We start from the raw sequence: 54,803 nt of genomic DNA on the forward strand, positions 1-54,803 counted from the left end.
AATAGAACATTTCGCTATAAATTTGAAAATTCCTCTTTTTCAGATCAACTTTTTCGACAATTATCGCTTCGCGGTGTCGGTTCGGATCGGTTTGTAGGAGCCTAACTCGAATACAGGCTGCATGTTACTTCGCCGTGACGAGTTTATCTTGAGATTTCGGACTGCGGGTCTTCCTGTATTTGATCTTGGTCGCTTCCCCTCCACGCAGGTGACGAATCGATTTGTGGTATTCCAGGATATGCTTCACCTGGTTGGCCAAATCCGGGTTAATCTCAGGCAATCGCTCGGTTAAATCCTTGTGCACCGTACTTTTCGAAACACCGAATTCTTTCGCTATTGTGCGAACCGTGTGCTTCGTTTCGACCAGGCAACGTCCGATTTTAATGGTTCGCTCTTTGATGTAATCGTGCACTCCCCTCGCCTCCCTACTCGAGTTAGTTTGGTACATTATATGAGGGGCGCTAACTTATATTCTTTGTTTCCAAGCGTGACAAGCCTATTCCACCCAATTATTTTCAAGGACAAGCTTCATTTGGGGGTTCAGGTACAAAAAAAAGGGAGCGTCTGTGCGCCCCCTGAACCTTTTGTAAGCCAATGAAGATTAATGGCCGGAGATAAACGTTTCGGGATTCAAAGCCGGACCGCCTTGACCTTGGCGAACCTCGAAGTGCAGGTGGTTCCCCTGATCCTTCTCCAGCTCGTTGCGTCCTGCCTTGGCGATCACGTCGCCCTTCTTCACTTCCGCATCTTTAGCCACTTTCACATCACTCAAGCTTTGGTATACGGTTACCAATCCGTTAGGGTGCGTAATTTCAACCAGATTGCCCACAACCGGATTTTTTTCCACCGCAGTTACTTTACCGCTCATTGCGGCCATTACATCGAACGGCTGTGCATCCGGCTTGGAGAAGTCAATCCCCATATGAGGAGTGAATTCTTGACCGTATTCCACCATAGCGGCTTGACGCACTTCACTCGAAGCTTTGCTATCGAAGTATTGAAGCACCACTTCCAGCTCATTGCGATCCTTGAACGGCCATTGCATCGTTTCGGCAGTAGCGTTGACACTCACAGCATCGGGGCCCATTACGCTGTCGGTTACCGTAGGTGTGCTGTCCATTCCCAAATCTTTCAGGGAGGACTTGCCAGCATCCTGGTAGACCCACATTAACGTTAAGATAATTGCCGCCGCTGCCATGTACGTTGCAGGAAACACCCATTTTTTAGCTAGTAACCTTTTCCAAGCGGATGTTGGACTGCTTTGCGCTCCTTCAGTTGGTTTAGGAGCTTGTTCTTTGGTCTGTAAATCTCTTTTTTGATCATTCATAGATTTATCACCTCGCTAACCATTGTTGCCACGGATACGAGTTTTATACGCGAGGTGATCTATTTTTTTATTATATTTTCAAAAAATACTAGGTTTCTCCATTGCATACAATCCCAAGTCAGAACAGACTTTGGAGCCTGTCTATCAAACAGGGGCTAAGAGGGCTTTGGTAGAAAAGCGTCTGCCGGCTGAATGGCAATCCCTTTGTAATAGTATTTGACGATCTCCTCCGCCTTGCGGCCTTCCAGTGCCATGCCGTTCGCTCCCCATTGGCTCATGCCAACCCCATGTCCGTAGCCGAACGTCGTAATCAGCACATCGCGTCCTTTCCAGCTCCACTGAAATTGAGAGGAGGCTAAGCCCAGCTTCTCCCGCAGCTCTCTGCCGGTAAATATCGTCCCGCCAACGGTCATTTTCTTAACCCGGTGCCCTTGTGATGTCTCCAGCACTTTCATGCCGCTCCCGGTGGATGCGGGAACGCTCGTTCGAAGTCCCAGCCTGCTCTGAAGCTCCTTGGCGGTCATCGTGACGGTTTCCTTATACCGGGGGGAGAGGCTCACATCCCATGGGCTCGGTACGCTTCGCAAATACGGAATATATTGATTCCAGTAATCTTCTGAGTTTTCCGTATAGCCGTTGCTTGTTGAGAAAAAAGTAGCCTGAATCGGCTTCCCTTCATAAGTCAAGATCATCCCGCTCGTTTCCCTCACCGCCCGATCCAGCTTGTCCGCGTTATCCGTATAGGCCTTGCCCCAACGCTCCTTCAGCTCCTCATCGGAGACATATGCTTGATGAGCGACCGTATCGGTGACCCAGGCTCCTGCAGCGTCAGCCGGGATACCGGTAAAATCCTGCTCTACGACCCGCCTTACGATATACGTGCGGGCAGCCAGCGCCTGGGCCTTCATGGCCTCCGGTTCGAACTCAATCGGCATCTCCCCTGCCAAAACGCCCCTAACGTAAGTCTCTAATGGAATTTGTTCTACTTTGCGCTGCTTGGTCAAGTAGACAGGGATGAGAAACGGCCGCTCTTCCCGCAGCTGTTCCGAGATAGCTCCCTGCTGGGCCTCGACCCCTGTAGGGACTGCAGAGGGACCATGACTTTTTACGAGAATCGCGGGGACGAGCAAAATGACCACAGTGAAGCTGGACAGACACACCACAGCCCATCGGATCCATCGTTTCCTATGAAATTGAATCATTCCAGCTCCTCCATCTTCTGCCGATTCTAGAAGTCTGGTGAATATAACAACTCCAGACCTTCAGACTGCATGCACCTTGTGACTGCAGGTAACATCATCTTATGAACCGAAAAGATAGAATAGAACCTTCTACGAGGATAAGAATCCGGCTCATCCGCCCGGTGCAGACGCCATTTTTCACTGCATTGTAGGCAGAAGTGAAAAAAAGAAAGAGGAGACGCTCTCATTTTGGGTGAGAGAATCTCCTCTTTACGTTACGTTGTTTATGCCAAGCTCGGGGCCGCTGCGAAGATCGAAATCGATTCCTCACTCGGCTCGTAATCCGCCACTTCCACTGGAAGCCGTTCGATACTCGCCCCTAACTGCCGCAGCTTCGCCGTAATATCGACATAACCGCGATCAATATGATGCGTGCCGGTAATCTCGGTTTCACCATCCGCGACAAGTGCAGCCAGAATCAATGCGGCGCCGGCCCTCAGGTCGGTTGCACATACCTTCGCCCCCTGGAGTCTGCTGCCTCCGCTGATCACCGCACTGCGTCCATCCACCTTGATCTGCGCATTCATATTCGACATCTGCTCGACATGCATAAACCGGTTTTCGAACACGGTTTCGGTCACGATGCTGGTGCCGTCCGCCGTAAGCAGCAGCGCCATCATCTGGGACTGCATATCCGTAGGAAAGCCGGGATACGGGAGCGTCTTCACATCTACCGCACGAAGCGGTTTATCCGTAAACACACGCAGACCATTCTCGTCCTCTTCGACATGAACGCCCATTTCCTGCATTTTGGAAATAACAGGACGCAGGTGGTCGCCAATGGCACCGTCGATATACAAATCACTTCCTGTAATGGCTGCAGCAATCATGTAAGTACCCGCTTCGATCCGATCCGGTATGACCGTATGTACCGCTCCAACCAGCTTCTCTACGCCATCAATGCGGATCAAGCCCGTGCCGGCTCCGCGAATTTTGGCACCCATGGCATTCAAATAATTAGCTAAATCGACAATTTCCGGTTCTTTCGCCGCATTTTCGATCGTCGTCGTGCCTTCAGCAAGTGCAGCCGCCATCATAATGTTCTCGGTTGCCCCTACGCTGGCTACATCCAAGTAGACCTTGGCGCCCTTCAGACGTCCGGAAACGCGTGCTTCGATAAAGCCTTGACCCAACTCAATCTCCGCTCCCATGGCCTCGAATCCTTTGAGATGCTGATCAATAGGACGCGTGCCGATGGCGCAGCCGCCGGGAAGCGATATTCTTGCCTGACCCATGCGGGCCAATAAAGGTCCCATTACAAGAAAAGATGCCCGCATTTTGCGAACCAGCTCGTAGGATGCCTCGCAGGTACGAATGTTGCGCGCGTTGACGCGTATCGTTTCATCTTTATATTCAATTTCGACGCCTAAACTTTCCAAAACCTGATTAATGACAATCACGTCGTCCAGTGGAGGAGCGTCATGAATCACGCTTTCCCCTTCTGTACCTAATATAGAGGCTGCGATAATCGGCAGGACGGCATTTTTGGCGCCGTGTATTCTGACTCTGCCTGATAATCTCTGGCCGCCGCGGACGATAATTTTGCTCATCATGGTCCCCCTCCGCGCTGTTTTCTTTGCACACTTTTTCTAGTTTAGCATTGAATCTGCAGCATGTAAATTTCATTTGTGAGTACTTCACGATACTATTCGGAGCTGCTCAGGGATTTACAACGGTTGTACTAACCATTGTTGACAAATATCCCCTCGGTTATTCTTCGGAGCGCTTTAAAACATCCCCGGCAGCCAGGTAGACCATTGAAAATAATCAATGATAAATTTAGCTACCTGATAGCCTAAGGCGATGGAAAGAAAAATTTGAAGCAGCTTGCTCTGCGGACTGCGGGGGCGCTTCAGCATTTTGTCCAGCTGGAGCTCCTGCAGCGCCCACCATGAGCAGCCGATACACATCAGCACAATGGTAATGTTCAGCAAGCCGTTCATCCCCATGGATGATTTCATTTGATCCACAACATCCATTCCCTGCTCTCACCTTTCTGTAATCGTGCTTGTTAAGGCAGCATTTTGGCCAGCATCGATACGAACTCGGCTCGGGATGCCTGCTGGTCCGGACGGAAGCTTCCATCCGCATAGCCGTCAATCCAGCCCTCCGCCTTCATTTGCTTCAAAATTGGCGTGCCCCAATAATTATCATCCACATCGGTAAAAGGATTCGCTCCGCGCCGTTTTCCCGTCTTATTCAACCCTTTGGCTATCATCGAGATCATCTCCATACGGCTGACCGGCTGGTCCGGCGCGAACGAGCCGTCAGGGTACCCGTCGACAATTCCGCTTTGGGCAGCGCGGGCAATATACGGATAAGCCCAGTGATCGGGTGCGAGATCTGTGTAGTAGATCCCCTTCTGCTTCGATAAATTAAGCGCTCTGCTCAAAAGCGTTGTAGCTTCGGCACGGGTAATCGCATGGTTCGGACGGAACGTATAATCGTCATACCCATTGATCACTTGCTTGTCGCTCATGGCTAAAATATTATCCATCGCCCAATGCCCGTTAATATCAGCATATCCGCCAACTAGCGGTTTGACACCTACTATCAATCGATACATATGGTGATCGAACGCTCCGCTCGCTCCGAGCTTAAGATAATAATTTCCTGTGCCCAGCCGCTGCCGCAGCTGTAGGGCATAGCCGCTGGAGCTGTTGGTGATCGGACGCATACTGCCGTCGTAAAGAGTGGCTCCCATCTCGATGCCGGACGGAATATCCGATACATCCACTTGGACCAGACTGTCACCGGACAACGGGAATTGGAACCAATCCACATCGTCGGCCTTATCCATAAGCCCATCGTATTCTGTGTTCAGGGATACCGTTGTCGCTTGATAGGATCGATTGTTCGGTTCGTTCGGATCGATCTGCTTCGCATCATATTCTATCGTTAAATAATACTCTCCGGTAACAGGATATGGATACTCCTTTACGTTGCTCACTTTAATGTAGTAGCTTCCCGGGAATACCTCAGAGAGCTGCAAATTTTCGCTTGCCCCGTCTTCTCCGTCGTCAATGGTAACCGACTTCTCTCCCTGCTTTTGGACAAAAAGCACCGGATCGATTCTCGCCGTATCCGTTGATAAGCGGATGTTCAGCGTTCCGGACTGCATCACCCGAAATTCGAACCAGTCCTGATCGTTTTGCTGGTGAAACGTTCCCTTGATCGTCTGGCTGCGGGAAGGCAGCACCGAAGCTTTATACTGCTTGTCGTTATCCTCGAACGGATCGCGGTAAATATCAAAGGAGGTCGTCATCTGATACGCCGCTTCCCCTTTGAAGTTGCGGTTGCCGAGCTGCAGCTGCAGGTAGCTGCGTCCCTTCGTCACAGGAAGAACGGCTGCTTCCCCCGGTCCTACCGTTTGACTGGTGAAAGCGCCGGAGGCATCCGTATGCTGAACTGTAATGGATTGTCCACTTTCCTGCTGGAAGGTTATTCTCACCGTGCCATTATAAGAAGCATCAAAGGCGAACCAGTCCTGATCCGATCCCCCGCTAAACGAAGCGGAGATCGTTTTGCTGATGGAAACCGGCTTCGCCTGATCCTTCCGGTTGTTCGGCTCGTACATGTCCAGCAGCGGCATTTCACTCAATGCCCGGTCTGCCCGCAGCAGGCCGTAGCCTGTCGATGCATCCCAGCCGGGAGAGCCCAAATCGTCTGCGGTTTGGCGCAGCAGCTGCCGGATCTGGTAAGCTTTGAAGTCCGGATACTTGCTCCAGGCCAGGGCCGCAACGGCCGCTACCTGGGGCGCTGCCATGGAGGTACCGTCCTTATACTCATAGGACCCGCCCAGCGCTGTAGTAAATACATCCCATGGCGCCACCAGATCAACCTCCGGTCCGGTATTAGAGCGGTTGTCTGCGGTTCGTTCCGCCGTCATTCCCCCTACAGCCAAGACCGTAGGGTACGCCGCAGGGTACTTCACACGGTTACCTTCGTTGCCGGTAGCCGCGACAAGCAGAACATCGTGATCCTCCGCGTACTTTACGATATCGCTCATGTAAGTGGAATATTTGTTTAGCCCCAAGGACAAAACGACAATTTTGGCCCCATGATCTACGGCGTAACGAATGCCTTCACCAAGCTTGGCTTCACCGCCCGAGCCATCCGATTCCAGCGCTTTTATCGGCATAATCTTCGCATTCCACAAGATGCCGGATACCCCTTTATCGTTATTCGTAGCAGCTGCAAGTACGCCGGCGACATTCGTTCCATGCCCATTATCATCCCTTGGCAGAAGCTTCGGGCTAATCAGATTGATTCCATTTATTAAATTCGGCTGCAGATCCGGGTGACTCAAGTCAACCCCCGTGTCGACGACAGCAATAATTATATTCGTATTGCCTTTCGCCACGTCCCAAGCTTCATTTACGTGAATTTGCTGTAAGTACGATTGTTTCTCGCCAAAAGGGTCGTCCGCCACAGCTGCCACTTGGACGGCTCGTTGTTGCGCCCCCGCCGATCCTGCAAATACAAACAGCAGGACGACTCCTACAATCCAGTGAACAAGGAGCTTTGCACCCTTTGTCTGCCTCATGTCCATGCTTCCTTTACGCTGATTTCATAGCTTTACTTGATTCTATAACCATACTACAATTCCCTGCTAAATCTGAACAATAGAAAGAAGTAAATAATGGATGTTTTATGAACGTTATGAGGTCAGACGCATACACTCCCAAGCCCATCTTTGATTCTTTAAAAAGATTCCGCTTTCATTTTCAACATTGGTACTGCCGCATGTGCTTCCGGAATTACAACTCATTACCCGCATCCATCCCCTCACAAACAGTCCCTATCGGGAATAAAAGTGAGCAGGCCGTGAGCGGCATGGATGTTCGACCGACCGACATGCAGAGCGACTACACGCACCTGGGATTTTCGCGCGCGTTGGCACCCTTCCCTTTTTCAGACAAGGAGAGCCATCCCCCTTATCTCGCAGATGCCAAACATATGTTCTAGACCCAGCAGCACAGCATGGAAATACATGAGGCAGCCGCGCAAAAAAGCCCGGACATGCCGCAACTGCTGCGGTCTGCCGGGCTTAAGACCCCCATGGGGGGCCCTTACTTAAATTGGCGGGAACGAACGGCTTAACTGAGGAAAAATAAATCTTGGGTTAATGAGAAAATACGATCGATCCACCCTAACACGACGTGCGGGATGATACCGAGCAGCACACTGATACCGGCACATACCCAAAGGGTAATACCGAGCGGAAGCGGAACCCGCACTTCTTTCGATTCAAAATCCGAGCGCAGGAACATTTGCCGGATAAACCCGAAGTAGTAGTAAAATGATACGACGCTGGTCAGCATCATCACAGCGGCCAACCAATAATGCTGTGTAGCCAGTATGCCTAACAAAATAAACAGTTTACCGAAAAATCCTCCCGACAAGGGGAGACCTGCCAATGAAAGAACCAGCAGCACTGTTGCCGCAGCTGTCCATGGCGCCCGGTAATACAAGCCGGCCAGGCCGCCAATTTGCTCATCTCCCGTTGAATGCTCGATAATCATCAAAACTGCGAAGATACCGATATTCATGAACAGGTAGGCGATGAGATAAAAAGCGAACTCCGAGAAATTGGAGTAATGCACCATAGAGAATTGGGCGGCAATCGGCACCAGCAGGTAGCCTGAGTTCGCAATACCGGAATAAGCCAACAGCCGCTTTAAATTCGTTTGCCTTAACGCGGTGAAATTCCCAACGATCATTGCAAGTGCCGCCACTACCATAAGTGCAAGTAGTACATCCTGGTGGAATGGCAGGCTCATTAACGAACCGATAGCAAAGACACCGTACATGACGCGGAATAATATTGCAAAGGCTGCACCTTTGGATACGACGGCCAGGAATGCAGTCACCGGTGTAGCTGCCCCTTGATATACGTCCGGCGCCCACATGTGGAACGGGGATGCGGCTACCTTAAAGCCGAAGCCCGCCAGCAGCAGAAAGAAGGACAAATACAGAAATGGCAGCATGGTATCCGCATGTTCACCTAATGCCGAATTGATTTCAGGAATACTGGTTGACCCTGACATCCCATAAAGGAAGGACATGCCGTACAATATAATAGCTGAGGAGATGCCGCCTAGCACAATATATTTAAAGGCACCTTCATTGGAGCGCAGGTCCTTTTTACGCATGGCTACCAAAATGTACGACGTAATGCTGAGCAGCTCCAGCCCGACATACAGCGTGATCAAATCACCGGATGAAGCCATTATCATGCCGCCAAGCGTAGCAGGGAGCAGTAAATAATAATACTCTCCAATATGCGGTACTTCCGCTTCCTTGACGGAACCGACGCTCATAAAAGTGACCAGGCCCGCTCCGGTTAGAAGAATCAGCTTCATGATATTCGCAAAATCATCAATCCGGTAGCTGAAGTTAAGTAACTGCTTGGGCTCCGCCGGATTCAGATTGCTTATGACAAAAAAGACGGAAACGATGATGCTGATTAAAGACAGCCAGCTAAGCGCCGTCCGGTTCGTTTGCTTGGGCAGCAGCAGATCAAGCACAGACAAGACTACCGCTGCGATGACCAGAGTCAGCTCCGGCGCCATGATTCCGATATCGCTCCATTGGAGACGTAATTGTTCCACCGGTCTAACCCCCTATCTTCGCGACGGTTTGAATGAATTGATCAAAGCTGTTGACCGTTTGCTGCAGCGGAGCGCTCAGCACTGTTGGATAAATCCCCAATACAACAATAAAAGCAACGAGAGTAATCATCGGTATCGCTTCGATCAATCTCGCATCCTTCATCGTCTCCGTCTGTATCTTCAGTGGTCCGTATGTGATGCTCAGTACCCCGCGAAGCACATAGACTGCCGTGAGGATCACTCCCAATGTTGCGATCACCGTGATCACTTTACTTGTCTGGAACAATCCCACGAAGGCGAGGAATTCACTGATAAAGCCGGATAAACCAGGCAGCCCCAGCGAAGCCATACCGGAGACGAGCAGGATTCCTGCAATAAACGGAATTTTACCGGCCAGACCGCCTAACTGGTCCAGCATCGTCGTCTGTGTCCGCTCATAGATGGCTCCAACCAGCAGAAACATAAGCGCCGAAATCAATCCGTGGGATACGAGCTGGAATACCGCCCCCTGCAAACCGATCGTATTAAAGGCTGCAATGCCGAGCAGGACAATGCCCATATGGCTAATACTCGAGTACGCCAGCACAAGCTTGAAATCCTTCTGTACCAAGGCCAGTATCGCCCCGTAAAGAATATTGATCACTCCAAGAATCGCCAGCACGGTCGCCCATTGCGTCGCCTGCTGAGGAAACAGCAGCACCCCGAATCGGATGAACCCGTAAGCTCCCATTTTAAGCAAAATACCCGAGTGAATCATTACAACGGATGGAGGCGCCTCGGTATGCACCTTCAGCATCCAGGTGTGGAACGGGAAAATCGGAAGCTTGATGCCGAACGCTACAAGAAGCATGATGAACAGCGTCCATTTCATCGGGTCGCTCAGGAAGAACGGGTTGCCCCCCTCCACATTCGGCTGATTTACATACGAGCCTTCCCCAAACAGATGGCTGGAGATGACACTCAAATCCCCGCTGTAAAAAATGGACATGCCGCTATCATTGGATACCTGTCCGAAACCGGCCGTAGTAACCAAAATGAAGAACGCAATCAGCATAATAGCGGAACCGATTCCGTTATAAATCAGAAACTTGTTTGCGGCTCTTTCGCGTTCCATGTAACCCCAGATTCCGATAAGAAAGAACATAGGAATGAGCGTAACCTCGAAAAAGACGAAGAACAAGAACAGATCCTGGGCCATAAATACGCCAAACATACCCGTTTCCAGCAGCAGAAACCAGATATAATACGATTTCCAGCGCTTTTTTATGTATACGGAGGCAAGTGCCGCCATGGTCGCTACCAGCGCCGTCAGGAAAACGAGCGGCAGCGACAAGCCGTCAATCGCCATCGTATATTTGAATTGGAGGAAGAACGAGGTCAGTTGATTTAGCCCCTGCGCCTCATGATTGAGTGGAACCGTGATCCAGTTCATTTCCTCCTTAAACTGCATGCCTTCGAGCTGCTGGTTGAAGGCCGAATACAGCCAAGCCGACAATCCAAGGGGGATCAAAGTGGTAATAATAGCAATCGTCTTGATCCATAATCCTTGCTGCTTCGGCATGAACAGCAGCACCAGCACGCCGAGCAGAGGAGAGAACGTGATGAGCGATAAGATGTGCGAACTATCCTGCATGGATGAACCTCCTTACGGCGATGGCCGCCAAGGCCAGGATCACCAAGCCTAACAACCCGAATACCGTAGCCAAGCCGTAGGATTGGACTTGACCGTTCTGCAGCCGGGACCCCAGTCTTCCGATGCCTACAACAGATAAGCTGGCCAGCTTCACGACGCCATCGACGACGTAAGTATCGAATAGAGCGAGCACATTGCCAAAAATCCGCAGCGGCTGCACGATTACCGTCCGATACATTTCATCGATATAATATTTGCGGTTGAGCAGACGATACAGCCATGGCGCACGGCTTGAGACTGCATCGCTTGAAATTGATTTTTTAACATAGACCAAGTACCCGAGACCAATGCCAAGCAGACCAGCGAGCGTCGATAAAATCATGACGACCGCATTTACATGCTCTTCCTCTGCATGACCGGTTAACCAAGCGCCTAACCAAGGGCTAAACGGCGTAAACACGAAACCAGCTACCACAGCGAGGACAGCTAAAACAATCAGCGGCAAGGTCATGGTCGCCGGAGATTCATGTACATGGGCTTGGTGCCTCGGCTTGCCTAGGAACACAAGGAAATAGAGCCGCGACATATAAAATGCCGTGAAAAATGCAGCGATCAAGCCTACCCAGAATAAAATCATGTTGTGACTGTATGCCTCGGCCAAAATGGCATCCTTGGACCAGAACCCCGATAACGGCGGAATCCCCGACAAGGCTAAGGCGCCGATACCGAACGTCCATGCTGTTACCTTCATTTTGCTGCCGATACCGCCCATTTCGTGAATATCCTGCGTATGTACAGCATGGATCACGCTACCGGCTCCCAAAAACAGCAGTGCTTTAAAAAATGCATGTGTGAAAAGGTGGAAAATCCCCGCCGTGTAGGCAACGGAAGTGCCGATACCGAGCGCCATCATCATATACCCCAGTTGGCTGACGGTAGAGTAAGCGAGAATTCGCTTAATGTCATTTTGAGCGGTACCGATCGTTGCCGCGAATATCGCCGTAAAGCCGCCTATGGCAGCGACTACCATAAGGGCGGTCGGTGATGCTTGAAAAATATCGAAGGTACGTGCAACGAGGTAGACACCTGCCGCAACCATTGTGGCCGCGTGGATCAACGCACTGATTGGCGTTGGACCTTCCATTGCATCTGGAAGCCAGGTATGCAGCGGAAATTGCCCCGACTTGCCCACCGCGCCGACGAAAATGAGTATGGCGATCCAGGTGGCCATGCTCCCGGATATTTTTCCACTCGTAAAAGCATTATGTATGGAACTGAAATCAAGCGCGTGGTTGGGCATAGCCCAAAACAGCAGCAAAATGGCAATCAGCAGACCAACGTCTCCGATCCGTGTCACGATAAATGCCTTCTTGGCTGCAGCTCTGGCCTCCGGCTTGAAATACCAGAAACCGACCAGCAAAAACGAGCAGACACCGACGAGCTCCCAGAAAATATACAGCTCCAGCAGGTTCTCCGAAATGACGAGTCCCAGCATCGAGAAGGTGAACAGCGCAATGTAAGCGAAAAATACATGGATTCGTTCATCCCCATGCATATACCCCTTGGAGTACAGGTTGACCAGCAAGCTAACCAACGTAACGATAACGAGCATCAGGGCATTCAAATTGGTAACTTCAAATCCCATGGAAAGCGAAACTGTGTCCAAATGGATCCACGTCAATTTGTTCCACGTGTAATCCTCGATTTGTCCGCCCCATCGTTCCACAAAGATCAGCAGCGCCACGACAAACGATGCGAATGTCGCAATAATGCTGATGTAGATGCCTGCTTCCTTCAGTTGGCGTCCCATTGCCGTCAGGAGTAGAAAGGCAAGCAGCGGAAACAACGGAATAAGCCAGGCATACTGCGAGTAAGCCGATATCATCAGTTTTTGTCCTCCTTAAAGCTTGTCGTGTGACAAGCTCTCATCGAAAGCGTCAGCTAAGCTTATCATGCAAGCTCACTTCGAAAGCACGGCTAAGCTTGTCGGGCGACAAGCTTGCTTATCTTTTTAACGAATCGATTTCATTCACGTCCGTTGTCCCTTTAATCCGATAGAGCGTGATGAGAATCGCGATGCCGACCGCTACCTCAGCCGCTGCAATCGTGATGTTGAAGAGCGAGAAAATTTGCCCCGTCAAATTGGGCGACACACCCAGCTTGGAGAACGCCACCAGATTCAAGTTCACCGCATTGAGCATCAGCTCGACCGAAAGCAGAACGATAATGGCACTTTTTTTGGCCAATGCCCCGTACAGCCCAATACAAAATAAAATCGCCGCCAAGGTCAAATAGGGTGTTGCCAATCCAGCTCCCATACTAGTCCTCCTCTCTCTTTGCGATGACGATGGCGCCGATAAACGCTACCGTCAGCAGTACCGACATCAGCTCGAATGGAATGACATGCTCATTAAACAGAAGCTTACCGATTTCCAGCGTATTGTCCTCTGCCGCCTTAAACTGTCCTGCAGGCAAAGTAACGTTCTGAATGCAGTAAAACAAAACGCCGAACAATGCCGCCGCCCCAATAAACAGGAGGACGTTGTGCACCGGCCGTTTCAGCTCCTCCTCTTCCCCTTGATGCTTCGTCATCATAATTCCGAAGATCATCAGAATCGAGATGGCCCCTGCATAGATCAGCACTTGCACGAAGGCTACAAACTCAGCACTCAGTACGACGTACAGCCCTGCCATACTAATAAAAGTTAACGCCAGCGCCAGAACCATATGTACGACCTTGTTGAAGCTGATCATGAAGATGGCTCCCCCAATGGCCATAAGCGCAAAGACAAAGAACGCAATATTCTCACCGCTGGATAAGAAAGAAGCAATGTTTCCAAACATTTACTTCGCCCCACCTTTCGGAAGCGCAGAGTTGTTCTCCTGCCTTACATTCTCGTTATTCTCATTCAGCCATTGCAGGTTCTTGAACAAGTCATCCCTGCTGTACGTGCTGAGCTCGAAATTGTTCGTCATGACAATCGCCTCTGTCGGACAAACCTCCGTACACAAGTCGCACAAAATACAGATTTCGAAATTAATATCGTACGTGTCGATAACCTTACCCTTTTTCTCCGGGTCGGGATTCGCCTTCCCTGTCAATGTAATGCATTCCGTCGGGCAAATGCGGGCGCATTGATTACACACGATACATTTATCCGGGTCAAAATGCTGAATTCCCCTAAACCGATCCGGCATTTCTAAAGGAACATCCGGGTAGGCATAGGTTACTTTTTTCTGGGTCATGGCTTTCAGGGTAACACCGAGGCCTTTGACTATGCCTTTCATGAGCTTTTCACCCTTTTCCAGTGCATGATTCAAGGAGTAACGACTTGCCGGTTCTATAGGAATCGGACTCGTTTCGTCCAGGTCGAACTAGCTTATTTATAAAAATATACCGACAGCATCGGCCCGATACTCATGTAAATTGCTGTTACGAAAATATTCACAAGCGCCAGCGGAAGCAGCACTTTCCAGCCTAAACCCATCAGTTGATCGACACGAATCCGTGGCAGCGTGGCACGAATCCAGAACAGGAAGAACACGATCGCCGCGAATTTCAGTACAAACCAGACGATCCCTGGAATAAAATCAAGGAACGGGAACGGCGCATGCCATCCTCCCAAGAACAGTGTCGTTGTCAAACCTGCGATAGCGAACACATAGACGTACTCGGCGAGCATGAAGAAAGCAAATCGGAAGCCGCTGTACTCTACATGGTAGCCTGCAACCAGCTCGGATTCCGCCTCAGGCAAGTCAAAGGGCGTACGATTCAGCTCTGAGACGCCTGCAATGACGAATACGACGAAGCCGATAATCTGCGGCAGGAAGTTCCAGTGCCAGAAGCCGCCTGCCTGCTGTTGGGCAATCACGTTCAGGTTCAGACTGCCGCTCGTCATAATAACACCGATGACGGAAATAACAAGCGGAATTTCATAGCTGATCATCTGCGCAGCCGATCTCATACCACCCAACAAAGCATATTTGTTATTCGATGCCCAGCCCCCAAGCACGATACCAATCGTTGAGATGCCTGACAAGGCAACATAATACAGCAGACCCACATTCATATTCGTGCTCATGAGCTTATCCGTAAAAGGAATGACCGCACAAACCGCAAACGAAGGAATAAACGTGATGACCGGTGCAAGAATGAACAGCTCCCGTTCGGCCTTGCGCGGGATCGTATCTTCCTTGATGAGCAGCTTGGTAACGTCGGCTACGCTCTGGAGCAGTCCCAGGGGGCCCGTACGGTTCGGTCCAATCCTCAGCTGCATCCAACCGATAACTTTCCGCTCAAAATAAATCGCATACGTGACGAACCCCAGAATAACGAGCAGCATGACGACGCCCCAAGCAAAAAGTATAGCGAAGTTCGTCCACGTCAGCTGCTGCTGCAGCAATTCAACCATCAGCAGTCCACCTCCCCGACGACAATGTCAATCCCTCCGAGGATGGTGATCAAATTCGTCATCGTTTCTCCTACCAACAGCTTCGGCAAAATTTGCAGGTTCACAAATGAAGGCCTGCGGAATTTTAACCGGTACGGCTTATCCTTGCCTTTGGACACAATGTAGCAGCCGATTTCACCACGGGGCGACTCGATGCCAGCGTAGACTTCCCCTTCGGGGGCACGCAGCACACGGGGCACCTTGCCCATAATTTCGCCCTCCGCCGGAAATTGCTCCACAGCCTGCTCCAAAATGCGCAGGGACTGCCGCATCTCTTCAAACCTCAAGAGGTACCTGTCGTAGCAGTCACCATTCGTCCCTACCGGAACGTCGAATTCAAAGCGGTCGTACAAGCTGTAGGGTTGAGTTTTTCGAATATCCCATGGCACTCCCGTGCACCGCAGATTCGCTCCGCTTAATCCGTAGGCAATAGCCGTCTCGGCATCATATTTCCCAATCCCCCGGATCCTCGCCAGAAAGATTTCATTACCACTCACGAGGTCATTGTACTCATCCAGCTTATCCCGCATGTAAGGAATGAACTGGCGAACCTTCTCGATCCAGCCGTCCGGTGCATCCCATTTCACACCGCCCACACGCATATAGTTGTAGGTCAGCCGAGCGCCACACAGTTCATTGAACAGATTGATAATAATCTCCCGATCCCTGAATGCGAACAGAAACGGACTCATCGCCCCGATATCGAGCAAATAAGTTCCCCACCATACCATATGACTCGCGATCCGCTGCAGTTCCATCACAATAAGACGCAAAAACTCGGCGCGCTCCGGAATCTCCAGCTGCATCAGCTTCTCTACGGCATGCACCAAAACATAGTTATTGGTCATCGCTGAGACATAGTCCATCCGGTCGGTGTATGGAATGATTTGGGTGTAATTTAAATTTTCCGCCAGTTTCTCCGTGCCGCGGTGCAGGTAGCCCATCACCGGATCCGCTTCCGTAATCACTTCCCCGTCCAGCTTCACTACGATCCGAAATACCCCGTGGGTGCTCGGATGCTGGGGTCCTACATTCAACAGCAACTCTTCCGTTCTAATCAAAAGACTTACACCTCCGGGTCAAGCGGTTCATAGTCTTTGCGCAGCGGATGGCCGACCCAATCGTCAGACATCATAATTCTTCTCATGTCCGGATGCCCCGGGAAATCAATACCCAATAGATCGTAGATCTCGCGCTCGTTCCAATTCGCCGTCGGCCAAATGAAGGTAACGGACGGGATGGACGATGTATCTCTCGGCGTCTTCACCTTGACGCAATATTCATGCTTCGAATCCAGTGACAGCAAGTGGTAAGCGACCTCCATGTGCGTCTCTTGATCGATCCCCGATACATTTCGCAAATAGTTCAGCTTCAATTCCTCGTGGTCCCTCAGCAGCTGGGCAGCTTCAAGCCATTTGTCATTCTTCACGACAAGGTAAGGAAGATGAGCATCCCTCTCATTTATAAAAGCTTCTTCCACGGAATCTTCTCCGAGCTCAGTCTTTAAGATTTGTACAGCACGATCCAACCGCGGCTGGTTAGGCGACGGCTCCTTAGGACCCGCATCCTCCTCCGCCTCAGGCTTCTTCGCCCTGGCGCTGGCTCGTGCAGCACGCGCTTCCGCCGCGGCTTTAGCCTTAGCTTCCTTCTCCTCATCGGCAGAAGCCGCACTTGAGCTCTCTTGAGACTGAGACTCTTTTGTCTCGGTATTAGCGGCCTTGGGGGCCGAAGCCCCTTCCGTTTCCCTGTCTGCGCTGAGAGGTGCCTTTTCTACCTTATGCGCCTGCGCTTCAGGACTTGCCTGTTCCTCCGGCTGTTTGGCCTGCGTTGGCTTCGTCTCGCCCGGCTCTGCTCCATTGGCTTCCGCCGCTGCGGTTGAATCGCCTTCTCCCGACTTGGGAGCCTGCGGCTCCTTTAGATCACTATCCCCTGCTGTCGGCTGCAGCGGCACGTCCTTCTTCTGCTCATCGCTCATCGATTCGTCACCTGCTTACCGGTTTTCGCTTCGTAACGGATTTTTTCCTGCAGCTTATTGATTCCGTAGATGAGTGCCGCAGGATTCGGCGGACAGCCCGGAATGTACACATCAACCGGTACGACCTGGTCTACCCCCTTGACTACAGCATAAGACTTCACATAAGGCCCGCCTGCCGTTGCACAGGAGCCCATCGCGATCACCCATTTGGGCTCAGGCATTTGTTCATATAACCGCCGCAGCAGCGGGGCCATTTTTTTCGTTACGGTACCCGCCACAATCATCACATCGGACTGCCTTGGGGAGGTTCTGAAAATAACGCCGAAGCGATCCAAGTCATAATGCGACGCTCCTGTCCCCATCATCTCAATCGCACAGCATGCGAGACCAAAGGTTAACGGCCATAACGAATTGCTTCGTGCCCAGGCCTTGACCTGCTCCAAAGTCGTCATAAATACGTTGCGCTCGAGCTCTTGTCTTTCTTCCGGTGTAATTGACTCTAAATTGAATTCCATTGCAGCACCTTCTTTTTCCAGGCATAAAGTAATCCAACCAACAGCAAGCCAATGAAAATACACATCTCTACAAGCGCAAACAAGCCTAATTGCTTATACGCAACGGCCCAAGGGTACAAAAATACAGTTTCAACATCAAAAATAACGAACATCAAAGCAAACAAATAGTAGCGAATATTAAACCGAACCTGACCTTCACCTACCGGTTCGTTACCACTCTCATAGGTGGTATATTTCTCTTCCACCGGCTTATTCGGACGCAGCCAACGGCCTATTGTAAGCGCTGCAATTGGAAGCAACACCCCCAAGATGAGAAAAATAGCAACGACCACGTAACTGTTCGTGTACATCGTGAACGATTCGCCTCCCATTTCGTATTGAAAAGCCGCTTATTCTCATTGTATGTGCAGATGAGTTAGGCTTAGAAGGCTCGTTTCGTTAAACTTGTAAGCGCGCACAAGTTGTAGTCCCGAATGTCCAATTCTATGATAAACTTTATCTTACACATAGCTGCTGTTAATATATACCACCCCAATTATAGCAAAAGGCATTATAGGTGTCTAATAATTCCTTCGCCAACCGTAACGCAAATCCCTGCCATAGTATACCGCATTTCCCGCTTTCCATGAAAAAAAGCGAAGGAATCAACGCTCCCTCGCTTTATATACGAATGCACTATTTATTTTCTACCAAAAACCTCAATACGATTCACAGCTCTTTGCAAAGCCAGCTCCGCACGTTTGAAATCAACGTTGTCCTGCTTATGATCAGCCAACCGTTGTTCTGCGCGAGTTTTTGCTGCTTGAGCACGATCGATATCGATTTGGCCAGGCAGCTCAGCACTTTCTGCCAAAATAACCACTTTATCCTTACGCACTTCCATAAAACCGCCATTTACTGCGATAAGCTCGTCTTTGCCGTTCTTCTTTACAGTAATCGGGGCTACTCTTAATGGAGTGACCAAAGGAATGTGATTTGGCAGAATCCCAAGCTCTCCCTCTGCACCTTTCACGCTAACCATGTTCACGTCTTCCGCGTACACTTTGCGTTCAGGTGTTACCACTTCCAGCAGGAAAGTACTCACTTGGACTCCTCCTAAGAGCTTTCCGTAAGGAAAGCTAACTTCGTAAGCGTTACAGAGCCTTCCTAGATAGGAAAGCTAACTTTATATCAAGGATAAACGGCTTCGTTATCTATCCATATAAGTTCGCTGAACACTCTGATGGAATGTTCAGCGAACCTTTACGCTCTATTATAGAGTTTTTGCTTTTTCGATGGCTTGCTCGATCGTTCCCACATTGTGGAAAGCTGGCTCAGGCAAAGTATCGTGTTTGCCTTCAAGGATTTCCTTGAAGCTGCGCACGGTTTCTTTAACCGGTACGGCCAAGCCTGGAATACCATTGAACGCCTCGGCAACGTGAAGCGGTTGGGACAAGAACAGTTGAATCCGTCTTGCGCGAAGTACAACCAGCTTATCTTCCTCGGACAACTCGTCCATACCCAGGATTGCAATAATATCAAGCAATTCTTTGTAGCGCTGCAAAATTCTTTTTACGCTTTGTGCTACATTGTAGTGCTCTTCGCCAACGATTTCCGGAGTCAAAGCACGGGAAGAGGACGCCAATGGGTCCACCGCCGGGAAGATACCCATCGCTGCAATACCACGCTCCAAGTTCGTCGTTGCGTCCAAGTGAGCAAACGCCGTAGCCGGAGCCGGGTCAGTATAGTCATCCGCAGGAACGTAGATTGCTTGAATCGACGTTACGGAACCTTTTTTCGTGGAAGTGATACGCTCCTGCAATTGACCCATCTCGGTTGCCAGCGTCGGCTGGTAACCTACCGCGGAAGGCATACGTCCCAATAGGGCCGAAACCTCGGAACCCGCTTGTGTAAAACGGAAGATGTTATCGATCAACAGAAGTACGTCACGGCCTTCTTCATCACGGAAATACTCCGCCATAGTCAAGCCTGTCAAAGCTACACGAAGACGCGCACCCGGAGGCTCGTTCATTTGACCGAAAACCATCGCGGTTTTGTCAATAACGCCGGAATCTGTCATCTCGTGGTACAAGTCGTTACCCTCACGTGTTCTTTCGCCAACGCCGGCAAATACGGAAATACCGCCGAGCTCGGAGGCAACGTTATGGATCAACTCTTGCAGTGTTACGGTTTTACCTACGCCGGCACCACCGAACAGACCGATTTTACCGCCTTTAACATATGGAGCCATCAAGTCGATAACTTTGATACCCGTTTCCAGGATCTCAACTTGAGTAGACAAGTTTTCGAACGTTGGAGCTGGTTTGTGGATCGGGCTAGTCAGTGTACGATCCACTTCGTCGTTACCGTCGATCGGATCACCCAATACGTTAAATACGCGGCCTAATGTAGCTGCACCTACAGGTACAGCAATCGCTGCGCCAGTATCTACCGCTTCCAAACCACGAACCATACCGTCCGTAGTGGACATAGCGATACAACGAACCAAGTTGTCGCCCAAATGCACAGCAACTTCAACTGTCAGCTTGATATCCTGCTCGCCAGCTTTGTCGGCTTTTTTCTCAATTTTAATCGCATTTAAAATCTCAGGCAGGTGTCCACGCTCGAACTCGATGTCGACAACCGGACCTGTAATATTCACAACGCGTCCTTTGTTGCTCACTGCTTTCTCCTCCTTCGAGTCTTGCTTTTGCGAAACTTTGTTCGTAAGCGCTACTAGGCTTTATTGAACAATAAAGCTGGTTCGCGAGCAAGCGATTACCGGATGCTACCCTTGTGCATTCGCACCGGCAACGATCTCCGAAATTTCTTGCGTGATAGCTGCCTGACGAGCACGGTTGTATACCAAAGTCAACGTACTGATCATCTTCGTCGCATTTTTGGTTGCACTGCTCATGGCCGTCATTCTAGCACCGAATTCACTTGCTTTACCTTCCAATACCGCACTATAAATTAATGTCTCCGCATATTTAGGCAGCAGCACTTCCAGTACACCTTCCGGTGAAGGCTCATACTCGTAGTTCGAAACTGCTGCTCCACCCATATCTGCCAACGGCAAAAGCTGTTTTACTGTTGGTTCTTGAGTAATCGCATTGACAAATTTGTTATAAACCAGATACAGCTTATCGTACGAACCGTTCTCAAAGTTTTTCACTGCGGAGGCAGCGACCGCTTTGATATCGGAGAAGCTTGGAGAATCCGAAAGACCGACAACCTCATTCACAATTGCCATGTTGCGGTTGCGGAAATAATCTCTACCTTTGCTTCCGATCACGAAAATCGCATACTCGTTCGGCGAGCTGTGGTTTTCTCTAATTTCCTGCATTACTCTACGCAGTACGTTGGAGTTGTAACCACCAGCCAAACCGCGGTCCGAAGTAACGACAAGGTATCCTGTCTTCTTTACTTCGCGGGTTTGCAGCATCGGATGCTTCACACCCTTGCTGCCCGCAGCGATACTGCCCACCACTTCCTTCAGCTTATCTGCGTAAGGACGTGCAGCTTCAGCCGCTACTTGGGCTCTTCTCAGCTTCGACGCAGCGACCATTTCCATCGCTTTCGTGATCTGCTTCGTATTCTGTACCGATTTGATCTGGCGCTTAATCTCGCGCATACCTTTTGCCATGCTTGCTCACCTCTCTCTCCGAAGCTTTCCCGTTAAGAAAAGCCTTCACTCGAAAAGCCTAATAACACCTAGATCATCCAAACAACCATTATTTGAACCTCGAGCTTCTCCAGGAGAGAAGCCCGAGGCTGTATTTTTACGTATTGAATTACTCAGCAGAGGAAGCGAAGCCTTTTTGGAACTGCTGAATCGCGTCTTTCAATGCGTTTTCGTTATCCGTTGTCAAATCTTTGGTATCACGAATGCTTTGAAGAATTTCCGGACGATTCGATTCAACATAAGCCAAAAATTCTGCTTCAAAACGACGAATGTCTTGTACAGGCAATTCGTCCAGATGTCCTCTTACAACCGTGTAGATCGAGATAACTTGCTTCTCAACCGACAGTGGTTGGTTAACACCTTGCTTCAGAATTTCCAGCGTACGAAGGCCGCGGTTCAAACGAGTTTTCGTCGCTCTATCCAAATCGGAACCGAACGCTGCGAAAGCAGCCAACTCACGGTATTGTGCGAGGTCCGTTTTCAGCGTACCGGCAACTTTTTTCATCGCTTTAATTTGAGCGGAGCTACCTACCCGGGATACGGAAATACCAACGTTAACCGCTGGACGTTGACCGGAGTAGAACAGGTCGGACTCAAGGAAAATTTGACCGTCCGTAATCGAGATTACGTTCGTAGGAATGTAGGCAGATACGTCACCTGCTTGCGTTTCGATGAAAGGCAATGCTGTCATCGATCCCGAACCAAGCTCATCACTCAGCTTAGCGGAACGCTCCAGCAAACGGGAGTGCAAGTAGAAAACGTCCCCTGGATAAGCTTCCCGACCCGGTGGACGGCGAAGCAGCAAGGACAACTCACGGTATGCTGCCGCTTGTTTGGTCAAGTCATCATAGATGATCAACACGTGCTCGCCTTTGTACATGAAGTACTCGCCCATTGCGCAGCCGGCATACGGTGCCAGCCACAGCATTGGAGCAGGCTCGGAAGCACTTGCCGTAACGACGATGGTGTAATCCATCGCGCCTGCTTTACGCAGGGTTTCAACTACGTTAACAACCGTAGATTGTTTTTGACCGATAGCAACGTAAATACATTTTACGCCGTTACCTTTTTGGTTGATGATGGTATCGATGGCAATAGCCGTCTTACCTGTTTGACGGTCACCGATGATCAACTCACGTTGACCGCGACCTACAGGAATCATAGCGTCGATCGCTTTGATACCCGTTTGCATTGGCTCATGAACCGATTTACGGGCCATAACGCCAGGTGCCGGGGATTCTACAGGACGGAATTGTGTCGTGTTAAGCGGACCATTACCGTCAACCGGTTGACCCAATGCGTTAACTACGCGACCGATCAATTCTTCACCTACAGGAACCTCCATGATACGACCGGTACGTTTCACTTGGTCGCCTTCACGAATGTCCGTGTAAGGTCCCAAGATAACGATACCTACGTTGCTTTCCTCCAAGTTAAAGGCATAGCCCAGAACGCCGTTAGGAAACTCGAGCAGCTCCCCTGCCATTACGTTCTCCAGACCGTGTGCACGGGCAACCCCGTCACCGACTGTAATGACCGTACCTACATCAACGACTTGAATGTCGGATTTATATTGTTCAATCTGCTGTTTAATCAGCGTGCTGATTTCTTCCGGTCTGATACTCAAAGTTCCTCACCCCTATCTACAGTGCTTGAGTTTGATTCAACGTTTTTTGTAACCGCTCAAGCTTGCCGGACAAACTTCCGTCATACAGACGGTCGCCGATGCGGACTTGAATACCGCCGAGCAAGCTTTTATCGAGAACCGATACCACACGGATTTGTTTACTTGTCAATTGGCTGAATGTAGCGGAGATGTGGTTCAACTCTGCTTCAGACAGCTCCACAGGCGTGTAAACGGTAGCCTGCGCTTGACCGAGCACATCGCTGGCAATCGTAACAAAATAGTTCACGAGTGCATCCAGCAATTCTTCTCTGCCGTTTTCGACAAGAAGCACCAAGGTGTTGTAAGTGATGTCCGAAAGCTGGCTTTCGAACACATTTTTCAACAACGCTTTTTTCGCATCAATGCCAAGACCCGGGTGTTTAATCAACTTCTCGAAGTCCGTATTATCCTGCAAAATAGCAACGACGGATTTCAGTTCTTCTTCCACCGCAGCAATTTTGTTTTGTTCTTTGGCTAGTTCGAACAATGCTTTCGCATATCTTTTGGCTACGATCGTATCCTGGCTCATTGGTTGCCTCCTACCTCTTTGAGGTAATGCTCAACCAATTGTTCTTGGGATTTTTCGTCGATTTGCTTCTCGATAATTTTGGAAGCAATCAGAACGGACATCGCACTAACCTGACTACGAAGGGCGGCAACCGCCTTATTCTTCTCGTTCTCGATATCGCGAACTGCTTCTTCTTTCACACGAGCTGCTTCGGCACGGGCTGCTGCAACAATCTCATCAGCTTGTTTCGTGCTCGTTTGTTTCGCTTGCTCGATAATGTCATGCGCTTCTTTACGTGTTTGTTGAAGAGCTTGTTTCTGCTCCTCTAACAATTGCTCAGCTTGCTTGCGACTATTTTCAGCCGTTTGAATCTGATCCTTCACGAGCTGTCTGCGTTTTTCCATCATGCCGAACAAAGGTCCGAACGCAAGCTTTTGAAGCAAGAGATACAGAATCAAGAAGGCTACGATTTGAATAAAAAAAGTGGACCATTCAATATGCAAGTAACGTCACTCCCTTCTGATAGCGTAGGCAAAACGAAGGCGTGGAAGCCTTAGACAGCTGTCCCCGCCAAACGATTTCTTAAGCACGTCCCATCAAGATGAACGCAAGAACCAAAGCAACGACTGGCATTGCCTCTACCAAACCTACACCGATAAACATTGTTGTTTGCAAAGTACCGCGAAGCTCAGGTTGACGGGAAATCCCTTCCAAAGCGCGACCTACGATCAAACCGTTACCAATACCTGCACCAAGTGCACCCAAACCAAATACGATTGCTGCTGCTACTAATGCTAAAGCTCCCATTGAGAAAATCCTCCCTTTAATTTGAAAAGTTTTTTGTATGAAATAACTCGAGACATTCCCGAGGTAAGTCTTGCTTTTAGTGACCTTCTTCTTCGTGAATCAACGTTTGCGAGATATAAACCATGGTCAGCATCGTAAATACGAATGCCTGAATGGCACCTACGAACACACTGAAGCCCTGCCATACAAATAGAGGCACAACTCCGAACCAACCTGCCCCCAAGATGACAGAAATCATGATTTCACCTGCATAAATGTTACCGTATAGACGGAATGCGAGCGTCAATGGTTTCGAAACCAATTCAATCAGGTGAAGAATCAGCATCGAGCCTTTGTACTCAAAGTAATGCGCAAAGTAATGCTTCGTATTCCGGGTGATTCCCAAGTAATGACTGAGCACGAACACGATAATGGTCAAAGCTGCCGTTACTGCGATATCCGCTGTCGGCGACTTCCACCAGGATACGTGATCCTCCGTGACTAGTGAAAACGGAAGTCCCAGCATATTCCCGATAAAAATGTACATGATCAGCGTCATGCCAAGCGCGACAAACGGCTTCCCTTGCTTCGCACCGATGGTGCTGCCAATGATGCCTTCTACAAACTCCACGACCCACTCCATAAAGTTTTGCAGTTTGGACGGATTCGTTACTGATGCTTTACTAGCTCCCGCAATAGCGAGAATCAGTACGAAAATGCTGGTCACGCCGATCATAAGCAAAGCCGATAAATCGAAGTGAATGCCAGCTAACTCAAGCCCTGGTGCATGATGTTCCATCTTTTCCAATTTCACCCCTTTCGACGAATGAATGTACTTCCTTACTGCGGTTTGGATCTTTTAATAGAAATAATACCCAATACGAGTGTTGCCAATTGAACGAAAAAGTATCCGACAATGGTAGTGGGTAGAGAGAAATACTGCGGATACCGGACGGCAGCAATGCCAGCAAGCGCTGCTATGGCCCCCCTCGTCAAGAAACCGATGTTGCCTCTGTAAGGACCCTTTTGCTTCGCTGACGAAGCGGCGATCACTTTGTCCGACAGCTTCCGGATTTTCCATGCCAAATACTTGGCATTGATCATGCTGGCACAAGCGCCCAACATAACTCCTGCCGCGTAAGGCCGAAATTCGACAAAAACTGCCCATATGACCAAACAAAAGGAAAGGAAGAAATAAAACACATTTTGAACCGTTTTCAGATGGGCCGAAAACTCATCCATTATAGCCCTCCGTATTGCTTAATCATGAAGTAAATGCTTATGATCGCAGACACAAGACCCAGCAAAAAGCCTCCCAGTACCCACAACTGCCCTCCAAGCACTTGGCTGAGCCAATCTCCGAACCAATAGCCTGCCAATAAACAGACGACAAGATCGATTCCAATAGCGCTTGTCAGTGCGGCTGCCCGCCAGGGATTATCATTGCGGTTTGGTTGGTTCATAAACACCCTCCTGAGAATCCTCACTTATTGTAACGAAGCAATGCAAGGTTTGTCAATTGTCGTAACTTCCAAACAACCGTGTGGAAATCTCCCAAAAACGTTGATGTACCAAGGTTTTTGGGAGTTTCAAACCAAACAGTACAACTGTATGGTGTAGCGTTTGTCATGAGATTGTCACGGTTGGAACGGCTCGGGTCTTGCGGAAACCTGTCCAAAATGGTAAAGGATGGCTTGGACGATGCGTTCGGACGCTTTTCCATCCCCATAAGGGTTAGCCGCCTGGCTCATTTTTTGGTATAAAGCAGCATCAGTCAACAAGGCACTAGCGCGGTTAAAGACATGCTCCTCCTCGGTTCCTACCAACTCCAAAGTGCCCGCGTCGATCCCTTCCGGGCGCTCCGTGGTATCCCTCAAGACCAAAACGGGCACGCCGAAGGATGGCGCCTCTTCCTGCAAACCTCCAGAGTCCGTTAAGATCATGTGCGTGTGAGGATACAAATTGTGTAAATCGACTACATCGAGAGGATCAATCAATTTAATCCGCGGATGACCGTCCAGGTATTCATAAGCCGGACCTTTCACGGCCGGGCTCGGATGAACTGGATAGACGATTGCGATATCATCGAATGCATCAGCCAAACGTTTAACAGCGCGGAAAATTTGACGGTGCGGTTCTCCCTGTGATTCCCGACGATGTGCCGTCATCAGAATCAATCGCTTGCCTTTTGCCCATTCAAGTACCGGATGCGGATAATTCTCCCGAACCGTGTAGGAAAGCAGGTCGACCGCCGTATTGCCGGTAATGAAGATGCCTGCGTCCGATTTGTTCTCTCTGCGCAGGTTGTCTGCAGACAAAGAGGTTGGTGCGAAGTGCAGGTCACTCATTACACCTGTCAGCTGGCGATTCATTTCCTCTGGGTAAGGGGATAGCTTGTTCCAAGTGCGAAGACCCGCTTCCACATGTCCGATTTTGATCTGCTGCATAAATGCCGCGTAGCTGGCAAGAAAGGTTGTTGAGGTATCGCCGTGAACAAGAATCAGATCCGGCTTAGCTTCCCTCAGCACCGGATCCAGACCTTGCAAAACCCGAACCGAAACTTCGCTCAGCGTCTGCCCATCCTTCATAACATCAAGATCATACTGTGGCTTTATTGCGAAAAAATCAAGCACTTGATCCAATAATTGCCTATGCTGTGCCGTTACGCAGACGATGGATTCAATCTGCTCCGGATATTTCTCCAGTTCCTTCACCAACGGAGCCATCTTGGTCGCTTCTGGTCGGGTACCGAAAATGGTAATCACCTTAATTTTGCTCACAACAGGTTCCCCCTCTTGTTCATGTCCTCGGATAGCAGCCGACTTCACCTAATTACAAACTATTTCGTGCCGAATAACCGGTCACCCGCGTCACCCAAGCCCGGAATAATATACCCATGATCGTCTAAATAATCATCTATAGCCGCAACGTACAAATCGACGTCAGGATGCGCTTGCTGTACCGCTTGTACACCTTCCGGCGCAGCAATCAGGCACATCAGCTTGATCTGCGAGCAGTTTCTGCGCTTCAGCGCTTCAATAGCCGCATTCGCAGAGCCTCCGGTAGCTAGCATCGGATCGATGACGATCAGCTCACGCTCCTGCACATCGGTAGGCAGCTTCGCATAATACTCCACCGGCTCCAACGTTTGCGGATCGCGGTACAGCCCGATATGACCGACCTTTGCCGCAGGAACGAGCTTCAGGATCCCGTCCACCATCCCAAGACCTGCCCGTAAAATCGGGATCAGCCCCAGCATCCGCCCGGAAATCGTCCGGCATTCTGCTGTAGCCACAGGCGTTTGAACCTGCACCTTTTGAAGCGGAATTTCTCTTGTAATTTCATAAGCCATCAGTGTGGCCACCTCATCGACAAGCTCACGGAAATCTTTGGTCGTCGTCGACTTATCCCGAATATAAGTAAGCTTATGCTGTATCAGCGGATGATCACACACAAATACTTTTCCCATACTTTAGTCCCCTTTGCCTTCATTACGCCAAATCTTGACTATTATACCACAACTGCTATGGGTTATCCTAACAAGTTTGCAGAAAAGAAAGGCGAAGCCGGAAGCAAGGCGAAACGATGAATTCTGAGTAGGGTTGCACTGAAAAAGAGTCGACCGCGGCAAGCGAATCGACTCTCCCATAACGTCTTTTTCACGAAATATCGTTAATTAATAGCCCAAGCCTGGATACAGAGGGAATTGTGCAGTCAAATCTTTCACCATGCCGCGTACTTTCTCATGAACGGCAGTGTCCGACGGATTTTTCAAGCTCAGAGCAATGATTTTGGCGATCGTTTTCATCGCTTCTTCGTTCATGCCTCGGGAAGTGGCCGCAGGTGTACCTACACGAATACCGCTGGTTACCATCGGCTTCGCCGGGTCAAACGGAATCGCGTTTTTGTTCACAGTCACGCCGACTTCGTCCAGCAGATGCTCCGCATCTTTACCGCTGATGTTCAAGCTGCGCAGGTCAATCAGCATCAAGTGGTTATCCGTTCCGCCGGAAACCAGGTCAATGCCTTCGGACAGCAAAGCTTCGGACAACGCCTTGGCGTTGTTTACAACGTTTTGCGCGTAAGTTTTGAAATCAGGCTGCAGGGCTTCGCCCAGTGCTACGGCTTTCGCTGCAATGACGTGCATCAAAGGACCGCCTTGGGAGCCTGGGAAGACCGCTTTGTCGATCGCTGCTGCCCACGGCTTGCGGCACAAAATCATACCACCGCGCGGACCGCGCAATGTTTTGTGCGTTGTTGTTGTTACAAAGTGTGCATGCGGCACCGGGTTCGGGTGCAAGCCTGCAGCAACCAAACCGGCGATATGAGCCATATCGACCATGAACAGAGCGCCCACATCGTTCGCAATGGATGCCAATGCTTCAAAATCAATCGTACGCGGGTATGCACTTGCACCGGCAACGATCAGGCGAGGCTTATGTTTGAAAGCTGCTTTGCGAACATCGTCGTAGTCGATGCGGGAATCCGTCTCTTTGACACCGTAAGCAACGAAGTTATACAAAATACCGGATGCGTTCACCGGGCTGCCGTGCGTCAAGTGACCACCGTGTGCCAGGTTCATCCCCAACACGGTATCTCCAGGCTGCAGCGCAGCCAAATAAACGGCCATGTTCGCTTGGGCGCCGGAGTGAGGCTGTACGTTCGCGTGCTCCGCACCGAACAGTTCTTTTGCACGATCGCGAGCAATATCTTCTACGATATCAACGTACTCACAGCCGCCATAGTAACGTTTGCCCGGGTAGCCTTCCGCATATTTGTTCGTCAGAACGGTGCCCATAGCTTGAAGAACGGCTTGGCTTACGAAGTTCTCGGATGCGATCAGCTCGATTTTGTCACGTTGACGACCCAGCTCTAAATTCATAGCTTCTACAATTTTAGGATCTTGATTACGAAGTTGTTCCACAATAATTCCTCCTTAAGTATGCTTTCATCTATAGCTTGAGTGAATTCATTATCAATCACAAGTATCGCCGCCCGACACCGTATCGGCCTGAGGCACATACACGGCTCTGTCACCCCCGATCAGCTTGGGACGCGTATACGCCATCTGTACGGGGGCATGGCCGATCATCCGAATCGAAGGACGCAGCGGCACCGCTACCCGCTTCAAGTGCATGCCGATCAGCGTACCGCCAATATCGATCCCGGCGTGAGCTTCAATCGTCTCCACCACACAGGCCTGCTGCAAATGCTTGTAAGCGTAGGATGCCATCGAACCGCCTGCGCGCGGCACCGGAATAACCGAAACCTGCTCCAGTCTGTACTCCCGCATCGCAGCCCGTTCTACCACAAGCGCCCGGTTCAAATGCTCACAGCATTGAAACGCAGGATAAAATCCGACTTCCGCCCGTACCGCCTCCACAGCGGCAAACAAGTGCCTGGCGACTTCCTCCGTTCCGGAAGTGCCGATATGCTGCCCAAGCACCTCGCTGGTGCTCGTCCCTATAACCAGAAGCTGACCCGCTTCAAGGCGGCCGGCCTGTACCAGCTCTCTCAGCACTTGCTCCGTTTGGGAACGAAGGCTTGAGAGATCCCAAGCGTCATTTTGTACAGATGATGATGTCGTAGTCACAGGTGAAAGGCCTCCTTCATCCCAATTTGGCAGTTAAGGATGCACCGCGTACTTGTCTTCCAACGCCTTCACTTTATTAATACGGTTCGCATGGCGTTCCCCGTTGGAAAAGTCGGTTTCGAGCCATACTTTAATAATTTCCTGAGCAACCCCCGGTCCGATCACACGCTCGCCCATCGCCAGCACGTTCGTATCGTTATGCTCGCGAGTCGCCTTGGCCGAGAATAAATCGTGCACCAGTGCACAGCGAATGCCCGGCACTTTGTTCGCGGCAATCGACATCCCGATTCCCGTCCCACAGATGAGAATACCTTTATCCGCTTGCCCTGCCACCACTTGGTCGCACACGGCAATCGCATAATCGGGGTAGTCGACCGAATCCGTACAATGACAGCCCAAGTCGGCCACCTGATGGCCAAGAGATTCAATAAAGCGGATTAATTCATCCTTCAAACGTACTCCTGCATGATCTGCTCCAACTGCAACTTTCACTTGTCTTTCGCCTCCTAACCATAATTAGCTTCATTATAACCCAAAGCAGGCAGAAACACGAAAAAAGAGCAGCCGAATGCTGAAATTCCAGCATCACGTTGCTCTTTGCCCAGGCGACCGGCCGTATGTCCCGATGCTCCACTGTGGTTACACCCACTCGTCGCCAGTTACATCAGGTCCTTAATCTATATAAACATCATAGCGGAAAACCGATCGGCTGTAAAGCCCAAGGATAAACAGCTTTGGCGTCCTTTAAAGGCAGGATCGCGTTGATCAGGTTCTCCATGCGAAGCCTGTAAAGTCCGAGTAAATGAACACCACAAGACTGCCGTTTCTGCCAGGCATCTGCCCTTAACGAATCTTCTCAACTCATGGCTTCAGCTTGGATATGAGCTTCATTAAAGCTTCTTCAATTTCTTCCGCACACTGCCGGTACAAAGCCAGCGACCCGCCGTACGGGTCTGCAATTTCATAATCAGGCAGCTCCCTCTCCAGCGTCAGCAAGCGTACCCGCTCCTCTTGAGTAATGTGCTGAGCTAACGCATGCTTCAGCTGCAGCTCTGCAGTTAATTGCTCGAGCTCGTTCATGCGGCGGGCTGTTTCTTCATCAACCTCAACATATTCCTTGAGCGTATAGATTTTGTCAATATACTCTGGGAAACGGCCGATCGCGTGCTGTTTATGTCCTGTCGTCATGGTCAGTATGAGATCGGCCCATTCCAGCAGTTCCCGGGACAAGGCGCTGGAGCTCATGTTGTCCAATATGCCTTGCTCCTTCAGAACGGATGCCGCATGTCGGGATACCGGTGATCCGTTAGAGGCCGCCACCCCCGCCGAACGAACCTCGATATGGTCCAATCCGTGTTCCTTCAAAAGCCGGCGCAGGATGCCCTCAGCCATCGGACTCCGGCAGGTGTTGCCTGTACAAACGAAAAGGATGCGATTCATACATATTCCTGCCTTTCCCGTGTTGGTCTTATCCTAGTATTATACCTCATTTGAGCTTAAATATGGATACCCCGTCATGTTTTTGGGCCTTCGGCTGTCCCATGCCTTTATAGCAGGAAGTGTACACCGAACGCCAGCAAAATGACTCCGCCCATCGCTTCGCCATACTCACCGATCCACCGCCCGACCTTGCGTCCCAGCATCAGTCCGATGATCGACATAACTCCTCCTACCGTACCGAACATCAAGACGGTTAAAAGAATGTCTCCTGAGAACATTCCCAGAGACACACCTACGGAAAAAGAGTCGATGCTGACGCTAAGCGCGAACAGGATCGTTCCCCATAACGTGCGATGGTCCAAAGAAGGGGCTTCTTCCCCTTTCAGGGAGCTGTACACCATATGTACGCCAAGCAGCACGAGTAAGACACCGCCGACCTTGGAGGCAACGCCCCCCAGCAGCGAGCTGACATAGCCGCCCATAAACATGCCCATTAAAGGCATCACCATATGAAATAGAGCGATAACGAAGCTGAGCTTCAATACATCCAGCTTGCGGATCCCTTTCATCCCTATGCCGATTCCCAACGATAAGGCATCCAGCCCTAACGCAACGGCCATAATCACGATTGCTATGAATTGTCCTATAAATAAGGGCGATGTCCAATCCATCTGCTACCTACCTCCTGTTCCCGTTCCTAATCAACATATGCGGACAAGAAGGGAATCATGACAGGGGCTTGGTCTTATGCCTGCAAGGCAGGCATCCATGGCGCAGGGGAAAGCAGACATAGCATGGAGCGAAGGCGGGAGGCTTGCCCCCTTTGAACCTTAGACAACCGAGACATTCCGCCAAGACGAAGCCGACTTTTGTTCACTATTCTTCTAAAGAAACGGCTTCGTAGTGCTCTACAGTAGGAAACGGATCATAAAAATGGTGCAGCAGGCTTTTCCACTCCGCATACTTTTCAGAGCCTCTGAACCCGATGGTATGGTCCTCCAGCGACTCCCACCGGACAAGCAATAAGTATTGGTCCGGGTGTTCGATACATTTATGCAGCTCATGCTGTATATAGCCCTTTATACTGGAAATGATTGCCGAAGCTGTGCGGAACGCTGCCTCAAAGGCTTCGGTCTCTCCCGGCCTCACGTGCAAAACGGCGGATTCCAAAATCATTTGGAAGCTCGCACCCCCTACGTTTATCTATTTTTAATCCGCCTCGATCACGCGGTCCCCGGCCGCTTTGCGCAGCCGGTTCATGATAGCTGCCCCGATGCCCGATTCGGGGCAAGCCTCTCCTATGATGAAGGTAACTCCCGCTTCATCGAACTCGCGCAGCGCGGCGTACAGGCCGTGCGCTACGGTCTCAAGGTCGCCCAGGCTCCCGCAGGCGACGACATGGTCCGCGCACAGCGCATCGGCATGCTCGCGGAACGTGAGCGCGCCGGTCCGCTCCCCGCGTGCGCGGGCCTCATCGAGCTCGCGCTGCATGCGAGCGAGTACCCGTTCAGGGTCCTCGCCCTGAACAAGGGTCATGACGCCGCGGGGCGCGTAATGCGTGTACTTCATGCCCGGCGCGCGCGGCGCTGCGGAGGGCTCGCTCAGGTGCGCGGAAGCTTCCCGCACCTCGACGCCAGGCAGCACCGCGCGCAGCTGGGCGGCCGTTACGCCGCCGGGCCGGAGCACGTGGAGCACCCCGGTGCCATCACCGTTGCCGTCTGCGGTGTATTCCACCACCGTGGACTCCACGCCCACGCCGGTCGCCCCCCCGTCGACGATGCCGTCGATGCGCCCGGCCAGATCCTCCCGCACGTGCTCGGCGCGTGTGGGACTTGGCCTGCCCGAGCGGTTCGCGCTCGGAGCCGCCACGGGACAGCCTGCAGCTTCAATCAGCTGCAGCGCCACGGGGTGGTCGGGCATGCGCAGCCCGACCGTGTCAAGCCCCGCGGTCACTAGGGGGGAGAGTGCGCCGTCTTTGACCGGCAGCACAACGGTCAAAGGCCCGGGCCAGAACGCGTCGAGCAAACGCGAAACGGCCTCATTCGGGGCAGCGGCCAGCTCCTCGATTTGAGACCGGTGGGAAATATGTACGATCAAAGGGTTGTCCGAAGGTCTCCCTTTGGCCTTGAAAATCTTTTGAACAGCTTCCGTGTTCCTTGCATCGGCTCCAAGACCATAGACCGTTTCAGTCGGGAAAGCTACCGTACCGCCTTGACGGAGCAGCTCCCCGGCTTTTGCCAAACCCTTTACATCTACATCTTCCGTCGCTAATACCTTCCAATAGGTTGTCATCTCTATCATCCTTATCGATTTCGATCAGGCCCCGATGGCCTGTCTCCTTCACCTTCCGTCCGCCCTAAGCGAACAGCGAGCCCAGTTTTTTCAGCAAATCCCACAGAAAAAAATGAATTTCAGGCTGAGGCGCTTTAGCTTGAGCAGCGGCCGATACAGATGGTTGCCCTGCAGCAGCAAGCTTGACATTAGCACTGGCCGTGCTTGCCCCGGCTTTTGAAGAATCGGTCCCCTTGACTGCCTTATCGGGGGTTTTCTCCGAGCTTTGGGATTTGCCCGCAGTTTTCGAAGGCTTGGATGCATCCCCATTCGCAGAGGAAGCTTCCGTCTTTTTAGCGGAATCCTCATTGGCCGCAGCGGCCTCGGCTACGTTCGTTGGTTTCGCTATGGCATCGGAATCAACAAAACATAACGGAGGAAATAACACACACCACCAGTTTTGTCCCTCCGCCTCCCCGATGGAAACACGGAGTGCCTCGTATTCTCCGGCGGGATATATTTGATTGCCATACATTTTCATAGGGAACGGAACGGTACCCAGCTCCACTTGATAATCATAAGTAAAACCGTACTTGCGCAAGGTATCGCCTACAAGCTTGTGGAGCTCCGGCAGATGAGCACGAACGGTCTCTCTTGCCTGCTCAATCGTGTGAGGACCTTGCACCCATTGGCTCATTTGCTCTACGATTGCGTCTCTTACTTCTCTCTTCACCCATTGATCGGACGGCGAATCGGAATTGGCCAAAATACGCAAGCGGATGGATTCTTGTGGAATCGAAGCGTTCGCTTCCGCCCCTGCAGTTTGCGTTACGTTCGAGGCAAAAACTACGGCATTGTTGCGCTGAGCTTCCCAGCAAGAGATTAATAGAATAAGTGCAAAAGCCATATAAAAAAACCGAAGATAGGATGTGCGTTTCACCATGATACCCGTGCCCCTCTCGCCTTGTTCCTAGTCCTCAGTATGGACAAGAGCGAGAGGGTTTAAACCTAGCAATCTAGCAAAAAGTTAATCTACTAAGGCAGCTCGCTAGATTCGCCTGTATAACGAACTGCCAGCACATGGCGGTCAATCCCCGCCAAATCAGGAATGATGCGGACTTCATCCCATTTCGCGGCTTCACACAGCAGTTGTGCCACTGCTTGGGCCTGTCCCTGTCCGACCTCAAGCCCGACTAGGGAGGGCAGCGCAACAAGCTCGGATAGCTGCGCAATCAGCCGGCGGTACAGCACGAGTCCGTCCGCTCCACCGTACAGCGCGGAAGCCGGTTCATACAGCCGAACCTCCGGCTGCAGCCCCGCTTCATCCGCCTCCGGGATATACGGCGGATTGGAAACCACCGCATCGAGGCGCAGGCCGCGCTCGATGTAAGGCACGAGCAGGTCCCCTTCCAGGAAGGCGACCCGATCGCCCACCCCATGGCGCTTCGCATTCGCTTCGGCAACCGCCAGCGCAGCCGGCGAAATGTCCGAGCTCATCAAGCGCCACTGCGGACACTGCACTGCGAGCGTCACCGCGATGGCCCCGCTCCCTGCGCCGATATCGGCAATCAGCGGGGCGGCCGCTTCTGCTTCCTTTTCCGCGCCAGCCTCGTTCATAGCCCTCAGCGGCCAAAGCTTCCTCCCGATCGCCACCACCTGCTCCACGAGGAGCTCCGTCTCCGGACGCGGTATGAGTACGGCCGGGGTTACTGTAAACGGAAGCCCGTAAAAGTCCTGCTCGCCTATAATATATTGTACCGGCTCCCCTGCCGCCTTGCGCTCCAGCATGTTGTTCCACTGGCCCCAATGTTCCACGGGGAACATATCCGACCATCGGAGCAGCAGCTCGCTGCGGGTCAGACCTAATAAGTGCTCCAGCAGCAGCTGGGCACAATGTGCCGGCTCCATCACTTGATGCCTGTCTAAAAAAGAAGAAGCCTCTATAAAGGCTTCCCGAAGGGTCAATTTCCGTTCACCGGTCATTGGTTTACTCTTGCTCTCCTTTATCCATCAGCTCCGACTGTGCCGCAATCGTCAAAGCGGAAACAATTTCCTCCATGTCGCCGTTCAATACAGCATCCAATCGGTGAAGCGTAAGTCCAATCCGGTGATCCGTTACACGGCTTTGCGGGAAATTGTACGTCCGGATCCGTTCACTGCGGTCGCCCGTTCCCACTTTACTTTTCCGTTCACCTGCGTACTTCGCCATCTCTTCCTGCTGATGCTTATCGAAAATCCGTGCGCGAAGCACCTGCAGCGCTTTCTCCTTATTGGAGTTTTGCGACTTGCCGTCCTGACACGTTGCAACGATACCTGTAGGCACATGCGTCACACGAACGGCCGATTTCGTCGTATTGACCGACTGACCGCCTGCACCGCTGGAGCAGAATGTATCGACGCGAATATCGCTGTCATTAATTTCGATATCGAACTCTTCCATTTCGGGCAGTACCGCCACAGTAGAGGTCGACGTATGAATACGGCCGCCCGATTCCGTTGTCGGAATCCGCTGTACACGGTGCGCGCCGCTTTCGTACTTCATTTTACTGTAGGCGCCTTTCCCGTTAATCGAGAAAATAATTTCTTTGAATCCGCCCAAATCGTTCATGCTGACATCCATTACTTCCGTGCGCCAGCCTTGAGTGTCTGCATATTTGCTGTACATGCGGTACAGATCAGATGCGAACAACGCGGCTTCATCCCCGCCTGCAGCACCGCGGATTTCCACAATAACGTTCTTATCGTCGTTAGGGTCCTTCGGCAGCATCAAAATTTTGATGCGCTCTTCCAATTCCTCTTTGCGCTCCGTAAGCTCATCGAGCTCCATCTTCACAAGCTCGCGCATTTCTTCATCGAGCTTTTCATTTTGCATTGCGCGTGCCGCTTCATATTGCTCCACGACACTCTTATATTCCATGTAAGCATCGTACGATTCCTGAAGATCGGATTGTTCCTTGGAATACTCCCTCAGCTTCTTCGTATCGCTCGTTACGTCCGGATCACACAGCAACTCGCTTAATTTATCATAGCGGTCTGCCAAGGATTGCAGTCTATCTAACATAATCATTCACCCCTTATGTCTACAAAAGTTCGTATTTTGCCTATCGTTCCGCCTCACCGCACTTAGGTCTTTTTCGCTTGAGTAGGGCCGAATCTCGATCGCCTCGCGCTTGCACCAAGCGGCTCCCGTCCTTCGCCCCTACTCTGTGTTCCACCCTTATACTCTATCTATACGTTGAAGCGGAAATGCATGACATCGCCGTCTTTTACTACATACTCTTTTCCTTCCAGGCGCAGCTGCCCTTTTTCCTTGGCCGCATTCATCGAGCCCGCAGCTACCAGATCGTCGTAGGCTACAACCTCTGCACGAATAAACCCACGTTCAAAATCCGTATGGATCACGCCGGCCGCCTGAGGCGCCTTCGTTCCCTTGCGAATCGTCCAGGCACGAACCTCCTGCACACCGGCAGTAAAGTAAGTGTACAGCCCGAGCAGCTTGTAAGCCGCTTTGATCAGACGATTCAAGCCGGACTCCTGCAGTCCCAGCTCCTCGAGGAACATCGCTTTGTCTTCCCCTTCGAGCTCTGCAATTTCCGATTCCACCTTTGCGCTGATCGGTACCACTTCAGCTCCTTCGAGAGCTGCGTATTCACGCACCTTTTGTACGAACGGATTCTCATCCGCCGTCGCCACTTCTTCCTCGCTCACATTCGCCGCATATAGCATCGGCTTCATGGTCAGCAAATGCAGGTCGCGAATCAGCAATGCCTCGTCATCGCTCAGTTCTACGCTGCGCGCAGGCTTGTCGTTATACAGTGCCTCTTTGATCCGTTCCAGACACTCGACTTCAGCCGCGTATTTCTTGTCTCCGCCCTTCATATTTTTACGGGAGCGGTCAATCCGTTTCTCTACGGACTCGACATCCGCCAGAATGAGCTCCAGATTAATCGTCTCGATGTCACTGATCGGATTCACCGTGCCCGATACGTGCGTAATATTCTCATCCTGGAAGCAGCGAACGACGTGAACGATCGCATCCACTTCACGAATATGCGCCAAAAACTTGTTGCCCAAGCCCTCGCCGCGGCTCGCGCCTTTTACCAGACCCGCAATATCGACAAACTCGAATGCCGTAGGCACAACGCTCTTAGGCACAACAATTTCCGTCAGCTTTATTAAACGCTCATCCGGGACCTCCACAACACCGACGTTCGGATCTATTGTACAGAAAGGATAGTTCGCCGACTCCGCACCCGCTTGAGTAATTGCATTAAACAAAGTGGATTTACCCACGTTCGGCAAACCTACGATCCCTGCTTTCAAAGCCATGTATAGGACAACTCCTTAGTCAACTTTTTCGATACATTCCTAAATAGTTATTATATCGCAAAAACGGTGTCTCTGTCACCTTGGTAGTTTTTTTCAAACAAAAAACCGCCGATTCGGCGGATGCAATTTCTTTTCTATGCGATTCATTTATTTAAAGGTGCGCTTGGATGATTCCTTTTTCTTTCGCTCGAAGTGAAGCTCCACTTGCTTTTTCAATATAAAAGCGCGAAGCGGTCTCACCTTGTCCGTTCCCAATCCGACGTACCTGGCCCCGTAATAGTGCTCTTCACCGATCCGCTCCATACGCATAATTTCAACTTCACATCGCAGAGAGCAGCCCTGACCCAGCTCCGCCTCCATTTGATAGGTACTTCCCAGCTTCAGCTCCTCTTGGAATGTAAAGCCAAGCCCGCTGACGCTGATGTTTTGAATGATCATCGGGTTCGTTTCAGTTGCCGAGGCCAATGTCGTTCTGAGGGTCCCCGCCTCGTTTACTTCCACCCGCGGATGCTCCCGCTTCTCCACGAATCGGTTCCGGTTTGCAGGCGGATTAATAAACACGAGCGCGCCCTCGCCCTTAGCGACTACCCTCGACAGAAAGGTGTAGATGCCTCCCGGTGAATACACGGTTATTTTCGCGCTATCTCCCAGCTGAAACCGGGCATACTCGGGGATTTCAATCTCCAGAAGATCCCCTTCTGCATACGACAGCACCCCCGTGGATACAAAAAATTCCGTCTCCACCGCTGTACGGCTGTTCAACAAAATGCCCGCAGGACTCTTGTACTTCTCTCCTGAATATTCATACTGGGTGCCCGTTTTGGCCAATTTGGTCAGCATGCGCATCTACTCCTCAACTTATCAAGTGTGTCTTTCGTCATCAAGTCATGAGAAAAAGGCCATTCCCTGGATCATCCTCATCAGGGGAAAGCCTTGGCACACCAGGGAATAGAACACTGCAGCAGTATCGATTCGGCGGCCAGGCTGTCATAGTCCGGAGTACGGACGTTAGACCCTGTAGCTTTGCGTCCCTGTCTTTCGGCAGGTTTGCCAAGAGTAATGCCAGTATAAAGTCCTATCTTATTAGGTGTAGGGACCTATATTCAGGTTCATTATACACAGAAACCAGCTATAATGGAAGATAGCAAGACGACGATCCTGCTTCCATTGAATCGGCAGGAACGGATGTGAATCCACTTGAAAACAGGTGATCTTATGGACAATGCGCAAAGGTATCACGGCTCAGCCCCTTCCGAAATTAAGCATCCCGTTGTATTGTTTGACGGCGTCTGCAAGTTTTGTAACGGCTCGGTGCAGTTTCTTCTTCGGCATGACAAGAAGGACCGGCTCCGTTTTGCCGCTTTACAGTCGGAATATGCGCACAGGCTTCTTCCCCCGGAGCTGCTCGATGAATCGTACCTGGATACGATGATATTGGCCGAGGGCAGTACATTTTACACCCGCTCAACCGCCGTTCTGCGCATCTGCAAGCATTTGGGCGGAGGCTGGTCTCTGCTGTATGCGGCAGGCATAGGAATCCCGAGACCGCTTCGTGATGCGTTGTATCGTTTTGTCGCAAAATACCGTTATAGGCTGTTCGGGAAATACGTTCGCTGTATGATGCCTACGGAAGCGGTACGCCGCAAATTTCTCGATCTTTGAGTGAAGACTTTTCCCCAATTGGGGATAGCCGCTTGGATAAGAGAGACCTACTTGCTGAACTATCCCCAATTCTCTACAATAAAATGTGAATAACAACCGTGTTATCCACAACATTATCCACAGCATGTTAACAAAACGAATATTTGTTCGTTTGTACCCACATTCACAAGAACGAGGTGCTTTAAATTGCAAGAGCATATTCCTTATATGCGGGCAGCGATGGAAGAAGCGCAAAAGGCCGAAGCGAAGCTGGAAGTGCCCATCGGCTGCGTGATCGTATGGCAGGATCAAATTATCGGACGAGGCCATAACTTAAGGGAAACGACCTGCGACCCGTTGGCCCATGCCGAACTGATCGCTATCAAACAGGCAAGCGAGCATCTGGAAGCTTGGCGGTTGTTGGATTGCAGGCTTTATGTGACGCTGGAGCCTTGCCCGATGTGTGCAGGGGCAATTGTCCAGTCCCGGATTCCTCAGGTTATCTACGGCACAACGGATCCGAAGGCAGGCTGCGCCGGCACTTTAATGAATCTGCTTCAAGAGGAACGATTCAATCATCGTGTCGACGTGGTCAGCGGCGTGCTGCAAGAGGAGTGCAGCGCGATGCTGACCCAATTTTTCCGCAAGCTGCGGGGGAAAGGGTAGCCGGTCTGCAGGATCGGCCCCAACAAAAACAGGCCCATCAGGACAGCAGGTCCATGATGAGCCTCTTTTTTACGAGATGACTTGATTGTCGGCGTCACGGAGCTCTACTTGAACTTCCTGCGGCAGCACAACCGTTACGTTCATCCGCGGGTAGAAGGAGTCCAGCCCCCTCTCCTCCGGCAGTCTTTTAATCTGTACGTACATCGTATCTCCTGCCGAATGAACCGAAATGACCTGCTCCTTCTGAAGCACTTGCTCCTCTACGCCAGCCTTGACCCGCTCCCGGTAAGTCCCGAATACTTGGATTGAACGATCCGTTGATTTATCCACCTTGATGGCCCCGTCGGCCGATTGGACCACTACCTTTTTCACGCCTTCCCCCAAAGCTTCCTTGATCGCCGGCAGATCCTTTGTTTTCTCTATGGAACCCAGCATGGAGCGTACCTCACCCATCAAGCCCACGGAAGTCAGCATAGCAAAGCCCAAGCATCCAATACAGAGTACCCCTACAAAAAATAAGCTCAGCATATCATAATAGAGGACGCTACTTTCCTTCTTGGCGAACACCAGATAACCCAGAATCTCGAGCCCCAGCAGGACGAAAATAATCGGCCACCAGGTTAGAAAAGCATCATTCAACAGCGACCGGAGGTACACTCCTTCTCTGCAGCACACCTACACAACCTCAACTCTTTAACTTGCTTCTTAGTCACACCCGCATCCGACTTCAGCTTCATCCGTAATTTTCGTCGGATAGCGGTTGTCGAAACAGGCGGTACAATGCCCGCGGTTGAATTCACCGTTAGGACGTCCGATCGCGTTCAGCAAACCATCATGACTTAAGAAATGCAATGAGTCCGCATTGATTGCTTGACGAATTTCTTCGATCGATTTTTGCGCAGCGATCAATTCCTTGCGGTCCGGCGTGTCGATCCCGTAGAAGCAAGGATTTTTGAAAGGAGGCGAGCTGATCCGAACGTGAACCTCGGTTGCCCCCGCTTCGCGAAGCAGGTTCACGATCCGAAGCGACGTCGTACCGCGAACGATCGAATCGTCGATCATGACGACGCGCTTGCCGGCAACGATGCTGCGTACCGCGCTCAGCTTCATTTTAACACCTTGCTCGCGCAGCTCCTGGCTCGGCTGAATGAACGTCCGGCCGGTATAACGGTTCTTGATGAGCCCGAGCTCATAAGGGATGCCCGTTTGCTCTGCAAAGCCGATGGCCGCCGAAATACTGGAATCCGGTACGCCGGTTACGACATCGGCATCAACGAATGATTCCAGAGCGAGTTGGCGTCCCATCCGCTTCCGTGCGGAGTGAATATTGATTTCATCAATATCACTGTCCGGGCGAGCGAAGTATATATACTCCATCGCACAAATGGCACGCTGTTTGATCGGGGAAAAACGATCCTCGACCAGCACATTCGTGCTCATGTCCAGCACAAGCAGTTCACCCGGCTCCACGTCACGGTAGTACGTTCCCCCTACCGCGTCAAAAGCACACGTTTCCGAAGCAAACAAATAAGCGTTGCCCAACCGTCCCATAACGAACGGACGAAGACCGTGCGGGTCCCGGGCAGCAATCAGCTTATCCTTCGTTTGGAATAAGAAAGCGTAAGCTCCTTCCACCTTGAGCAGCGCTTCCTTCACAGCCAGCACGATATCATCATGCTTGGATCTTGCGATCAAGTGCGCTATAACTTCGGTATCACTCGTCGTTTGGAAAATCGAGCCTTGGCTCTCCAGCTCCTTCTTCACTTCTCCGGCATTGTGTAGGTTGCCGTTCGTCGCAATCGCCAAATCGCCGCCGCGGTACTTAAACACGAGCGGCTGTGCATTCGCGAGCTTGCTTTCGCCTGATGTCGAATAACGGACATGCCCGATGGCCGAAGGGCCGACCAATGTAGTGAGATTGTCATTATTGAATACTTCTTTTACCAAGCCCATATTGCGGTAGTAGCTGAAGCTTTCTCCATTCGCTACGCAAATACCGGCACTTTCCTGGCCGCGATGCTGAAGGGCATGCAGTCCATAATACGACAGAGAAGCGGACTCGGGGTGTCCGAACACCCCGAACACCCCGCACTCCTCGCGAAGCTTATCGAACAGCCCATCATGGCTGCCGATCCCTTCATTATAGAAATTTCCTGTCCATAGCTGCTGCGATGTTTTTATTTCATCAGACATGGAATCGCATCCTTCCAAACCTTTTCTAGTTGTGCAACCGATGCTTGGATGACGGGTTTAGCGTTCACTTGGATTTGTAGTTCTTGTCCTGTTACGTTGCCTAATTGTTGAACCGGTACGCCTTGACCGGCGATATATTGCTTCAATTCCTCCGCCTTCTCAGGGGACGCGCTTAGCAAAATACGGGATTGGCTCTCGCTGAACAACGCGATATCGTTGCGCAGCTCTGTTGTGAAATTGACTTGGGCGCCAAGTCGTCCGCTGATGCAGCTCTCTGCCAAGGCTACGGCAAGTCCGCCGTCGGACAAGTCATGCGCAGAGGCAACAAGACCTTTTTGAATGGCGCCAAGCACCGTATTCAACAGCTTTTTCTCCACATCCAGATCCAGCTGCGGAGGACGGCCCTCGGTTACACCGTGCAGTACATATTGGAACTCGCTTCCGCCAAGCTCCGCTTTCGTCTCGCCCAATACGAAGATGACGTCGCCTTCTTGCTTGAAGCCTTGTGTCGTAATGTGGTCCGTATCATGTACAAGACCGACCATACCTACAACCGGAGTCGGGTAGATCGCGCCTTTCGCGTTCTCGTTGTACAAGCTGACATTACCGCCGATGACCGGCGTCTCCAGCTTGCGGCAAGCCTCCGCCATGCCGTCGGCGGCTTTTTCCAGCTGCCAGAAAATGTCCGGCTTCTCAGGAGAACCGAAGTTCAGGTTATCCGTAATGGCCAGCGGCTCGGCACCGGAGCAAACGTTGTTACGCGCAGCTTCCGCTACAGCGATCATGCCGCCCACTTCCGGATCCAGGTACACGAAGCGTCCGTTGCAATCCGTGGACATCGACAACGCTTTGCGCGAGCCTTGGATCGTCACAACTGCAGCATCCGAACCCGGACGAACCGCTGTGCTTGTACGTACCATGTAATCGTATTGGTTGTAGACCCATTCTTTGCTTGCTACAGAGGGGGAAGCCAATACTTTTTCCAAAGCGCCGTTCAGATCCGTTACTTCCGCATAAGCGTTCGTATCGATCTTCGCGTTCTCTTCGTAGTAAGCAGGTACTTGCGATGGCTTGTTATATACCGGACACTCATCAACGAGTGCAGTTACCGGCATATCGGCAACCATTTCGCCTTTGTGGAACAGTTTCAGGCGGCCGTCGTTGGATACTTTACCGACCTTCGCACAGTGCAGGCCCCAACGCTCAAAAATCGCTTTCGCCTGCGCCTCATGCTTAGGCTCAACAACGAACAGCATACGCTCTTGGGACTCGGACAGCATCATTTCATAAGGCGTCATGCCTTCTTCACGCTGCGGCACCTCGTCGAGGTACAGCTCCATACCGTTGCCGGCTTTACTTGCCATCTCCGCACTGGAACAGGTCAGACCTGCCGCACCCATATCCTGAATACCGAGTACGATGCCGGAGTTGATCAAATCCAAGCAAGCTTCAAGCACCAGCTTCTCCATGAAAGGATCGCCTACCTGAACCGCAGGACGCTTCGCTTCGGACTCCGCTGTCAATTCCTCGGATGCGAAGGTTGCACCGTGAATGCCGTCGCGGCCTGTCGCAGGTCCTACGTAGAAAACCGGGTTGCCTACGCCTTTGGCGACACCCTTTTGAATCTTGTCGTGATCGATGATCCCTACGCACATCGCGTTAACGAGCGGGTTGCCTTCATAGCTCTCATCGAACATCACTTCGCCGCCTACGGTAGGTATCCCGATACAGTTACCGTAACCTGCAATACCGGATACCACGTGCTCGAACAAATATTTCACGCGCTCATTTTCCAGACGGCCAAAACGCAAGCTGTTCAGCAAAGCAACAGGACGCGCACCCATCGAGAAAATGTCTCGGATAATTCCGCCCACACCTGTCGCAGCGCCTTGGAACGGCTCAATCGCAGATGGATGGTTATGGCTTTCAATTTTGAATACTACGGCTTGGTTGTCGCCAATATCAACGATACCTGCGCCTTCACCCGGACCCATCAATACGCGGGGACCTGTAATAGGAAACTTCTTCAGAACGGGCTTTGAATTTTTGTACGAGCAATGCTCCGACCACATAACACTGAACACACCGATTTCCACATAGTTCGGTTGACGGCCCAAAAATCCGCAGACTTTCTCATACTCGGCATCGGTAACGCCCATCTGTTTGTAAATTTTCTGATCCGCGATTTGCTCTGCGGTTGGCTCCTTAGCCGATAACTGCTGCGCCATTCTTTTCCCTCCATGTGCTCAAGATCGATGTGAACATCCGTTTGCCGTCGGCCGAACCTAGCAGCTCGTGCACCGCGCGCTCCGGATGCGGCATCATGCCCAGCACGTTGCCTTTTTTGTTGCAAATACCTGCAATATCATCAACGGAACCGTTAGGGTTATTGCCCGCTTCATAACGGAACACGATTTGGTTGTTGGCTTTCAGCTCAGCCAGTGTCGCATCGTCACAGTAGTAGTTGCCTTCCCCGTGAGCGATCGGAATGTTGATCAGCTCGCCCTGCTTGTACTCGGCTGTAAAAGGAGTGCCCGTATTTTCCACTTGCAGCATAGCCGCGTGACAGCGGAATTTCAACGATTCGTTACGAAGCATTGCTCCCGGGAGCAAGCCGGATTCGAGCAAAATCTGGAACCCGTTACAGATACCAATAATGTACTTCCCTTCTTCGGCCGCTTGGACCAAAGCATTCATAACCGGAGCAAACCGGGCAATGGCGCCGCAGCGCAGATAATCTCCATAGGAGAATCCCCCAGGTACGATAATACAGTCATATTTCGATAGATCCGTTTCTGTATGCCAAACATAGCTAACAGGCTGGCCAATGGTGTCCTCTACCGCTTTGTAGCAGTCGATATCACAATTGGAGCCGGGAAACACCAGTACTGCGAAATTCATCACGTGCTCCTCCTTCAAGTGGGATTAGACCAATTCGTAGCGGTAGTCTTCGATTACGGTATTTGCCAACAGCTTCTCACACATGGCCTTCACACGCTCTTCGGCAACAGCACGGTCGCTTGTGCCCAGCTCCAGCTCCAAATATTTACCTACACGCACCTTGCCTACTTCGTCAAAACCCATCGAGTGCAGCGCGCCTTGCACGGCCACTCCTTGCGGATCGAGTACGCTTTGTTTGATCGTTACATAAACGGTTGCTTTTAACATGGGGGTGAATCCTCCTCGGGATTGGTGAAAGACGTTTGGAAAAATTACTTTGGATGAAAAGGGTTATCCCTGCGGCCACTATTGAAAGTCGATTCCCTATTGAACTTATTTTAAGGTTGGAATCCTCTTTCAAAGGCGGCACGTAGACTCTCCGGGACAATCCCTTATTCACCTTTACATTTTTCCAACCGTCTTTATATTTTTTAAAATAAAAAAGACAAGTGCTTAAAATTCCAAAATCAAAACAACTTATAGTTCACATTACAAACTATTTACTTCGTTAAACGATCATAGATGTTACGGTAACGGCGGGACGTTTCTTCCACTACAGAAGCAGGCAATGGATCCGGCTCGCTGTTTTTATCCCAATCGGTACCTGCCAAGTAAGTCCGTACCGGTTCTTTATCCATGCTGTCGATCTCGATGTCGTAGGCATAATTTTCTTTTGCCCAGAAACGGGAGGAGTCCGGAGTGAAAATTTCATCGATCAAGATAATCTCTCCGTCGATCAGACCGAATTCGAATTTCGTATCCGCCAAAATAATGCCGCGTTCCTCACAGAACTGACGCGCGAACTCATACAGCATAATGCTTTTCGCTTCCAGCTGCTCTGTCAGCTCCGCACCGACCAGCTCCTTCATCCGCTCGATCGAGATGTCCTCGTCGTGGCCAACGTCATTTTTGGCTGCCGGTGTAAAGATCGGCTTCGGAAACCGCTCATTTTTGCGCATGCCCTCTGGCAGCTTGTGTCCGTTCACTTCTCCGGTTTTCTCGTATTGGCGCCAGCCTCCGCCGGTAATGTACCCGCGAACGACACACTCGATGTCGATGCGCTCCGCTTTTTTGGTTACCATAAAGCGATCCTTCATGATTTCGCGATCGGTCACGAGATCCCCTAACCGGTCAACATCTGCGTGAACCACGTGGTTCGGCATCAGATGCGCCGTTTGCTCGAACCAGAACTTGCTCAAGCTGTTCAGCACGTTTCCTTTGTCCGGCACGGCCGGAGACAGCACCCAGTCGAATGCGGAGATGCGGTCGGTGACCGCGATCAGGAAGTGCTCTCCCAGATCGTACAGCTCGCGTACTTTGCCTTTATACAGCAGCGGCGCTTTGACATATTGCTCAGCACTTGAAATAGCCGTTGTTGAGACCATCGTCCGTTCTCCCCTGAATTGATTTTCAAGCTTACAGCCCAGCATCTGGTGACCGTTCTGCTTGAACATCATTATTTTATTTATTAATTCAAACCAAGACGCGTAAAGATCGTATCTACGTGCTTCAAATGCCAGCTCGGGTTGAAGCAATCTTCAATCTCTTCCAGGCTCAGCTGCTCGCGAATCGCAGGCGTATTCTCGATAATTTCGCGGAACGAACGCTGCTCTTCCCAAGCCTGCATCGCTCTAGGCTGTACGGTATCGTAAGCCTGCTCGCGGCTGAAGCCTTTGTCGATCAGCTTCGTCATTACACGCCCGGAGAATGGAACGCCATACGTGCTTTGCATGTTGCGCTTCATGTTCTCAGGGAATACCGTCAAGTTTTTCACGATGTTTCCAAAGCGGTTCAGCATATAGTTCAGAAGAATTGTGGCATCCGGCAAAATAATACGTTCCACGGAGGAGTGCGAAATATCGCGCTCATGCCATAGCGTTACGTTCTCGTAGGCCGAAACCATGTGACCGCGAATAACGCGGGACAAGCCGGAAATGCTCTCGCAGCCGATAGGGTTCCGTTTATGAGGCATAGCGGAGGAACCTTTTTGCCCTTTAGCGAAAGGCTCTTCCACCTCGCGGAATTCACTCTTTTGCAGCGCGCGGATTTCGGTAGCGAATTTATCAAGCGAAGTGGCGATCAGCGCCAGAGTCGCCATGTATTCAGCGTGGCGGTCACGCTGCAACGTTTGTGTCGAGATCGGAGCCGGTTTCGTGCCAAGCTTCTCGCAAACGAAGGTTTCCACGAATGGATCGATGTTCGCATAAGTACCGACGGCGCCGGAAATTTTACCATATTGAACGCCATCCGCCGCGAAACGGAACCGCTCCAGGTTGCGCTTCATTTCTTCCCACCACAACGCCATTTTCAAACCAAACGTTGTCGGCTCTGCATGAACTCCATGCGTACGGCCCATCATCGGGGTGTTTTTATATTCAATTGCCTTATTCTTCAAAATTTCGATGAAGTTCAGCAAGTCTTTTTCAATAATTTCGTTCGCTTGTCTCAGCAAGTAGCCGAGGGCGGTATCCACCACGTCCGTGGATGTTAAGCCGTAATGTACCCATTTACGCTCAGGGCCGACTTTTTCAGAAACCGCGCGTGTGAACGCAATAACGTCATGACGCGTTTCCTGCTCAATTTCATAAATGCGGTCGATATCGAAAGCTGCATTTTTACGCAGTTCCACAACATCTTCCTTCGGAATCACTCCGAGCTCAGCCCATGCTTCACAGGAGAGCAGCTCCACCTCAAGCCATGCTTTAAATTTGTTCTCTTCCGTCCAAATACCGGCCATTTCCGGTCTGCTGTAACGTTCGATCATTGTTTCGAATCCTCCACTCTCATCGTTCCTATTTATTCTTTAGCTTCCCATATGTTTGAAGCCTCTATCCACTGCATTGCAGCGTCGACGGACTCCGCCAGCACGTTGACATGACCCATCTTTCGGTTATGCTTGGCCTCCTGCTTTCCGTACAAATGAACCTTGGCCGTAACTCCCGGCGCCATCTGCTCCGACTCCGGCTTCACCATCCAGTCAAGCAACGGTTCGACATGCTGCCCGAGAATATTGCCCATCACAACCGGCGTCATCAGCTCCGTCGAACCGAGCGGTAAATTGCATATCGCCCGGACATGCTGTTCAAACTGCGACGTTTTGCAGGCCTCCATCGTGTAATGGCCTGAATTGTGCGGCCGCGGCGCAAGCTCATTGACGAAGAGCTCACCGTCGGCGGTAAGAAACATTTCCACAGCGATCAGTCCGATAATATCCAACGACTCGGCGATCCTCATCGCAAGCCGTTCTGCCTCCTGCTGAATGCTTGCTGCCGTTCTTGCAGGAACAATGGATAGATGCAAAATATTGTTCACATGAATATTCTCTGCCGCAGGAAAAGCTTTCACCTCTCCCCGCGGACTTCTTGCCGCGATCACGGATAGTTCTTTTTCAAAATGGATAAACTGCTCCAGCACGAGCTCGGTTTTGGCCCGGCTCAGCTCGGCGTAGGCAGCCTCGACCTCATCCAGGGAGCGGATCACCCACTGCCCTTTGCCGTCATAACCGCCGGTCGCCGTTTTTAATACGCACGGTGTCCCGAAGCGTTCCGCCTCGGTTCTCAGCTGCGCGGCGCTTGTTATTTCCGCGTATGGCGCAACTTTGACCCCTGCCGCTTCAATGGCGCGCTTCTCACGCAGACGATGCTGTGTCGTGTACAAAAGCTTGCTGCCCTGCGGAACATAGGACTGCTCCATCAGCAGGGTTGTTACGTCCGCATCGACATTCTCAAACTCATACGTAATGACGTCCGACTGTTCCGCCAATTGCTTGGCAGCCGCCACATCATGATAAGGAGCCACAATCTGCTGATCAGCGACTTGACCGCACGGCGCATCCGGAGTCGGGTCCAACGTAACGAACCGGTACCCCATGGCTCTGCCTGCCAGAGCCAGCATACGGCCTAATTGTCCGCCGCCCAGCACGCCGATTGTTCCACCGGGACGGATGACCTTCCCCTCGGATGCCTTCATTAGATCGTTACTGTTTCCGTTCATTACAGCACACTGCTTTCTATCGTCAGGCGGATGGCTTCACGGCGGGCACGCACTTTTTGCTGCAGCTCCGGGTCAAACGCTCCAAGAATTTGGCCTGCCAGCAATCCTGCATTTGTCGCACCGGCATGACCGATCGCAACGGTCGCTACCGGTATGCCTCCGGGCATTTGCACAATGGATAGAAGCGAATCCATGCCGTTCAACGTGGACGTTTTGACCGGAACGCCAATAACCGGCAGCTCCGTCTTCGCGGCAACCATACCGGGCAAATGAGCGGCGCCTCCCGCCCCTGCAATAATGACCTTCAACCCGCGTTCGCTGGCGGATGCAGCATACTCGAACATCAAATCCGGTGTACGATGTGCAGATACGACTCTTTTCTCGTAAGGAACCCCGAGCTCCTCAAGCATATCACAGGCATGCTTCATCGTTTCCCAATCGGATTGGCTTCCCATAATGACTCCAACAAGTACAGACATTTCGAACCTCCGTGAGTGTGAGATACACTTTTTTCACCTACAACAAGCGACCGAGCATGGGATCAGCCGCCATGATGCATGAAGCCCATTTCTGGCATTCTTCTTATGAATATAACATTCCCCATGCTCAAGAGGATAACCGGTCTCGCCGACTCCAGGGCGGCATGCATTGATCTAGGCAGATCCAGGAATAAGAAAAACGTATCCTTTTTATCTGCTAAAAAACAAAAGCGTCCAGCTGAATAAACGGTATGCACCGCTATCCTCTGGACGACAAGTATGACCCCAAGCGCAAGTTAAGGCCATGCACCGATGTGCTGACCTTTCATTGAACGCTGTACTCGTAGTCCAAAAATTCAAGGTTTTTGGGTAGAAACTTTCGGGCCATATTCCCGACTTTATACGAGATGCTTCGACATTTTTAGCTAATTATCACGTACGCTTTACCCTCTTAGTTTACCAGTGATGGAATGTTGCTGTCAACCAAAAAAGACGAACATTTTATAAAAGCAGCAGTTTTAAAGTTCGCATTTGGAATCGCCTTTTCGGGCAAACGTCAGTTCGAACTTCCATTTTGTTTCATTTTTATAAGGATTTCATAACTTTCCTCCAGCTCATCCCTGGTTAAATTCCCTTGCTCCACCGCCGACACATCCAACTTCAGCCAACGCTCGTACATTTCGAGCCCCTGCGTGATAACCGCCGGATCCCCTTGGTCCTCCTCCAGCATGAAAAACAGCGTATCCTCCGCCTTGGACAGCATCCCCGTCGAATCGTAATATCCGAGCAGCAGGGCCAGTACCGCTTTGCTTTTGCGCAGCTTTTGCGTGGCATCCAGCAGCGGAACGATACGGCTGTCCACCTCATCCCTGAGATCTGCTGTCTCTTCCATCCACCTCATCTCCAGCAGCAGCTCCAATGCTTTCATACAAGAGGCTTGCCCGGCACGCTCGTCCCCCGCATCCATGAGCAGCTCGCCCTCAGCTTTGAGCATATCTGCAAGAAGCAGCCCCTTGCCCGCATCCAACCGTCCCTGCATCGACAACAAGGCGATAATATCCTTCACGGCAAGAGCCTGCACCATCTTGGAGTTAAGCCCCAGCAGCCGCTGCATAGCTTGCACCAACAATTCCATCGCTTCAGCAAATTGCCGGTTTCTGCGCTGAAACATGACTTTGACCATTGCCTCTGAAAATTGCTGAATGAGACGCATCATATAATCTCTTTGATACACGGCCAAACCTCCTATCCCATGACTCTGTGAATCCCAGTCCCTTTCTTACAATCTATTGTATCGCAAAAAAGGCAGCGATGGAAAAAGTGCCCCTCACTGAAAAAATACCACTTCATGTTCGGCTCATTCCTACAATCGCTATGCTCTTGCAGAACGATCCGCTGCTGTGAAAGCTGTTTATTTACGGATTCTAGCTTGGCTCCGCTCCCATCCACACTTTATAGAATAGAAGTCCATAGTATATAAATACATACCTCTGGAAAGGAGGGATCCACGTGTCTACCCTATCCCTAAGTAAAAACTACAAAGCTTGCAAAAAATATGTAAACCGGCAAGTCCGAGTCCGAACGGCGAGCGGAACCTATCAAGGCAAAATCGTTAAAGTAGATAAAGAAAAAGTCTATCTTCAATTAAGTAAGCCTCATGGCGTAAAAAACCGGAACCAAGCGCATATCTCCTTTTTCCCTGCTATCCTCCCCCTTGTCTTGTTTGATTTGCTCGTTATCGTGCTGCTCGATACGAAAAGACCACGCAGACGGTGGTGCAGATAATTGATTCTGAGTATACACCCAGTGGGAAAATAGCTTGAAAGTCAAACCGTCCGAACGGATAAGCTCTCCGAAGCGGATGGTTTTTTGTTGTCGGCAAAGCTGCTTATTGCTATTCATTGCGGGATTGGTTATATTATGTATGTAAATGTTTTTCTTTATTTTACTCAGTAATACGAAAATTATTTTCATCCATGAGGTGAGCTATGCCGGGGATTTTAAGCGCTATTCAGGAACAGATCGACACCATGAATCCCAAAGAGAAGGACATTGCCGGTTACGTGCTGGCCCACCCGCACCATATTATCCAGATGGGGATCACGGAGCTTGCTCAGCAATCCGGCGGCAGTACCGCGACCATTTCGCGCTTTTGCAAGCTGTTTCACTTTGCAGGCTTCACCGAATTCAAATTGAAACTGGCCGCCGAGCTTGCCCAACAAACGGATACGCAGTCATACCAGGATATCGTGGCAGGAAACCCGTTGGAACGTATCGTTAGTGCTATGGAGTCGAACCATGTGCGCTCGATTACCGATACAACGCGAATGCTGGATTTGAAGCAGCTGCAAAAAGCGATCGATGCTTTGAAGTCGGCACGTCAAATCGATTTGTACGGGGTGGCTACGTCAGGACTCATTGCACAAGATTTTTATCAAAAGCTGATTCGGATTGGCAAACGAGCCGTTACTTTTTCCGACCCGCATATGCAGGTTACATCCGCCTCCAATTTGACAAAGCAGGATGTTGCCCTCGGCATCTCTTATTCCGGCGAAACCTCGGAAACGATTGCCGCACTGAGATGCGCAGCCGAGAATGGCGCCACCACCATATCGTTAACAAAATTCGGAACCAATACCCTAACATCACTTGCCGATATTTCGCTATTCACTTCCACCTTGGAGGAAGGCATGCGGCGCGGCGACATGGCTTCACGCATTGCCCAGCTGCATGTCATCGACATCTTGTTTGTCGGTCTCATCAGCGACCAGTTTGACGATCTCGTCCCAAGGCTGGAGCAATCGTTCCAAATGGTCAAAAAATATAGATAACTAGACAAAGGAGTATACCCTCATGAATCTGTTAACCTTCGATTCCCACGAGAAGCTGCATGAATCCGGAGCAAGCATCATTACTGGGCTAGTGCAAACGAATCCGCGGGCTGTGCTTGGTTTGGCAACAGGCGGAACCCCGGTAGGTATTTACGAGGAAATAGTGAAAAGCTATCAGCGAGGTGTCGTTCGCTTCAATCAGGCGACTTCCTTTAACCTGGATGAATATGTAGGGCTTCCGGAGGAGCACGCTGAAAGCTACCGTAATTATATGAACACTCATTTGTTCAATCATATCGATTTGCCCCGGTCCCAAGCACACATCCCGGACGGGAACAGCGCTGACCCTGTGGAGGAATGCAAGCGATACGACGAGCTGCTTCTGACAGCGGGCCAAATCGATCTGCAGCTGCTTGGTCTTGGACATAACGGACACATCGGCTTTAATGAACCTGACCATGCACTCATCAGCGGAACCCATGTCGTGGAGCTTCGTGAAGAGACACGCAAAGCAAACGCCCGCTTTTTTGACTCTATGGACCAAGTGCCTACGCACGCTTTGACCATGGGAGTAGGGACTATTCTGAAGGCCAAAATGATTCTGCTTGTCGTCAAAGGTGCAGATAAGGCAGAGATCGTACATAGGGCGCTAACTGGACCTATTACAACGGATTGCCCTGCCTCCCTGCTGCAGACGCATCCCCATCTCGTGGTACTGCTGGATTCCGAAGCCGGGAGGTTGCTCGCATGAGTTCATCCCTATCCACGTTTATATACAACGTAGCTATCGTCATGCCTGATACGACCATTGAGCAAGGCTGGATCTGCTTGGCAGATGGCCGGATTCACTCCTTGGGTACAGGCGATGGTGCCTCGGAACGCTCTCTTCTCAACACATCGGCCGACATCATTGACGGACACGGCGGAATCGTCCTCCCCGGTTTTATTGACGTGCACGTTCACGGAGGCTACGGGCACGACTTTATGGATGCCGATGCAGCTGGCCTGGATGCCATAACCCGGTTCCATGCCAAGCACGGCACCACCGGAATGCTTGCCACTACCGTAACAGCTTCAAAGGACGCGATCGATCAAGTGCTGAACCGAGTACAAGCCTACCGGGAGCAAGCCATGCCCTACGCCCAGCTTCTGGGCGTGCATTTGGAAGGGCCCTTCATTAGCGTCAAATGGCCCGGCGCACAAAACCCAAGCTACATCGTCACTCCCCAGCTCGATTGGCTGGCGGACTGGACCTCCAGGTTTCCGGGGCTGATCAGCATGCAAACCCTCGCTCCAGAAACCGAAGGTGCCTTGCCTTACATTAAGGCGCTGACCGAAAATGGCATCATAGCCGCGCTCGGCCATACCGATGCGAGCTATGAGCAGGTCAAGCTGGCTGTACAGCATGGGTTGAGCCATGCGGTGCACACCTTTAATGCGATGACAAAGCTGCATCACCGGGAGCCGGGTACCGTCGGCGCCGTATTGACGGAGTCGGCCATCATGGCCGAGGTCATCGCGGATGGACATCACGTGCACCTTGCCTGCATTCAGCTGCTCGCCCGGATGAAAGGGCCGGACAACCTGCTTCTCATCACCGATGCGATGTCCGCCGCCGGTCTTGGCAGCGGCGAGTACCAGCTCGGCGGGCTCGATGTTGTCGTGAAAGACGGCGTCGCGCGTCTCAAGGAAGGCGATAGCCTGGCGGGCAGCACGCTGACCATGATCGATGCGCTCCGTTATGCCGTCCGAGAGGTCGGCTTAACGGTAGAGCAGGCGAGCCGGATGGCTAGCGGGAATCCCGCGCGCCGGCTCGGCATCGATCAAGTCACGGGCTCGCTGCAGCCAGGCAAGCAGGCCGATGTGTTGCTGCTCAGCCAGCAGCTGGAGCTTCAGCGCGTCTGGGTTCAAGGACGCGCCATACAATAAAACAAGCGTGCTAAGGAGGCCTTTGCCCTTAGCACGCTTGTTTGAATTGCAACCACAAAAAAGCAGCCGATCTGATTAACGGATCGGCTGCTTTATGTTGTGCTTGGCGACGTCCTAC

Annotated in this window: 57 protein-coding genes and 3 riboswitches; of the genes, 6 read left to right on the forward strand and 51 right to left on the reverse strand. The window is 51.2% G+C overall.

The window, feature by feature from the left end:
• Positions 1-124: 124 nt before the first annotated feature.
• The 41 genes from spoIIID to CF651_RS10885 form a co-directional block, all read right to left on the reverse strand.
• Entirely contained in the window at positions 125-412 is a 288-nt protein-coding gene (gene spoIIID / locus CF651_RS10685) for a sporulation transcriptional regulator SpoIIID (RefSeq protein ID WP_094014845.1), read from the reverse strand.
• Positions 413-601: 189 nt separating this feature from the next.
• Positions 602-1,327, reverse strand: a complete 726-nt coding sequence (locus tag CF651_RS10690) for a M23 family metallopeptidase (RefSeq protein ID WP_094014846.1) — start codon at positions 1,325-1,327, stop codon at positions 602-604.
• Positions 1,328-1,482: 155 nt separating this feature from the next.
• Positions 1,483-2,529 carry a stage II sporulation protein D gene (gene spoIID, locus CF651_RS10695; RefSeq protein WP_094014847.1) on the reverse strand — a complete coding sequence of 349 codons (1,047 nt, stop codon included), beginning with the start codon at positions 2,527-2,529 and terminating at the stop codon, positions 1,483-1,485.
• A gap of 263 nt (positions 2,530-2,792) precedes the next feature.
• Positions 2,793-4,118 (reverse strand): UDP-N-acetylglucosamine 1-carboxyvinyltransferase, encoded by a 1,326-nt coding sequence (gene murA, locus CF651_RS10700; protein WP_094014848.1) that lies wholly within the window; start codon positions 4,116-4,118, stop codon positions 2,793-2,795.
• 177 nt (positions 4,119-4,295) lie between these two features.
• Entirely contained in the window at positions 4,296-4,547 is a 252-nt protein-coding gene (locus tag CF651_RS10705) for a DUF1146 family protein (RefSeq protein ID WP_094014849.1), read from the reverse strand.
• A 32-nt stretch (positions 4,548-4,579) separates the two neighbouring features.
• A complete protein-coding gene (locus tag CF651_RS10710; RefSeq protein ID WP_094014850.1) occupies positions 4,580-7,114 on the reverse strand; it encodes a S8 family peptidase in 2,535 nt (844 codons plus the stop codon).
• A gap of 553 nt (positions 7,115-7,667) precedes the next feature.
• Positions 7,668-9,143: an NADH-quinone oxidoreductase subunit N gene (locus CF651_RS10715; protein WP_094014902.1), complete on the reverse strand. Its 1,476-nt coding sequence runs from the start codon at positions 9,141-9,143 to the stop codon at positions 7,668-7,670.
• Positions 9,144-9,186: 43 nt separating this feature from the next.
• Complete coding sequence (locus CF651_RS10720) at positions 9,187-10,815, reverse strand: complex I subunit 4 family protein (RefSeq protein WP_094014851.1); 1,629 nt, start codon at positions 10,813-10,815, stop codon at positions 9,187-9,189.
• Positions 10,805-12,700 (reverse strand): NADH-quinone oxidoreductase subunit L, encoded by a 1,896-nt coding sequence (gene nuoL / locus CF651_RS10725; RefSeq protein WP_094014852.1) that lies wholly within the window; start codon positions 12,698-12,700, stop codon positions 10,805-10,807. The genes CF651_RS10720 and nuoL overlap by 11 nt, the downstream gene beginning before the upstream one ends.
• Before the next feature lie 118 nt (positions 12,701-12,818).
• Complete coding sequence (gene nuoK, locus CF651_RS10730) at positions 12,819-13,133, reverse strand: NADH-quinone oxidoreductase subunit NuoK (RefSeq protein WP_094014853.1); 315 nt, start codon at positions 13,131-13,133, stop codon at positions 12,819-12,821.
• 1 nt (position 13,134) lies between these two features.
• Positions 13,135-13,659 carry an NADH-quinone oxidoreductase subunit J gene (locus CF651_RS10735; RefSeq protein ID WP_094014854.1) on the reverse strand — a complete coding sequence of 175 codons (525 nt, stop codon included), beginning with the start codon at positions 13,657-13,659 and terminating at the stop codon, positions 13,135-13,137.
• The gene (gene nuoI, locus CF651_RS10740; RefSeq protein ID WP_094014855.1) at positions 13,660-14,103 is read right to left on the reverse strand and encodes an NADH-quinone oxidoreductase subunit NuoI; all 444 of its coding nucleotides are present in this window, start codon (positions 14,101-14,103) and stop codon (positions 13,660-13,662) included.
• Between the two features lie 92 nt (positions 14,104-14,195).
• Positions 14,196-15,227 (reverse strand): NADH-quinone oxidoreductase subunit NuoH, encoded by a 1,032-nt coding sequence (nuoH, locus tag CF651_RS10745; protein ID WP_094014856.1) that lies wholly within the window; start codon positions 15,225-15,227, stop codon positions 14,196-14,198.
• Positions 15,227-16,327, reverse strand: coding sequence for an NADH-quinone oxidoreductase subunit D (locus CF651_RS10750; protein WP_094014857.1), 1,101 nt, complete (start codon positions 16,325-16,327; stop codon positions 15,227-15,229). The genes nuoH and CF651_RS10750 overlap by 1 nt, the downstream gene beginning before the upstream one ends.
• A 5-nt stretch (positions 16,328-16,332) precedes the next feature.
• Positions 16,333-17,241, reverse strand: coding sequence for an NADH-quinone oxidoreductase subunit C (locus CF651_RS10755; RefSeq protein ID WP_094014858.1), 909 nt, complete (start codon positions 17,239-17,241; stop codon positions 16,333-16,335).
• Positions 17,238-17,756 (reverse strand): NuoB/complex I 20 kDa subunit family protein, encoded by a 519-nt coding sequence (locus CF651_RS10760; RefSeq protein WP_094014859.1) that lies wholly within the window; start codon positions 17,754-17,756, stop codon positions 17,238-17,240. Before CF651_RS10760 ends, CF651_RS10755 begins: the two co-directional genes overlap by 4 nt.
• Positions 17,741-18,106, reverse strand: coding sequence for an NADH-quinone oxidoreductase subunit A (locus CF651_RS10765; protein WP_094014860.1), 366 nt, complete (start codon positions 18,104-18,106; stop codon positions 17,741-17,743). Before CF651_RS10765 ends, CF651_RS10760 begins: the two co-directional genes overlap by 16 nt.
• 329 nt (positions 18,107-18,435) lie before the next feature.
• The gene (locus CF651_RS10770) at positions 18,436-18,840 is read right to left on the reverse strand and encodes a F0F1 ATP synthase subunit epsilon (protein WP_094014861.1); all 405 of its coding nucleotides are present in this window, start codon (positions 18,838-18,840) and stop codon (positions 18,436-18,438) included.
• 168 nt (positions 18,841-19,008) lie between these two features.
• Complete coding sequence (gene atpD, locus CF651_RS10775; RefSeq protein ID WP_094014862.1) at positions 19,009-20,418, reverse strand: F0F1 ATP synthase subunit beta; 1,410 nt, start codon at positions 20,416-20,418, stop codon at positions 19,009-19,011.
• Between the two features lie 105 nt (positions 20,419-20,523).
• Positions 20,524-21,381 (reverse strand): ATP synthase F1 subunit gamma, encoded by an 858-nt coding sequence (gene atpG, locus CF651_RS10780; RefSeq protein WP_094014863.1) that lies wholly within the window; start codon positions 21,379-21,381, stop codon positions 20,524-20,526.
• A gap of 148 nt (positions 21,382-21,529) precedes the next feature.
• A complete protein-coding gene (atpA, locus tag CF651_RS10785; protein ID WP_094014864.1) occupies positions 21,530-23,047 on the reverse strand; it encodes a F0F1 ATP synthase subunit alpha in 1,518 nt (505 codons plus the stop codon).
• Positions 23,048-23,063: 16 nt separating this feature from the next.
• Entirely contained in the window at positions 23,064-23,615 is a 552-nt protein-coding gene (locus tag CF651_RS10790) for a F0F1 ATP synthase subunit delta (protein ID WP_094014865.1), read from the reverse strand.
• Complete coding sequence (gene atpF / locus CF651_RS10795) at positions 23,612-24,097, reverse strand: F0F1 ATP synthase subunit B (protein WP_094014866.1); 486 nt, start codon at positions 24,095-24,097, stop codon at positions 23,612-23,614. Before atpF ends, CF651_RS10790 begins: the two co-directional genes overlap by 4 nt.
• A 79-nt stretch (positions 24,098-24,176) precedes the next feature.
• Positions 24,177-24,401 (reverse strand): F0F1 ATP synthase subunit C, encoded by a 225-nt coding sequence (gene atpE / locus CF651_RS10800; RefSeq protein WP_076233548.1) that lies wholly within the window; start codon positions 24,399-24,401, stop codon positions 24,177-24,179.
• A 76-nt stretch (positions 24,402-24,477) separates the two neighbouring features.
• Positions 24,478-25,179, reverse strand: coding sequence for a F0F1 ATP synthase subunit A (gene atpB, locus CF651_RS10805; RefSeq protein ID WP_094014867.1), 702 nt, complete (start codon positions 25,177-25,179; stop codon positions 24,478-24,480).
• Positions 25,180-25,220: 41 nt separating this feature from the next.
• On the reverse strand, positions 25,221-25,622 hold the full coding sequence (locus CF651_RS10810; protein WP_094014868.1) for an ATP synthase subunit I: 402 nt from the start codon (positions 25,620-25,622) through the stop codon (positions 25,221-25,223).
• Positions 25,622-25,843 (reverse strand): AtpZ/AtpI family protein, encoded by a 222-nt coding sequence (locus CF651_RS10815; RefSeq protein WP_094014869.1) that lies wholly within the window; start codon positions 25,841-25,843, stop codon positions 25,622-25,624. Before CF651_RS10815 ends, CF651_RS10810 begins: the two co-directional genes overlap by 1 nt.
• A gap of 174 nt (positions 25,844-26,017) precedes the next feature.
• The gene (gene wecB, locus CF651_RS10820; protein WP_094014870.1) at positions 26,018-27,160 is read right to left on the reverse strand and encodes a non-hydrolyzing UDP-N-acetylglucosamine 2-epimerase; all 1,143 of its coding nucleotides are present in this window, start codon (positions 27,158-27,160) and stop codon (positions 26,018-26,020) included.
• A gap of 59 nt (positions 27,161-27,219) precedes the next feature.
• Positions 27,220-27,849 carry a uracil phosphoribosyltransferase gene (gene upp / locus CF651_RS10825; protein ID WP_094014871.1) on the reverse strand — a complete coding sequence of 210 codons (630 nt, stop codon included), beginning with the start codon at positions 27,847-27,849 and terminating at the stop codon, positions 27,220-27,222.
• Between the two features lie 207 nt (positions 27,850-28,056).
• Positions 28,057-29,304: a serine hydroxymethyltransferase gene (gene glyA, locus CF651_RS10830; protein WP_144029042.1), complete on the reverse strand. Its 1,248-nt coding sequence runs from the start codon at positions 29,302-29,304 to the stop codon at positions 28,057-28,059.
• Between the two features lie 51 nt (positions 29,305-29,355).
• The gene (locus CF651_RS10835; protein WP_094014873.1) at positions 29,356-29,973 is read right to left on the reverse strand and encodes a TIGR01440 family protein; all 618 of its coding nucleotides are present in this window, start codon (positions 29,971-29,973) and stop codon (positions 29,356-29,358) included.
• A 33-nt stretch (positions 29,974-30,006) separates the two neighbouring features.
• Positions 30,007-30,465 carry a ribose 5-phosphate isomerase B gene (rpiB, locus tag CF651_RS10840; protein ID WP_094014874.1) on the reverse strand — a complete coding sequence of 153 codons (459 nt, stop codon included), beginning with the start codon at positions 30,463-30,465 and terminating at the stop codon, positions 30,007-30,009.
• Between the two features lie 100 nt (positions 30,466-30,565).
• A riboswitch (ZMP/ZTP riboswitch) is annotated at positions 30,566-30,646 on the reverse strand.
• A gap of 188 nt (positions 30,647-30,834) precedes the next feature.
• Complete coding sequence (locus tag CF651_RS10845) at positions 30,835-31,413, reverse strand: low molecular weight protein arginine phosphatase (protein WP_094014875.1); 579 nt, start codon at positions 31,411-31,413, stop codon at positions 30,835-30,837.
• A gap of 107 nt (positions 31,414-31,520) precedes the next feature.
• Positions 31,521-32,084 (reverse strand): manganese efflux pump MntP, encoded by a 564-nt coding sequence (locus tag CF651_RS10850; RefSeq protein ID WP_094014876.1) that lies wholly within the window; start codon positions 32,082-32,084, stop codon positions 31,521-31,523.
• A gap of 205 nt (positions 32,085-32,289) precedes the next feature.
• Positions 32,290-32,589 carry an antibiotic biosynthesis monooxygenase family protein gene (locus CF651_RS10855; RefSeq protein WP_094014877.1) on the reverse strand — a complete coding sequence of 100 codons (300 nt, stop codon included), beginning with the start codon at positions 32,587-32,589 and terminating at the stop codon, positions 32,290-32,292.
• A 33-nt stretch (positions 32,590-32,622) separates the two neighbouring features.
• Positions 32,623-33,714, reverse strand: coding sequence for an L-threonylcarbamoyladenylate synthase (locus CF651_RS10860; RefSeq protein WP_094014878.1), 1,092 nt, complete (start codon positions 33,712-33,714; stop codon positions 32,623-32,625).
• Between the two features lie 55 nt (positions 33,715-33,769).
• The gene (gene spoIIR / locus CF651_RS10865; protein WP_094014879.1) at positions 33,770-34,627 is read right to left on the reverse strand and encodes a stage II sporulation protein R; all 858 of its coding nucleotides are present in this window, start codon (positions 34,625-34,627) and stop codon (positions 33,770-33,772) included.
• A gap of 92 nt (positions 34,628-34,719) precedes the next feature.
• Positions 34,720-35,667 (reverse strand): peptide chain release factor N(5)-glutamine methyltransferase, encoded by a 948-nt coding sequence (gene prmC, locus CF651_RS10870; protein WP_094014880.1) that lies wholly within the window; start codon positions 35,665-35,667, stop codon positions 34,720-34,722.
• Between the two features lie 4 nt (positions 35,668-35,671).
• Complete coding sequence (gene prfA / locus CF651_RS10875; RefSeq protein ID WP_094014881.1) at positions 35,672-36,745, reverse strand: peptide chain release factor 1; 1,074 nt, start codon at positions 36,743-36,745, stop codon at positions 35,672-35,674.
• Positions 36,746-36,912: 167 nt separating this feature from the next.
• Positions 36,913-38,013 carry a redox-regulated ATPase YchF gene (gene ychF, locus CF651_RS10880; RefSeq protein WP_094014882.1) on the reverse strand — a complete coding sequence of 367 codons (1,101 nt, stop codon included), beginning with the start codon at positions 38,011-38,013 and terminating at the stop codon, positions 36,913-36,915.
• Between the two features lie 147 nt (positions 38,014-38,160).
• On the reverse strand, positions 38,161-38,853 hold the full coding sequence (locus CF651_RS10885) for a PilZ domain-containing protein (RefSeq protein WP_094014883.1): 693 nt from the start codon (positions 38,851-38,853) through the stop codon (positions 38,161-38,163).
• Positions 38,854-38,984: 131 nt separating this feature from the next.
• A riboswitch (cyclic di-GMP riboswitch) is annotated at positions 38,985-39,075 on the reverse strand.
• Positions 39,076-39,210: 135 nt separating this feature from the next.
• Between CF651_RS10885 and CF651_RS10890 the strand changes: the two genes are divergently transcribed.
• Both CF651_RS10890 and tadA read left to right on the forward strand, forming a co-directional pair.
• Positions 39,211-39,675, forward strand: a complete 465-nt coding sequence (locus tag CF651_RS10890) for a thiol-disulfide oxidoreductase DCC family protein (RefSeq protein ID WP_245855828.1) — start codon at positions 39,211-39,213, stop codon at positions 39,673-39,675.
• Between the two features lie 186 nt (positions 39,676-39,861).
• On the forward strand, positions 39,862-40,320 hold the full coding sequence (gene tadA, locus CF651_RS10895; RefSeq protein ID WP_342746570.1) for a tRNA adenosine(34) deaminase TadA: 459 nt from the start codon (positions 39,862-39,864) through the stop codon (positions 40,318-40,320).
• Positions 40,321-40,389: 69 nt separating this feature from the next.
• On the opposite strand, the gene CF651_RS10900 is transcribed toward tadA, so the two are convergent.
• The 10 genes from CF651_RS10900 to CF651_RS10945 all read right to left on the reverse strand — a co-directional run bounded on the left by CF651_RS10900 (position 40,390) and on the right by CF651_RS10945 (position 51,159).
• The gene (locus tag CF651_RS10900; protein WP_144029043.1) at positions 40,390-40,977 is read right to left on the reverse strand and encodes a hypothetical protein; all 588 of its coding nucleotides are present in this window, start codon (positions 40,975-40,977) and stop codon (positions 40,390-40,392) included.
• A 48-nt stretch (positions 40,978-41,025) separates the two neighbouring features.
• Positions 41,026-42,513: an amidophosphoribosyltransferase gene (gene purF, locus CF651_RS10905; RefSeq protein ID WP_094014886.1), complete on the reverse strand. Its 1,488-nt coding sequence runs from the start codon at positions 42,511-42,513 to the stop codon at positions 41,026-41,028.
• Positions 42,498-44,741, reverse strand: coding sequence for a phosphoribosylformylglycinamidine synthase subunit PurL (gene purL, locus CF651_RS10910; protein WP_094014887.1), 2,244 nt, complete (start codon positions 44,739-44,741; stop codon positions 42,498-42,500). The genes purF and purL overlap by 16 nt, the downstream gene beginning before the upstream one ends.
• Entirely contained in the window at positions 44,719-45,414 is a 696-nt protein-coding gene (gene purQ / locus CF651_RS10915) for a phosphoribosylformylglycinamidine synthase subunit PurQ (protein WP_094014888.1), read from the reverse strand. Before purQ ends, purL begins: the two co-directional genes overlap by 23 nt.
• Positions 45,415-45,438: 24 nt before the next feature.
• Positions 45,439-45,681, reverse strand: a complete 243-nt coding sequence (gene purS, locus CF651_RS10920; protein ID WP_079914022.1) for a phosphoribosylformylglycinamidine synthase subunit PurS — start codon at positions 45,679-45,681, stop codon at positions 45,439-45,441.
• A gap of 272 nt (positions 45,682-45,953) precedes the next feature.
• Positions 45,954-46,838: a phosphoribosylaminoimidazolesuccinocarboxamide synthase gene (locus CF651_RS10925; RefSeq protein WP_094014889.1), complete on the reverse strand. Its 885-nt coding sequence runs from the start codon at positions 46,836-46,838 to the stop codon at positions 45,954-45,956.
• 83 nt (positions 46,839-46,921) lie between these two features.
• Positions 46,922-48,217 carry an adenylosuccinate lyase gene (purB, locus tag CF651_RS10930; protein ID WP_094014890.1) on the reverse strand — a complete coding sequence of 432 codons (1,296 nt, stop codon included), beginning with the start codon at positions 48,215-48,217 and terminating at the stop codon, positions 46,922-46,924.
• Positions 48,218-48,249: 32 nt separating this feature from the next.
• Positions 48,250-49,446, reverse strand: coding sequence for a 5-(carboxyamino)imidazole ribonucleotide synthase (gene purK / locus CF651_RS10935; RefSeq protein ID WP_094014891.1), 1,197 nt, complete (start codon positions 49,444-49,446; stop codon positions 48,250-48,252).
• Entirely contained in the window at positions 49,446-49,925 is a 480-nt protein-coding gene (purE, locus tag CF651_RS10940) for a 5-(carboxyamino)imidazole ribonucleotide mutase (protein ID WP_094014892.1), read from the reverse strand. The genes purK and purE overlap by 1 nt, the downstream gene beginning before the upstream one ends.
• A 324-nt stretch (positions 49,926-50,249) precedes the next feature.
• Positions 50,250-50,351, reverse strand: a riboswitch (purine riboswitch).
• Positions 50,352-50,481: 130 nt separating this feature from the next.
• The gene (locus CF651_RS10945; RefSeq protein ID WP_094014893.1) at positions 50,482-51,159 is read right to left on the reverse strand and encodes a DUF6483 family protein; all 678 of its coding nucleotides are present in this window, start codon (positions 51,157-51,159) and stop codon (positions 50,482-50,484) included.
• A gap of 275 nt (positions 51,160-51,434) precedes the next feature.
• Here CF651_RS10945 and CF651_RS10950 point away from each other — a divergent pair, with 275 nt between their 5' ends.
• The 4 genes from CF651_RS10950 to nagA all read left to right on the forward strand — a co-directional run bounded on the left by CF651_RS10950 (position 51,435) and on the right by nagA (position 54,685).
• Positions 51,435-51,710, forward strand: a complete 276-nt coding sequence (locus CF651_RS10950) for a hypothetical protein (RefSeq protein ID WP_094014894.1) — start codon at positions 51,435-51,437, stop codon at positions 51,708-51,710.
• A gap of 203 nt (positions 51,711-51,913) precedes the next feature.
• Entirely contained in the window at positions 51,914-52,756 is an 843-nt protein-coding gene (locus tag CF651_RS10955; protein WP_094014895.1) for a MurR/RpiR family transcriptional regulator, read from the forward strand.
• 22 nt (positions 52,757-52,778) lie between these two features.
• Positions 52,779-53,507: a glucosamine-6-phosphate deaminase gene (nagB, locus tag CF651_RS10960; protein ID WP_094014896.1), complete on the forward strand. Its 729-nt coding sequence runs from the start codon at positions 52,779-52,781 to the stop codon at positions 53,505-53,507.
• On the forward strand, positions 53,504-54,685 hold the full coding sequence (gene nagA / locus CF651_RS10965) for an N-acetylglucosamine-6-phosphate deacetylase (protein WP_094014897.1): 1,182 nt from the start codon (positions 53,504-53,506) through the stop codon (positions 54,683-54,685). The genes nagB and nagA overlap by 4 nt, the downstream gene beginning before the upstream one ends.
• The last annotated feature ends 118 nt before the right edge of the window (positions 54,686-54,803 follow it).

The organism is Paenibacillus rigui, from assembly GCF_002234615.1.
GTDB classification, from domain to species: Bacteria; Bacillota; Bacilli; order Paenibacillales; family NBRC-103111; genus Paenibacillus_S; species Paenibacillus_S rigui.

What these genes read in the sequence shown, in the direction of transcription:
- purK (WP_094014891.1), bottom strand. Translation starts at nt 49,446, where the DNA reads ATGAACGGAAACAGTAACGATCTAATGAAGGCATCCGAGGGGAAGGTC.
- atpG (WP_094014863.1), bottom strand. Translation starts at nt 21,381, where the DNA reads ATGGCAAAAGGTATGCGCGAGATTAAGCGCCAGATCAAATCGGTACAG.
- CF651_RS10760 (WP_094014859.1), bottom strand. Translation starts at nt 17,756, where the DNA reads ATGGAATTCAATTTAGAGTCAATTACACCGGAAGAAAGACAAGAGCTC.
- purB (WP_094014890.1), bottom strand. Translation starts at nt 48,217, where the DNA reads ATGATCGAACGTTACAGCAGACCGGAAATGGCCGGTATTTGGACGGAA.
- CF651_RS10855 (WP_094014877.1), bottom strand. Translation starts at nt 32,589, where the DNA reads ATGATTTTGGAATCCGCCGTTTTGCACGTGAGGCCGGGAGAGACCGAA.
- CF651_RS10720 (WP_094014851.1), bottom strand. Translation starts at nt 10,815, where the DNA reads ATGCAGGATAGTTCGCACATCTTATCGCTCATCACGTTCTCTCCTCTG.
- CF651_RS10860 (WP_094014878.1), bottom strand. Translation starts at nt 33,714, where the DNA reads ATGATAGAGATGACAACCTATTGGAAGGTATTAGCGACGGAAGATGTA.
- CF651_RS10765 (WP_094014860.1), bottom strand. Translation starts at nt 18,106, where the DNA reads ATGTACACGAACAGTTACGTGGTCGTTGCTATTTTTCTCATCTTGGGG.
- CF651_RS10925 (WP_094014889.1), bottom strand. Translation starts at nt 46,838, where the DNA reads ATGGTCTCAACAACGGCTATTTCAAGTGCTGAGCAATATGTCAAAGCG.
- nuoL (WP_094014852.1), bottom strand. Translation starts at nt 12,700, where the DNA reads ATGATATCGGCTTACTCGCAGTATGCCTGGCTTATTCCGTTGTTTCCG.
- CF651_RS10705 (WP_094014849.1), bottom strand. Translation starts at nt 4,547, where the DNA reads ATGGATGTTGTGGATCAAATGAAATCATCCATGGGGATGAACGGCTTG.
- prmC (WP_094014880.1), bottom strand. Translation starts at nt 35,667, where the DNA reads ATGACCGGTGAACGGAAATTGACCCTTCGGGAAGCCTTTATAGAGGCT.
- spoIIR (WP_094014879.1), bottom strand. Translation starts at nt 34,627, where the DNA reads ATGGTGAAACGCACATCCTATCTTCGGTTTTTTTATATGGCTTTTGCA.
- CF651_RS10715 (WP_094014902.1), bottom strand. Translation starts at nt 9,143, where the DNA reads ATGGCGCCGGAGCTGACTCTGGTCATCGCAGCGGTAGTCTTGTCTGTG.
- CF651_RS10885 (WP_094014883.1), bottom strand. Translation starts at nt 38,853, where the DNA reads ATGCTGACCAAATTGGCCAAAACGGGCACCCAGTATGAATATTCAGGA.
- CF651_RS10810 (WP_094014868.1), bottom strand. Translation starts at nt 25,622, where the DNA reads ATGGATGAGTTTTCGGCCCATCTGAAAACGGTTCAAAATGTGTTTTAT.
- CF651_RS10850 (WP_094014876.1), bottom strand. Translation starts at nt 32,084, where the DNA reads ATGGATTGGACATCGCCCTTATTTATAGGACAATTCATAGCAATCGTG.
- CF651_RS10815 (WP_094014869.1), bottom strand. Translation starts at nt 25,843, where the DNA reads ATGAACCAACCAAACCGCAATGATAATCCCTGGCGGGCAGCCGCACTG.
- nuoI (WP_094014855.1), bottom strand. Translation starts at nt 14,103, where the DNA reads ATGAAAGGCATAGTCAAAGGCCTCGGTGTTACCCTGAAAGCCATGACC.
- prfA (WP_094014881.1), bottom strand. Translation starts at nt 36,745, where the DNA reads ATGTTAGATAGACTGCAATCCTTGGCAGACCGCTATGATAAATTAAGC.
- nagB (WP_094014896.1), top strand. Translation starts at nt 52,779, where the DNA reads ATGAATCTGTTAACCTTCGATTCCCACGAGAAGCTGCATGAATCCGGA.
- CF651_RS10690 (WP_094014846.1), bottom strand. Translation starts at nt 1,327, where the DNA reads ATGAATGATCAAAAAAGAGATTTACAGACCAAAGAACAAGCTCCTAAA.
- purS (WP_079914022.1), bottom strand. Translation starts at nt 45,681, where the DNA reads ATGTTAAAAGCAACCGTTTATGTAACGATCAAACAAAGCGTACTCGAT.
- CF651_RS10755 (WP_094014858.1), bottom strand. Translation starts at nt 17,241, where the DNA reads ATGAGCGATGAGCAGAAGAAGGACGTGCCGCTGCAGCCGACAGCAGGG.
- spoIID (WP_094014847.1), bottom strand. Translation starts at nt 2,529, where the DNA reads ATGATTCAATTTCATAGGAAACGATGGATCCGATGGGCTGTGGTGTGT.
- CF651_RS10790 (WP_094014865.1), bottom strand. Translation starts at nt 23,615, where the DNA reads ATGAGCCAGGATACGATCGTAGCCAAAAGATATGCGAAAGCATTGTTC.
- CF651_RS10845 (WP_094014875.1), bottom strand. Translation starts at nt 31,413, where the DNA reads ATGAATCGCATCCTTTTCGTTTGTACAGGCAACACCTGCCGGAGTCCG.
- upp (WP_094014871.1), bottom strand. Translation starts at nt 27,849, where the DNA reads ATGGGAAAAGTATTTGTGTGTGATCATCCGCTGATACAGCATAAGCTT.
- nuoH (WP_094014856.1), bottom strand. Translation starts at nt 15,227, where the DNA reads ATGGTTGAATTGCTGCAGCAGCAGCTGACGTGGACGAACTTCGCTATA.
- purE (WP_094014892.1), bottom strand. Translation starts at nt 49,925, where the DNA reads ATGTCTGTACTTGTTGGAGTCATTATGGGAAGCCAATCCGATTGGGAA.
- murA (WP_094014848.1), bottom strand. Translation starts at nt 4,118, where the DNA reads ATGAGCAAAATTATCGTCCGCGGCGGCCAGAGATTATCAGGCAGAGTC.
- atpE (WP_076233548.1), bottom strand. Translation starts at nt 24,401, where the DNA reads ATGGGAGCTTTAGCATTAGTAGCAGCAGCAATCGTATTTGGTTTGGGT.
- purL (WP_094014887.1), bottom strand. Translation starts at nt 44,741, where the DNA reads ATGGCGCAGCAGTTATCGGCTAAGGAGCCAACCGCAGAGCAAATCGCG.
- nagA (WP_094014897.1), top strand. Translation starts at nt 53,504, where the DNA reads ATGAGTTCATCCCTATCCACGTTTATATACAACGTAGCTATCGTCATG.
- atpB (WP_094014867.1), bottom strand. Translation starts at nt 25,179, where the DNA reads ATGGAACATCATGCACCAGGGCTTGAGTTAGCTGGCATTCACTTCGAT.
- CF651_RS10735 (WP_094014854.1), bottom strand. Translation starts at nt 13,659, where the DNA reads ATGTTTGGAAACATTGCTTCTTTCTTATCCAGCGGTGAGAATATTGCG.
- CF651_RS10710 (WP_094014850.1), bottom strand. Translation starts at nt 7,114, where the DNA reads ATGAGGCAGACAAAGGGTGCAAAGCTCCTTGTTCACTGGATTGTAGGA.
- purF (WP_094014886.1), bottom strand. Translation starts at nt 42,513, where the DNA reads ATGTCTGATGAAATAAAAACATCGCAGCAGCTATGGACAGGAAATTTC.
- purQ (WP_094014888.1), bottom strand. Translation starts at nt 45,414, where the DNA reads ATGAATTTCGCAGTACTGGTGTTTCCCGGCTCCAATTGTGATATCGAC.
- CF651_RS10955 (WP_094014895.1), top strand. Translation starts at nt 51,914, where the DNA reads ATGCCGGGGATTTTAAGCGCTATTCAGGAACAGATCGACACCATGAAT.
- nuoK (WP_094014853.1), bottom strand. Translation starts at nt 13,133, where the DNA reads ATGGGAGCTGGATTGGCAACACCCTATTTGACCTTGGCGGCGATTTTA.
- ychF (WP_094014882.1), bottom strand. Translation starts at nt 38,013, where the DNA reads ATGGCTTTGAAAGCAGGGATCGTAGGTTTGCCGAACGTGGGTAAATCC.